A 57671-nucleotide genomic window follows, 5' to 3' on the forward strand; every position below is an offset into this window, starting at 1 on the left:
GATCTGTTTGGGCTTCATCACCAGCACCGAGCCCATCACCAGCCCGTCCCAGGTGACCGGCGCCGCGCACTCGTTCCACCCCGCCGCGCACTCCTCGTGGCCCAGGGCGTACCCCCGCGCCCTGATCCGGTCCAGCGAGGCCAGGAGCCGCGCGTCGTCCAGGTAGGCGCCGGGACCGGCCTCGGCGGGCGCCGGACGGTCCAGCACCTCCGACTGGATGGTCTGCGGCAGATACGCCAGGATGGTCCGCCCCGCGGCCCCCACCCGCAGCGAGTGCTCGACGGTCTGCACCGCACGCGGCGTCATCCCCAGCTCCGTCAGATCGGAGTCACCGACGGCCATGTCGGCGCACTGCCGGTGCGCGCCACCGAAGGGCGCCAGCAGATAGAGGAAGGCCAGCCCCCCGGTGGCCCGGCGCAGCGCCTCCAGAAGGGCGTGGGCGGCCTCCGGCGCGGGCGAGTAGGCCAGGGCCTTGAGACCGAGCTGCGGGGCCGCCGAGCCCAGCCGGTAAAGGCCCCGGCCCTCGCGGACGAAGATGCCCTGGTGCACCCCGGACTGGAGGATCCGGTAGACGGTCGAGTCGTCCAGGTCCGCCGCTCTGGCCAGCGCCCCGGGCCCATGGGCCCGTCCGCCGAGCTGGGTGAAGGCCCGCTGCACGCGGAACACCCTTTCGGCATGACCGCTTCCGCCCACGGCACCACTATTGGCCACCCCGTCAGCCCCCCGTGCAGATTCCCCCGTCGCTCTGCCCAACGTGCCACGGTTCCACGCCCATTCCCATCCGGGGTACATGGTCCGGTTGTGGACAACAAGGCCCCGCCGGGTTGCCCGGCGGGGCCTGATGGTTTATGGGAACGGCGTTCGCCGAGCGGCTACTTGCCGGTCTCCTTCTCGTACGCCTTGATGACCTCGTCGGTCGGGCCGTCCATCAGCAGCTCGCCCTTCTCCAGCCACAGCACCCGGTCGCAGGTGTCCCGGATGGACTTGTTGTTGTGGCTGACGAGGAAGACCGTGCCGGCCTCCTGGCGGAGCTCGCGGATCCGGGCCTCGGAGCGCTTCTGGAACTTCCTGTCACCGGTGGCCAGCGCCTCGTCGATCATCAGCACATCGTGGTCCTTGGCCGCGGCGATGGAGAACCGCAGCCGGGCCGCCATACCGGAGGAGTACGTGCGCATCGGCAGGGTGATGAAGTCACCCTTCTCGTTGATGCCCGAGAAGTCCACGATGCCCTGGTAGCGCTCCCGGACCTGCTCACGCGACATGCCCATGGCCAGACCGCCGAGGATCACGTTCCGCTCGCCGGTGAGGTCGTTCATCAGCGCCGCGTTCACACCCAGCAGCGACGGCTGACCGTTGGTGTAGACCTTGCCGCGCTCGGTGGGCAGCAGCCCCGCGACGGCCTTGAGCAGGGTCGACTTACCCGAGCCATTGGACCCGATCAGACCGATCGACTCGCCCTTGTACGCCACGAAGGTGACCCCGCGCACCGCGTGCACCTCACGCATGCCCGGGGCGCCCTTCCGGCCCAGCAAGCGGCTGAGGGCGGCGGTGGCGCTGCCCTTCCCCTTGGGGCCGCCGTTGACCCGGTAGACGATGTGGACGTCGTCGGCGATGACGGTGGGCACCCGCGACGGCACGGAAGCCGCCTGAGCGGCCTGGTCGGCCCGCTCCGCCTGGGCACCTTTGTCGAGGGTTTGCTCAGCCACGGCCGTACTGCTCCTCTGCCTTCCAGAAGTACACGAATCCCCCGGCGCCCACCAGCACCGCCCACCCCAGCGCCAGCGCCCAGACATGCGGCGGCAGACTCGACGAGGGGTAGTCGTTGATCAGGGCGTACCTCATCAGGTCCATGTAGACCGCCGCCGGGTTGGCCAGCAGAAGGTCGGAGACCCAGGAGTGCGCCCCAGCCTTCTGCAGCATGTGCTCCAGCGGGTACATCACACCGGAGGCGTACATCCACGTACGCAGGATGAACGGCAGCAGCTGGGCGAGGTCCGGGGTCTTTGCCCCCATCCGGGCCAGGACCAGGGCCAGACCGGTGTTGAAGACGAACTGCAGCGCCAGGGCCGGGATCACCAGGATCCACGCGAAGGCCGGGAAGTGCCCGAAGCCCAGCAACACGACGACCAGCACGATCATCGAGAAGAGCAGCTGCTGGAGCTGCTGGAGCGCGAACGAGATGGGGAGCGAGGCCCGCGGGAAGTGCAGGGCCCGCACCAGTCCCAGGTTCCCGGAGATGGCGCGCACCCCGGCCATCGCGGAGTTCTGCGAGAAGGTGAAGACGAACACACCCGTCACCAGGAACGGGATGTACATGTCGTTCTTCATTCCGCCCCTGCCGCCCAGCAGCAGGCCGAAGATGAAGAAGTACACCGCCGCGTTGAGCAGCGGGGTCACCACCTGCCACAGCTGACCCAGCTTGGCCTGGCTGTACTGAGCGGTGAGCTTGGCCGACGAGAAGGCCACGATGAAGTGACGCCGTCCCCACATCTGGCGGATGTAGTCGCCGAGGCTCACCCGGGCGCCGCTCACCGACAGCTCGTACTTCCGCGCCAGCTCGGCCGGGGACAGGCCGTCGTCGGCTGATGGCGGGCCACTCACGGCTACCGCACCGTCGTGCGTAGTCTCGCTCACAGTTGACACTTTCGTCTTCAGGGTGCGCTGAGCGGGGCCGCGCCCCGGGTCGCGCCCGATGCTCTTCGTTACGAGCTTGTCAGATGACAGGAGGTCGGCCCAGTCGGGTCAGGCGCCATACCGTACGCCACTTCATGGGCCGGCGTGGACCACACGGTGCCTTCCAGCCTTCCCGGAACCCTCCGAACCAGGCCCGAAGTGCGGTTTTCGAGGGGCGCCTGGCCAGTGTGAGCAGCAGCCAGACGCCCAGATAGACGGGGACGAGCAGCGCAGGAAGGTTACGCCGGGCCAGCCAGACCCGGTTGCGCGCCACCATGCGGTGGTAGACCGCGTGCCTGCTCGGGGCGGTGGTGGGATGGTGCAGCACCATGTCCGACCGGTAATCGATCATCCATCCGGCGTCCAGAGCCCGCCAGGCCAGATCGGTCTCCTCATGGGCGTAGAAGAAGTCGTCCGGCAACCCTCCGACCTGCTGGAACACCGTCGTACGGACCGCGTTGGCACCGCCCAGGAAGGTGGTCACCCGGGAGGACCGCAGGGGGTCGGAGGCACGCAGCCGGGGCACATGGCGACGCTGGGTGACACCGGTTTCGGGGTCGGCGATGCGGAACGAGATGATGCCCAGCTCCGGATCGGCGGCGAACGCCTGACGGCACAGCTCGGCGGTGTCGGTGCCCGGGAGCAGCCCGTCGTCGTCGAGGAACAGCAGCACATCGACGTCCGACCCGCCGGGTCCGAACGCCTCGATGCCCACGTTGCGGCCCGCCGGGATGCCCACGTTCTCCGGCAGCTCGATGGTCCGGACGCCCTCGGGGAGCGCGGGCAGCGGCGAGCCGTTGCCCACGACGACCACCTCGACCTGGTCGCCGTCCTGCTTGGCGACCGAGTCGAGGAGTGCGCGCAGCTCCTCGGGGCGATTGCCCATCGTCAGGACGACCGCTCCGAGCCTCATCGTGCCCATGCTCACTTGAGCCTGCTCGACGCGAGGATGGACACGAGGTGAAGCAGGGTTTGCAGCAGTGCGATACCGGCCAGTACGGCAACGCCCAGCCGGGTGAAGAACAGGTCGCCGCGCACCTGGTCCACGACCGCCACCACGAGGATCAGCAGCGACGCCTCGACCCCGAGGACCAGCCGGTGGAACTTCAGCGCCGCGGCCGCCCTGCGGGCCAGCGCCACACCGGACGAGCGCGGCTCGGCGGCCGCCTCCTTGACCGGCGGCAGACCGCCCTGGTGCCGGGCGACCCCGACGAGGTCGGTCTCGGCCTTGATCAGGATGGCGCCGAGCGCGGCGAGGGTGCCGAGGAACGCCCACAGCCAGTCGATCCGGCCGGAGCCCCACAGGTCGGCGGCGCGCAGACCGAAGCCGACGAGCACCGCGGCGTCGCACAGATACGCGCCGACCCGGTCCAGATACACACCACCCAGCGAGAACTGCTTCTTCCAGCGGGCTATCTCGCCGTCGACGCAGTCCAGCAGCAGGTAGAGCTGGACCATCAGCACCCCGAGCGCGGCGCCCGCGATCCCCGGCACCAGCAGGGCCGGGGCCGCGAGGGCGCCGAAGACGGTCATCAGATACGTCAGCTGGTTGGGCGTGACCCGCGTGTTCACCAGGTGCCGGTCGATGCGCAGCGAGATTTCCCGCATGTAGAGGCGCCCGGCCCAGTGCTCACCGCTCCGCCGGTCCTTCACCCCAGCGGGGTGGACGACCGGGCGGAGTTCAGCCACTGATGGCTTGACTGACTGCTTTGGCATAGTCGGCGTATGCGTCCCTGATCGCGTCGGATGAGAGGTCGAGGTGCTCGAGGATCGTGTAGCGGCCGGGGCGCGTCTTCGGAGCGAACTCCACGACCTGGACGAACTCGTCCACGGTGAAGCCGATCTCCTCGGGCAGCACGGGCAGCCCGTGCCGGTGCAGCACCTCGGCCATGTGCTCCGACTCCTCGTGCGCCCCGCGCAGACGCATCGCGAAGGCGGCGGCCAGGCCGCACTGCTCGCCGTGGCTGGCGGCGCGCTTGGGGAAGAGGAGGTCGAAGGCGTGGTTGATCTCGTGGCAGGCACCGGAGGCCGGGCGGGAGTCCCCCGCGACCGACATCGAGATGCCGGTGAGCACCAGTCCCTCGGCCAGCACCTGGAGGAAGCCGTCGTCGCCGACCCCGCCGGGGTGGCGCAGCACGGCCTCACCGGCCTGGCGCGCCATCGCGGCCGCGAGGCCGTCGATCTGCTCGCCGGTCTCCCGGTTGGACAGCTCCCAGTCGGCGACCGCGGAGATGTTGGACAGGGCGTCGCCGATACCGGAGCGGACGAAGCGGACCGGCGCCTCCCGGATCACATCGAGGTCGATGACCACGGCGATCGGGTTGGGCACCCCGTACGAGCCGCGGCCCGCGTCGTTGTCGAGGGTCGCGACCGGGGAGCACAGACCGTCGTGCGAGAGGTTGGTGGCGACGGCGACCAGCGGGAGGCCGATGCGCGCCGCGGCGAACTTCGCACAGTCGATGATCTTTCCGCCGCCCAGCCCCACGACCGCGTCGTAGTGGCCCGACTTCATGCGGTCGGCGAGCTTGATCGCGTCGTCCAGGGTGCCGCCGTCGACCTCGTACCAGCTCGCGCCCGGCAGCGCCGGCGCCAGCCGCTCGCGCAGCAGGGCGCCGGAGCCGCCGCTGATGGCGATGGCCAGCTTGCCGGAGGAGGAGATCCGCTGGTCGGCGAGGACCCCCGCGAGGTCGTCCAGGGCGCCCGCGCGGATGTCGACGACGAGCGGCGAGGGGATGAGCCTCGTCAGTACTGGCACGCGATCTCACGGCCCTTCGCCAGATCGTCGTGGTTGTCGATCTCGACCCACTTGATGTCGCCGATGGGGGCCACGTCGATCTTGAAGCCGCGGTTGACCAGCTCCTGGTAGCCGTCCTCGTAGTAGAGGTCGGGGTCGCGCTCGAAGGTGGTCTTCAGCGCGTCCGCGAGCTCCGCGGCGGCCTCGCCCTCGATCAGGGTGACGCCGATGTACTCACCGGTCGCCTCGGCCGGGTCCATCAGCTTGGTGATCTTCTGGACGCCCTTGTCGGGGTCGGCGACGACCTTCATCTCCTCGTCGGCGAGCTGCTTGACCGTGTCGAGGGCGAGGATGATCTTCTGTCCGTTGCCGCGCGCGGCCAGCAGGGTCTTCTCGACCGAGACCGGGTGCACGGTGTCGCCGTTGGCGAGGATCACGGTGTGCTGGATCGCGTCACGGGCGCACCACAGGGAGTAGGCGTTGTTCCACTCCTCGGCCTTGTCGTTGTCGATCAGCGTGAGCTTGACGCCGTAACGCTGCTCCAGGGCCTCCTTGCGCTCGTACACGGCCTCCTTGCGGTAGCCGACGACGATGGCGACCTCGGTCAGACCGACCTCCGCGAAGTTGCCGAGGGTCAGGTCGAGGACGGTGGTCTCACCGTCCACGGGCACCAGGGCCTTGGGAAGCGTGTCGGTGTAGGGGCGCAGACGCCGTCCGGCGCCGGCCGCGAGCACGAGGCCGATCATGCGGGTTCTCCTGATTCGTCGTGTACAGCAGGTGCTCCTGAGGACACCCAGAAGCGGATGCTCTCGATGAGCACCGCCAGCGCGAGGACCGCCGCCAAAGCGGTCAACGCGATGGTGAAACCTTGGTTCTGGTGCAGCAGGGCAGCGGCGGCCGTGACCACCACCGTCCGCCCCTCGTGCCCGCCGATCGCCCGCACCAGCCGGTGCGGGGGCGCTCCCGTGCCGCCACGGATGCGGTACACCGTGTCGTAGTGATGGTAGGCGACCGCCGCAACGAGCCCGAAAGCCGCCGGCAAGGCGCCGTTCACCTCCGAGCAAGCCGCCAGAATCAGGATGGTGCCGTATTCGGCCGCGCGGAAGAGCGGCGGCACCAGCCAGTCGAGGGGGCCCTGGAGGGGCGCGGTGACGGCGACGCCCGCGAGGACCGCGTAGAGCACGGCGCAGCCGACCGGCACCCAGGAGCCGAAACCGGCGAGCGCGGTGCCGGCCAGGACGGCCGCCGTGCCGACGGCGGCCGACAGCGGGGCGAGATACGAACTCATCCCGCGGGGCGCGGCCTTGGCGACCAGCTCGGCCAGCGGGCCGGAGTCGGCCAGCTCGGCGAGGGCACGGGCGGCCCGGTCCGTGCGCTCCGCCCGGCGGGTCAGCGAGCGCAGCACCCGGCCCGCGGTGGTGTAGCAGGCGGCCAGCGCGCAGCCGACGAGCAGTGCGTAGAAGGTGATACGGGGCGTGGTGAACGCCGTCAGCACGGCGATCATCGCCCAGCGCTCGCCGATCGGCAGCACGATCATGCGGCGCGTCCAGACCGTCCAGCCGACGCTGTCGAGGCGGCCGGAGAGGGCGGCGGTGGGGCTGGTGTTGCCGGTGGCGTCGTGGTTGGCCTCGTTGAAGGCGAAGTCCACGACATGGCGGCAGGTCTGCAGCACCATGGCGCCGAGCGCGAGCGCCCAGATGCCGTCGCCGTCGGCGCGGGCGGCGCCGAGCGCGAGGCCCGCGTAGTAGGCGTACTCCTTGGCCCGGTCGAACGTGGCGTCCAGCCAGGCGCCGAGCGTGGAGTACTGGAGCGAGTAGCGCGCCAACTGCCCGTCGGTGCAGTCGAGTACGAACGAGGCGATCAGCAGCACACCGGCCGAGACGAACCCGGGCCGGGTGCCGGTGGCGGCGCAGGCCGCCGCGATGAGGGCGGTGACGAGGGAGGCGGTGGTGACCTGATTGGGGGTCAGCCCGCGCCGGGCGCACCAGCGGGCGATGTAGCGGGAGTACGGGCTGACGCAGAAGGTCGTGAAGAAGCCGTCCCGCGACTTCACGGCCGACCGCAGCCGCACCCGCTCCTCGTCCACCGTGTCCACGGCGGCCCGCGCCGCGGCCCGCGCGGCGGTGTCCGCGGGCACGGCGGCCACGAGCACCCCGAGCTCGGGCCGGTGTACGGGGACGCCTTCGGCGTCGAGGGCGGCGGCGAGGTCGTCCACGCGGGAGTGGGCATCGGCTCCGCCGAGGGCGGCGGATGCGTCGGCGGCACCGAGGGCGAGGGCGGTCCCGGACGGCCGGGTTCGGCCCCCGCTTCCGGTGTCGCCCGACGCCTGCGTCGCGTCACCCGCCCGTACGGCGGCGCCGGCGGCGCGGTCCGGCGCGGCCGTCCCGACAGCACCGGCGGAGCCGAGGGCCTGAGCGGGGGCGGCGGTGGGCGCCCCACCTCCACTCCCAGAGGCCCGCGCCGTGGCGGCGGAAGCCGTCATCGCGCGGGCCAGGGCCGCTCGCGCTTCCGGCTGGGCCGTGAGCGCACCGCGCACCGTGGCGGCGGGGAAGCGGGGGTCGGTGAGGGCCAGCCGCAGGGCATGGACATGGCCGACAAAGCGGGGGTCCACGAGGGCCACCCGCTCATGCGCCGGGACGGCGGCGAGCTCCGCCATGGCCCCGGCGGCGTCGGTGGCCGTACGCACGGCGAAGCCCAGCGACCGCAGGTCGTCCTCGAGGGACGAGCCGGCGACCGGCGCACCGGTGAGAATCGCGGTCGACAGACGAACTCACTCCTTGGCAGCTGACATGGTGGCCGCGCCGCTGATGGCACTGGCCTGGGGCCCTCCGGGCCATGGGCATCGCACGTCCTGGCCCCGGGGGGCCGGCGGCACGTCCGGCAGAGGCTATCGGATCGATGGAAGCCGCCGTTCACCGCACATTCACCACACGATCGGGGGAACGACCGCTTCCGCGCCGCCGATCATCATGGTGGATGGCGGCTGTCCTCCACAAACGGCGACCGCCCCGCCATGGATAGGGTGCGGGGCATGACATGGCTGATCACAGGTGGTGCCGGATATATCGGGTCGCATGTCGTGCGGGCCATGGCCGAGGCGGGCGAGTCCGTGGCCGTGCTCGACGACCTGACCAGTGGCTTCCGTGCGCGGCTGCCCGAGAACGTGCCGCTGGTGTCCGGCTCCACCCTGGACCGTGAGCTGCTGGACCGCACGTTCGCCGGGCTGGGGGTCACCGGTGTGGTGCATCTCGCGGCGAAGAAGCAGGTCGGGGAGTCCGTGGAGCAGCCGCTCCGCTACTACCGCGAGAATGTGCACGGCCTCACGGTGCTGCTGGAGGCGGCGGTCGCGGCCGGGGTCGGCCGCTTCCTCTTCTCCTCCTCCGCCGCCGTCTACGGCATGCCCGATGTGGAACTCGTCACCGAGGACACCCCGTGCCTGCCGATCAATCCGTACGGAGAGACCAAGCTGGCCGGAGAATGGCTGGTCAGAGCGGCGGGCGCGGCCCACTCCCTCTCCACGGCCTGTCTGCGCTACTTCAATGTGGCAGGTGCCACGCACCCCGAGCTGTCCGACACCGGAGTCTTCAACATCATCCCGATGATGTTCGAGCGGATCACCGAGGGAGAGCCGCCGCGGATCTTCGGTGATGACTACGCCACCCCCGACGGCACCTGTGTCCGCGACTACATCCATGTCGAGGATCTGGCCTCCGCCCATCTGGCCGTGGCCCGTCGGCTGGCCGCGCGGCCGGAGCCGGGCGATCTCACGGTGAACATCGGCACCGGCCGGGGCGTCTCGGTGCGGGAGATGTCCGATCTGATCGGCGAGATCACCGGCCGCCGGGAGCTCACCCCCGTGGTGGGCCCGCGCCGGGCGGGCGATCCGGCCCGGGTCGTCGGATCCACCGAGCTGATCGCCAAGGAGCTGGGCTGGAGCGCCCGGCACGATGTGCGCGCGATGGTGGAGTCGGCCTGGGAGGGCTGGTGCCTGCACCACCCCGGGGCCCGGCGCGGCTGACCCGGCCCCGCTGACCGGGCGCGGGCGCCGCTCGCCGGGCTCCGGCGCGGCTGACCCGGCCCCGCCCCGGTGCCGTAGTTCACTGGTGAGCCAAGGGACCGCGGCGCCGGGAGGAGGCCCCTACGCACATGGGCGCAGGTCATGACCACGCCCGCGGCCGGCCCACCGCGGGCGCCGCCCACCGGTGGCGGCTGCGGATCGCCCTGGCCATCACCCTCACGGTGATGGCCGTGGAGATCATCGGCGGTCTGCTGGCCGGCTCCCTCGCCCTGCTCGCGGACGCCGGCCATATGGCGACGGACGCGCTCGGGCTCGCGATGGCGCTGCTGGCGATCCACTTCGCGGGCCGTCCCCCGAGCCCGCACCGCACCTACGGCTATGCCCGCGCCGAGATCCTGGCGGCCCTGGCCAACTGTCTGCTGCTGTTCGGCGTCGGCGGTTACATCCTCTGTGAGGCGGTGCTGCGGTTCCTCACCCCGGCCACCACCGAGGGCGGGCTGACCATCGTCTTCGGCGCCGTCGGCCTGGCCGCGAACCTGGTGTCGCTGGCCCTGCTCCGGGGCGGGCAGCGCACCAGCCTGAACGTCCGGGGCGCCTTCCTGGAGGTCGCGGCGGACGCGCTGGGCTCGGTCGCGGTGCTGGTGTCCGCCGGGATCATCCTCGCGACCGGCTGGCAGACGGCCGATCCCATCGCCTCCCTGGCGATCGGCCTCATGATCGTCCCGCGGACGTACAAGCTGCTGCGCGAGACGCTGAACGTGCTGCTGGAGGCGGCGCCGCGGAATGTCGACATGGCGGCCGTCCGCGCCCACATCCTCGGCCTGCCCGGCGTCGAGGGGCTGCACGACCTCCATGTCTGGACCATCACCTCGGGAATGCCGGTGCTCTCCGCGCATGTGGTGGTCGCTCCGGGGGCCCTGGACGCGATGGGTCACGAGCGGATGCTGCACGCCCTCCAGGGATGTCTGGGGGAGCACTTCGACGTCGGGCACTGCACGTTCCAGCTGGAACCGGGTGGGCATGCTGATCACGAAGCCAAGCTGTGCCACTGACACAGACGAGGGGCACATGTGCGGCAGACTTGGACGTTCACGAGTCGGAACTATGAGGATGGTCATGCCGATCACACCTGCCAACGGCGGCTCCGCCGAGACCGCCGAGACCGCCGTGCCGAGCGGTTCCGCAGAACGGATCATGCTCGAGCTGGTCGACGAGGACGGTACGACGATCGGCACCGCGGAGAAGCTCTCCGCCCATCTCGCGCCCGGGCAGCTGCACCGGGCGTTCTCCGTCTTCCTCTTCGACGACGAGGGGCGGCTGCTGCTCCAGCGCCGCGCGCCGGGCAAGTACCACTCCCCCGGGGTCTGGTCCAACACCTGCTGCGGCCACCCCTACCCCGGTGAGCCGCCGTTCGTGGCCGCCGCCCGGCGCACCGCCGAGGAGCTGGGCGTGGCGCCCGCGCTGCTGCGGGAGGCGGGCACGGTCCGCTACAACCATCCGGACCCGGCCTCGGGCCTGGTGGAGCAGGAGTACAACCACCTCTTCGCGGGGCTGGTGCGGGCAACCCCGCGCCCGGACCCCGAGGAGATCGGCGAGATCGCCTTCGTCACCCCCGACGAGCTGGAGAAGCTGCGTGACGAGGGGCCGTTCTCGGCGTGGTTCATGACCGTGCTGGACGCGGCCCGCCCGGCGGTCCGTGAGCTCACCGGGACGGCGGCCGGCTGGTAGCGGCGCCGGGCAGCGGAAGGGCGGCCCAGACCACCTTGCCGCCGCTCGCCGTGTGGTCCACGTCGTAGACCCCGCCCGCCTCCTCCGTGATCGCCGTCACCAGCAGCAGTCCCCGCCCACCGGTCCCGCCCTGGTCCGCCATCAGCGCGACGGGCCGGTAGGGATGGTTGTCCTCGACGGCGATCCGGACCCAGTCCCGGCTCAGGGAGACCTCGACGGCGAGCTCGGGGGAGAGCAGCGCGGCGTGCCGCACCGCGTTGGTGACCAGCTCGGAGACGATCAGGAGCAGGCCCTCCATCAGTTCGTCGTCCACCGGCACCCGCTGATGGGCCAGCAGCTCGCGCACCGCGTGCCGGGCCTGTGGCACGGAGGAGTCCAGGGCCGGTGCGGTGAACCGCCAGGTCCCCTCGTAGCCGACCGGGGGCGGCGGCGCGGGCGGGGCGTGTCCCGCTTCGGAGGGGACTCTCCCGACGATCTCCATGTGTGATACCCACCCCTCGCCGCGGCCCGACCACTCGTATCGAGTGTTGGGAAGCTCTGGTAGTGGCCGATGGACTACGCACAACTTGATGCTTATCGAGCGTTTTTGATCGTTGGCGTATGCCACGGTCACTCGCTCGACTGTTCCTGCTCGCGTGGATTCCGTGCATTGACTCTGTGGGTTCCGAGCCTTGCCTCAGCCGTGACCGGCTTGAACGGCCGGGCCCAGCGGATATCAGCGGCCCGGATACGATCCGCCACATGGAGCCCTCTCTGGAGCACGAGGTCGCGGACGGCATAGCGACCGTCGTCATCCGCCACCCCGCCAAGCGCAACGCGATGACCCCCGGGATGTGGCGGGCGCTGCCCCCGCTGCTGGCCCGGCTCGCCGCCGACCCGGCCGTACGGGCGCTGGTGCTCACCGGCGACGGCGACACCTTCTGCGCGGGCGCCGACATCGGCTCGCTGAGCGCCACGTACGAGGAGACCGCCGGGATCGCGCTGCCCGCCGAGGAGGCACTGGCCGCCTTCCCCAAGCCGACTCTGGCCGCGGTGCGCGGCTACTGCGTGGGCGGCGGCTGCCAGCTCGCGGCCGCCTGCGATCTGCGGTTCGCCGAGGAGGGCGCCCGGTTCGGGATCACCCCGGCCAAGCTGGGGATCGTCTACGCCCCCAGCTCGACCCGACGGCTGGTCGAACTGGTGGGACCGGCCACCGCCAAGTTCCTGCTGTTCTCGGGCGAGCTGATCGACACCGAGCGGGCGCTGCGCACCGGTCTGGTGGACGAGGTGCTGCCGGCGGGCGGGCTCGACAAGCGGGTGGCGGAGTTCACGCGGGTGCTGGTCTCCCGGTCGCAGCTGACCCAGGCCGCGGTCAAGGAGTTCGCGGCCGGGCCCGTCGAGCCGGACAGGGTGGCGTACTGGCAGGAGCAGGCGGGTGACAGCAAGGAGGCCGCCGAGGGCATCGCGGCCTTCTTCGAGCGCCGCCCGCCGCGGTTCCGCTGGACCCCGCCCGCCGACTGACCACGGCGGGACGCGGCCGGACCGGGCGGGGTCCATGCGATCCGTAAGGGCGTCACGGCGGCCGGGGCACGGCCGGACCGGCCGGGCCGATGGGATCCGTAAGGGCGTCACGGCGGTCGACGGGTGGCCGGATCCGGCGGGGCCGATGAGGACTGGTGAGACCCGGGCTACCGGGGGTGACTACCTGTCGGTAACGTGCGGCCCATGACCACACTTCCCGAGCTTGCCGCCCGTCGCTGTTACAGCGTCGTCAACCCCCTCCACTCCGCCATCTACTTCTCCCCCGACTTCGGCGAGGAACTCGCCGGGCTGGGGCTGAAGGACGGCGCGGCCGCGTACTTCGTCGGCCGCGCGGCGCCCCTGGGACGGGTGTGCGCGGGCACCGTCACCGCGACCTTCTTCAACTTCAGCCACGACCTGGTCGCCCGCCACATTCCGGCCGCGTGGGATGTGGTCTCCCCCGAGGTCGCCCTGGAGGCCCGGCTGCGGGCCGCCGACTCGGTGCTGCGGCGGGTGCTGGGCGAGGAGGTCATCGCCTCCAAGGAGCTGGCCGAGGCCGCGGAGCTGGCCCTGCGCGCCACGGAGGGCTGCTCGCGCCTGGCGCGCCCGCTGTACGCCGCCCACGCCGATCTGCCCGTCCCGGACGCCCCGCACCTGGCGCTGTGGCACGCCGCCACGCTGCTGCGCGAACACCGTGGCGACGCCCATCTGATGACCCTGGTCGGCGCCGGGCTGGACGCGGTCGAGGCGCTGGCCTCCCACACCGCGACCGGTCAGGGCATGTCCACCAAGTGGATCCTGCGCACGCGCGGCTACAGCGCCGAGGAGTGGGAGGCGGGCCGCCAGCGGCTGCGCGACCGCGGCCTGCTCACCGCCGACAACGAGCTGACGGAGGCCGGTGAGCGGCTGCGCCGGGACCTGGAGGCCGAGACCGACCGCCTGGACGCGGCGCCGTACGAGCACCTGGGCGCCGAGGGCGTGTCCCGGCTCACCGAGCTCGCCACCGCCCTCTCCACGACCGCCCGCGAAAACGGCGCCTTCCCGGCCGACCTCCGCGGCAAGGACTGACGGACGGCCCCTCGGGCCGCCCGTCCGGGGCCGGGCCTCCCGGCGAGGCACGGCCCCGGACACGTGCCCGACGAGGGCCCGGTCAGCGGCCCCGCCGTGGGCCGCGTTTGGCAGGGGCACATCGGGATACCCGCTTGTTGTGCGCGATCGGCCGTCTGACAACCGGGCGCCCACACCGCGCGCCGCGTACGCAGGCAACAGCCCGTGCGCCGCGTAGCGAACGGTGCCCGGCGGCCGCCGCCGAGCCGCCACCGACCGTCAGGAGGTATCCCGTGTTCCGTGCCATCGCCGACGTGCTCCGTGCCATCGGTGCCGCCATCGCGACCGTGGTGACCCTTCCCTTCCGCGCCGTGGCCCGCCTCTTCGGCGGAGTCTCCGACGCGGCGAGCGGACCGCGTCGCAGGCGGGTGTGATGACCGTTTCCGGCTGATACCGGTGTCCACCCGGCCCGTACCCGGGCCTCCCCGGCCCGCCGAAAGCGTCGGCCGCGACCGCTTCGTCAGTGCCACCTGCCACAATGCAGGAGCAGTGCATACCGAAAGCGGAGCGTGATCGTGACGACGTCCATCGAAGGCAGGATCGCCGAGGAACTCGGCGTACGGGAACGGCAGGTCAAAGCCGCCGTCGAGCTGCTCGACGGCGGCTCTACCGTGCCGTTCATCGCGCGCTACCGCAAGGAAGCGACGGAGATGCTCGACGACGCGCAGCTGCGCTCCCTGGAGGAGCGGCTGCGCTATTTGCGGGAGCTGGAGGAGCGGCGCACCGCGATCCTCGACTCGATCCGCTCCCAGGGCAAGCTGGACGAGGCCCTGGAGGCGCAGATCCTCGCGGCGGACTCCAAGGCCCGGCTGGAGGACATCTACCTCCCCTACAAGCCCAAGCGGCGCACGAAGGCGCAGATCGCCCGCGAGGCCGGGCTCGAGCCGCTCGCCGAAGGGCTGCTGGGCGACCCGACCGTGGAGCCCACGGCCGCCGCGGCGGCCTTCGTGGACGCCGAGAAGGGCGTCGCGGACACCGCCGCCGCGCTGGAGGGCGCGCGGGCCATCCTGACCGAGCGGTTCAGCGAGGACGCCGACCTCATCGGCGAGCTGCGTGAGCGCATGTGGGAGCGCGGCCGGGCGGCCACCAAGGTGCGCGAGGGCAAGGAGGAGGCGGGCGCCAAGTTCGCCGACTACTTCGACTTCGCCGAGCCGTTCACCGAGCTGCCCTCGCACCGGGTGCTGGCGATGTTCCGCGGTGAGAAGGAGGAGGTCCTCGACCTCACGCTGGAGCCGGAGCAGCCCTCCGAGGAGACCGGCCCCACCTCCTACGAGCGCTCCATCGCCCACCGCTTCGGCATCGCGGACCGCGGCCGCCCCGCCGACAAGTGGCTGGCCGACACGGTGCGCTGGGCCTGGCGCACCCGCGTCCTGGTCCACCTCGGCATCGATCTGCGGCTGCGGCTGCGGCAGGCCGCCGAGGACGAGGCCGTGCGTGTCTTCGCCGCCAACCTCCGCGATCTGCTGCTCGCCGCCCCGGCCGGGACGCGCGCCACGATGGGCCTCGACCCCGGCTTCCGTACGGGCGTGAAGGTGGCCGTGGTCGACGCGACCGGCAAGGTGGCGGCCACCGACACGATCTACCCGCACGTCCCCCGCAACCAGTGGGACGAGGCCCTGGACAAGCTGGCCCGGCTGGCGCGTGAGCACAAGGTGGAGCTCATCGCGATCGGCAACGGCACGGCGTCCCGCGAGACCGACAAGCTGGCGGGCGACCTGTGCGGCAAGCACCCCGAGCTGAAGCTCACCAAGGTGATGGTCTCGGAGGCCGGCGCCTCCGTGTACTCGGCCTCCGCCTTCGCCTCGCAGGAGCTGCCGGAGCTCGACGTCTCGCTGCGCGGCGCCGTCTCCATCGCGCGGCGGCTCCAGGATCCGCTGGCCGAGCTGGTCAAGATCGATCCGAAGTCGATCGGCGTCGGTCAGTACCAGCACGACCTGTCCGAGGTGAAGCTCTCCCGCTCGCTCGACGCGGTCGTCGAGGACTGTGTGAACGGTGTCGGGGTGGACGTCAACACGGCCTCCGCCCCGCTGCTCAGCCGGGTCTCCGGCATCGGCACCGGCCTCGCGGAGAACATCGTCTCCCACCGGGACACCAACGGCCCGTTCCGCAACCGTAAGGCGCTCAAGGACGTGGCCCGGCTCGGCCCCAAGGCCTATGAGCAGTGCGCGGGCTTCCTGCGCATCCGCGGCGGCGACGACCCGCTGGACGGGTCGAGCGTGCACCCCGAGGCGTATCCGGTGGTGCGGCGGATGGCCACCACGGCGGGCGGCGACGTGACCACCCTCATCGGCAACACCTCGGTGTTGCGCGGTCTGCGGCCGAACGAGTTCGTGGACGAGGCCTTCGGTCTGCCGACCGTCACCGACATCCTCAAGGAGCTGGAGAAGCCGGGCCGCGACCCGCGTCCCGCCTTCAAGACGGCGACCTTCAAGGAGGGCGTCGAGAAGATCGGCGACCTGTCGGCCGGGATGATCCTGGAGGGCGTCGTCACCAATGTCGCGGCGTTCGGCGCGTTCGTCGACGTCGGTGTGCACCAGGACGGTCTGGTGCATGTCTCCGCGATGTCCAAGACGTTCGTCAAGGATCCGCGGGACGTGGTCAAGCCCGGTGACATCGTGCGGGTGAAGGTCCTGGACGTCGACATCCCGCGCAAGCGGATCTCGCTGACGCTCCGGCTCGACGACGAGGCGGGTGCCCCGTCCGGCGGCGGCCGCGACCGCAACCGCTCCGACGACGGCCGCGGGCAGCGCGGCGGGGGCCGCCGCGGCGCGCCCCAGCAGCGCCAGGGCGGCAGCCGTGGCCAGCGCGGCGGCGGCCGCGACGCGGCCCCGGTGAACGGCGCGATGGCTGATGCCCTGCGGAGGGCGGGCCTGCTGGACCCGAAGAAGCGCTAGCCCTGTGAGAGCGGTCCGCCCCTGGTCGGCCTCGCCATGACGGCGAGGCCGCGCGGGGGCGGGCCGACGGCCGCCGTTACCGTTCCACGGGCGTGACCCGGACCGCTTCATTGGTGCGGGCCACCAGGTAGGAGCGGCCGCGGAGGGCGCGGGGGTCCAGGGGGACGTGGTGGGTGCCCGGGTCCAGGACGGCGTCGAAGAGTTCGCGCGTACGGGGCCGGGACAGCCGGTCCAGGCGATGGGCCACAAGCGCCACCCGGCAGGTGGACGCGACCTCGACCACCGCCTCGGCGACGCCCGCCACCGTCGTCAGGCCGAGGAGGCGGCGGCGGTCGTGAGGGGTGCGGTCCAGGGCCTGTTCGACCTGGGCGACGAGCAGGGGGACGATCGGGGCCAGCGCGGTGACGCACACCGCGTCGGAGCGCGCCGCCGCGAAGGCGTCCCGTACCGCGTCACGCTCGTCCTGACCCACCGTCCGGCCGAATACCACCGCACCGTATTTGCGCAGCTCATCCGCGTGGGCGCCCGCCGCGTCCAGGGTGATCTCGGCGCCGATGCCGATGCGCCGCAGCGCGGCGGCCAGTTTGGCGAGGACGGCCGCGCGCGGCCCGATCAGCAGCGCCCTCGGACCGTTCGGCAGCCCGGGCGCGAACGCGCCGTCGGCGGTCAGCAGCCCCCTCAGCGCGGTCCGGTACTGCTCGCCGTGGAAGCGGTAAGGGCCGAGGCCGTGGTAGCCGTCGCGCTCGACATCCGGGGTCTCGCCGGTCTGCCGGACGAAGTCACGCCAGACGACGTCGGGACCGTCCCGCTCGATGACGGCGGTGACGGCCCCGCATTCCAGCCCCTCGCACTCCGGACAGCCGTAGAGGACGAACCGGCTCCCCTCCAGCGGCGCCTCCGTCTCCAGCAGCAGCCTCCGCACCTGCTCGGCGAGGGCGGAGGGCCCGATGTCGGCGGCGAGCGGTGAGACCGCGTCGAGGTCGGCGAGGCGCCCCAGCAGGGGTCTGCCGTCCACCACGAAGTCCAGGAAGTCGCGGTGGGTTTGGTACGCGCCGTCGGCCAGCACACCGCCCGCGCGCATCGCCGGGGCCAGCCCGAAGGTCACGTACTCGGAGGTCATGCCCCAAGTATTCCCGGTTCGGGGCGGTATCAGGGGGTAACCGGCGGTGCGCCGCCCGGACCGGGGTCCGGGCGGCAGGACACGGCCGTGCCCGAAGGCGGCGGCCGGGGCCGCTAGCGGGTCTTGGCCGCGGTGGTGCGGCCGTCCGCCCCGGCCGCGTCGTCCTCGTTCCCGGACGGAGAATCGGCATCCGACGGGGCGTCGGTGTCGGACGGGGTCGCCGGGCCGATGCGGATCTCGAACTCGCCCGCGTACTTCTCATGACCGGCGATGACCGCCATCTCGACGGCCTCCTCGCCCTTCTCACCCCGGACGATCAGCGGATCGCGGCGCAGATCCTTCAGCAGGGCCCAGCACAGCCCCACCATCACCAGCGTGAAGGGGGCCGCCACCAGGATCGTCAGGTTCTGCAACCCGGTGAGGGCATCGCCCCCACCGCCGCCGATCAGCAGCATGACGGCCGCCACCGCTCCCGTGACCACGCCCCAGAAGATGACCACGAAGCGGGTCGGCTCGAAGGCGCCCTTCTGCGAGAGCGTGCCCATCACGATGGACGCGGCGTCGGCGCCGGAGACGAAGAAGATGCCGACGAGGACCATCACCAGGACGCTCATCACCCCGGCGACCGGGTACTGGTCCAGCACCCCGAACAGCTGTCCCTCCTGGGTGGATTCCTTCCCCAGCCGCCCCGCGGCCTGAAGCTTCATCGACGAACCGCCGAAGATGGCGAACCAGATCAGGCTGACGGTGCTCGGAACCAGGATCACACCGCCCACGAACTGCCGGATGGTGCGGCCGCGGCTGATCCGGGCGATGAACATGCCCACGAACGGCGTCCAGGAGATCCACCAGGCCCAGTAGAAGACCGTCCAGCTGCTCAGCCAGTCCGCGACCGACTTGCCGCCGGTGGCCTCGGTGCGGCCCACCAGCTGCGGCAGATCGCCGATGTAGGAGCCGATCGAGGTCGGCAGCAGATCGAGGATGATGATGGTCGGGCCCGCCACGAAGACGAAGACCGCGAGGAAGAGCGCCAGCACCATGTTGATGTTGGACAGCCACTGAATGCCCTTGGCGACACCCGAGACGGCGGACGCGATGAAGGCGACCGTCAGGATCGCGATGACGGCGACCAGCAGCCCGGTGCCCACGTCGCTCTTCCAGCCCAGCACCTCGATACCGCTGCCGATCTGCAGCGCGCCGAGGCCGAGCGAGGCGGCGGAGCCGAAGAGGGTGGCGAAGATGGCCAGGATGTCGATGACCCGGCCGCCCCATCCGTTGGCGTTCTTGGAGCCGATGAGGGGCGTGAAGACCGCGCTGATGGTCTGCCGGCGGCCGCGGCGGAAGGTGCTGTACGCGATGGCCAGGCCGACGACCGCGTAGATGGCCCAGGGGTGCAGCGTCCAGTGGAAGAGCGTGGTGGACATCGCGGTCTGCATCTTCTCGGCCGCGGTGCCGGGGTCGGTCCCGGGCGGCGGGGAAATGAAGTGCGACAACGGCTCGCTCACGCCGTAGAACATCAAACCGATGCCCATGCCCGCGCTGAACATCATCGCGACCCATGAGACGGTGCGGAACTCGGGTTCCTCGCCCTCCTTTCCGAGGGTGATCTTGCCGTAGCGGCTCATGGCCAGCCAGAGGGCGAAGATCACAAACCCCGACGCGGCCAGGACGAAGGCCCATCCGCCGTTGTGTATCAGCCCGGAGAGCATGCTGTCCGAGACGTTCTCCAGGGTGTCGCTGGCCACGGACCCCCAGATGACGAAGGCGACCGTCAGCGCGGCGGAGACGCCGAAGACCACACGGTCCGTCCCGGGGGTCCGATGGGGCCCGGCGGGGTCGGAGCCGGGAAGATCCACGACCGGGGGATCGCCGCTGACGTCCCCCGTACTTGTACCTGTCTGCGGCACGCAAAAGACCTTTCACTGGGGGGTTTATCTAACAGATTTCCGGCTACCCAGGACTCCAGGATGCATGCCACCGGCCGTGGGGCCGGTGTTTTCGTGCGCCGTCAGGGCGTCAGGCCAGCGCTGTCAGGGCGTCAGGCCAGCGCCGTCGGGGCGTCAGGTCAGCACGCGTCCACCGGCCGCCCCTCGGTGAGGTGGTATGCGGCGCGCCCGTCCAGCAGCAGCGGCACCAGCGCGCGGGCCGACTGGCGCAGCGGTACGAAGGCGCTTCCGTCTCGCTTGGCGGGCCGCGCCGTCACCCCGTGCAGGGCCAGTTCGTCCCGTACCTCGCCGTAACTCTCGGCGTCCAGCCGGTAGCCGCACGGCGGATCCTGGAGGACCGTGTCCTCCTCCGGCGGTTCGTTGTCGGCGCCGCCGAGGTAGACCGGGCCCCGGTCGGCGTATCCGGCCAGCCGCGCCGCCGTCGTGGCCGCCTCGATCCGGGCGCGCCGCTGGGTGATGAAGTCGAAGGTGCCGTTCAGGGCCGCCAGATGGGAGCCCACCCGGCGGCGGTTGTTGAGGGCGGGGTCGGCCTTCTCGGCGTCGGTGAGCGGGTCGACGCGGGTCTCGGCCAGCAGCCCGACGGCGTGCTTGACGCCCGCGGTGTTGCGCAGGATCCGCTCCTGGCCGTCGCCCGCCACCTGCTTGACCGGCTCACCGGTCTCGGGGTCGGTCCAGATGCCGTAGACGCCGGTGGTGTGGCCCGCGGCCTCGACGCTGGGGCGCACATAGGCGTCCGACAGGGTCCGCGCCTCGCGGTGCACCGGGTCCTGGGTGTTGAGGTTGCGCGGCCACAGCGCCAGCAGGTCCTTCACGTAGTACGGTTCGGTCGCCCCGTATTCGTGCAGGTCGTAGACGGTGTCCGGGCGCCAGTCGCGGATGACGCCCGCCATCGCGCGGGACTCTGCGGTGGAGAGCGCGATGTGGTCGCGGTTGATGTCCACGCCGTCGGAGTTGCCGCGGGTGTCGGCGGCGCGGCCGTCGGGGTTGGCGGTCGGGACGACGAGCACCTGGGTGCGCTCCAGGAAGCGCCGTGTCCGGCCGTCCTTGGCGTAGGCGAGGTCGCGGACGGTGGACAGACACGCCTCGCGGCCGGAGGGCTCGTCGCCGTGCTGGGAGCAGATCAGCAGCAGGACGTTGCCGCGCGCCGCCCGGGCCGGATCGGCGGACGCGGCCGGTGCGCCGATCCGGACCAGCCGCAGCGGCCGCCCCTGCGCGGTGGCACCGATCCGGTCGACGGCGACGCGCGGTGCGGCCTTGTCGACGGCCGCGAGGAAGTCCGCCTCCTCGGCCTGGGTGGTCCACCGTGCGCCATGGCTGGTCTCGAACCCCGTACGCGGCGGGCGCTGTTCGGCCCGCGCGGGCGCGCTGAGGAACGACCCGGTCAGCAGCGCACCGATCGCGCCGCAAGTGGCGCTGCGGATGAGGGGTGACCGCGAGAACACGAAGGACCTCCTGGGTTGAGGGGATGCGGGGGCGTTATCGGTGCCGGCGTCCTGCCGGGCCCGACGCCGGTGGGCCCCCGCGCGGCGGCGGGGGCCCACCGGCGCGGGTCAGTCGTGGCTGGACATGGACGGGAGCGGGGTCCGGTGGTGTGGGGCCCGTACGCCCTTCAGGGGCGGTGCGGCCGCCGTGCGCGAGGGGGCGGCCGCGGCCTTCGGGGCGCCGCCGACCAGCGGCAGACGGGCCGAGGTGCGGGGCAGGTCCAGGGTCAGCCGCGGGGTGGTGGACGGCGGTTCGATGAGGCCCGCGTCCGTGCCGGCGATGATCAGACCGAGGCGGTGGCCGGCCGGGACCACATGGTCGGTCGCCGCGAGGTCGAGGGTGATGGTGTACGCCTTGCCGGGGGTCAGCGGGCGGCCCTTGCCGTCGTCCGCGGAGTGACCGAGGTCGGCCCAGCCCCGGCTGAAGACCGTGTAGTCCACGTCCTCCTTGTCGGCGGCGGTCTCCTTGAAGCAGGCGCTGTCGCCCTCCGTGCCGCTGCCCCAGCAGGTGCGCCGGTCGAGGGTGGTGATCCCCTCGCCCGCCGCCGTGTAGTCGCGGATGGTGGCCGGGCCGAGGTCGACCAGGACCGCGGAGAGATGGGCGCTGGTGGTGGAGGGCGTGGCGGTGACGGTGACCGTGCCGGAGCCGGACAGCCGCAGGTCCTTCTCGAGCGGCCCGGTGGTGAAGCCCGCCTTGCCGGGCGTCGAGGTGTCGATCGCCGCGGACCAGTCGGCCTCGCTCAGCGCCGGGTCGTCGGTGAAGGTCTCGGTGGCGCCGGGCTCGGCCCGCTCGGTGCCGAGCACGCCCACTCCCGCCGTGGCGCCGCCGCGCGGGCGCAGGGTGGTCTGCCGGGTCCCGGAGGGGGGCCAGACGCGATCGGTGGACCACTGGTCGGGGGCGCGCTCGACATCGGCCATCGGCTCGCGCTCGATGCCGTTGTCGACACCGAGGAGGTAGTGGTCGAACCAGCGGTGCAGGGTGCGCACCCACTCCCCGCGCCGGTAGTCGAACGGGTCGACATGCCCGGTCTGCGAGAGCCAGATCTTGCGCTCGACGCCCGCGTCGGCGAGGGCGTTCCACCACTGTCCGAGGTGCTTGGTGCGGACGTTGAGGTCCTGCGCCCCGTGGACGGCGAAGACGCTGGCCCGCACCTTGTCCACGGCCGGTACGTAATCGCGGTCGGTCCACAGCCCGGTCCAGTCGCCGTTGCGCGGGGCGCCGTCGACGAGACGTTTCTGTACGGCGGCGCAGCGGGCGTGGGCGCCATCGCTCTCGACAGCGTCCGAGAGTCCGTCGGGGCCGGAGTCGAAGAGCGCGGCGCCCTTGGCGAAGTAGTAGTCGTACCAGGAGGAGATGGCGCCGATGGGCACGATGGTCTTGAGCCCCTTGACGCCGGTGGCGGCGACCCCGTTGGCGATGGTGCCGTCGTAGCTCTTGCCGATCATGCCGGTGGCGCCGTTGGACCAGCTCGCTTTGACCCGCTCCCCGCCGGTGCGGGCGCTGTACGCGGTGGCGCGGCCGTTCAGCCAGTCGACCACGGCCTTGGCGGAGAGGATGTCGGAGCGGCCGCCGACGTCCACACAGCCGTCGGAGCGGTTGGTTCCGGCGAGGTCGACCAGGACGGTGGCGTAGCCGCGCGGTACGAAGTAGTTGTCGTAGAAGAGCGGGAATTGGACCGGATTCCCGGCCGCGTCATAGGTCTTGGTCTGGCTCTCGTTGCCGCGCCCGCAGCAGGAGTAGTACGGGCTGGCGTCCATGATGACGGGGATGCGACGGCCCTGAGCGGCGGGTTCGCGCGGCCGCACGATGTCCACGGCGACCCGGTCGGTCCGTCCGTCCGCGTCGCCGTCGAGCGTGGTGTCCACCCATACGGATTCGCGGATGGCGTTCTCGTAGGAGTAGACCGGTCTGCTTTCTGATGGGCCGTCCGGTTCGCCGTCCGGTCTGCTCTGCGCGACGGAGGCGGCGGAGGCGGCGTGGGCGGCCGGGGCACCGAGCGGTGGCAGCAGCGATATGGCGGCGGCGACGAGCGCGGTGACCGCCGACAGCACGAGTGTGGTCCAGGGGATGCGGGATCTCCGCGTCTGTAGCAGCACGGGCGGACGGTAGCGCGAGTCAACTCCCGTACAGAAGAGGGCGATACGTGTCCTGGCGTGTCCGGGTCGATGCGCGTTGCGTCCGGATGTCGATTGGATGTCGGACGGCGTGATGGACGTGAGGTGCGTGTGAGGAGTACATAAGGTCACGAGTGATCGTTCTCCCCTACGAGTTGGAGGACTCGTGCGTCACCACAGACTCCTCGTCCCGGGCGCGGCCGCGGCCTGCCTGCTGCTGGCGATCCCGGCATCGGCGGCCGATGCCACGCCGGGCGCCCCCGGCATCGGGGACTCCTACTACCCCTCGTACGGCAACGGCGGGTACGACGTCTCCCATTACGACCTGCGGCTGAAGTACCAGCCGAAGACGGACCGGCTGGAGGGCACGGCGACGATCGTGGCCGACGCCCGGCAGGACCTGTCCCGGTTCAACCTGGACTTCGCGCTCGATGTGAGCGAGGTGCTGGTGGGCGGGAAGAAGGCCGCCTTCAAGGCCACCGGAGACCATGAGCTGGAGATCACCCCGGCCGCGCCGCTGACCTCCGGCCGCCCCTTCACCGTGGTCGTGCGCTACAGCGGTACGCCATCGAAGGTCGTGGCGAACGGTTTCACCTCCTGGCTGCGCACCCCGGACGGCGGGATCGCGGCCAATGAGCCGGAGTCGGCGTGGTGGTGGTTCCCGAGCAATGACCATCCGCTGGACAAGGCCACCTACGACGTATCGGTGGCGGTGCCGGACGGAACGCAGGCGATCAGCAACGGCACCCTGCAGTCGACCAGCTCCCAGCTGGGCTGGACCCGCTACAACTGGCGCTCCAGCAAGCCGCAGGCCACATATCTGGCCACGCTGGCGGTCGGCAAGTTCGACATCACGACGGACACCACCGCCAACGGGCTGCCGGTGATCAACGCCTACAGCAAGGACCTCGGGGACAACGCGGGGGCGGCGCGGGCCAGCGTGGAGCGGTCGGCGGAGATCGTGGACTGGGAGTCCACGGTCTTCGGCCCGTACCCCTTCGACGCGCTGGGCGGCTATGTGCCCAACGTGCCCACGGGCTACGCACTGGAGACCCAGACCCGGCCGTTCTACAGCCCGAAGGGGTTCGCCAAGGGCGCGAACCCCTCGCTGATCGTGCATGAGCTGGCCCATCAGTGGTTCGGCGACAGCGTCTCGCTGAAGGACTGGCGCGACATCTGGATCAACGAGGGCTTCGCCAGCTACGCACAGTGGCTGTGGTCGGAGAAGGAGGGCGAGGGCACCGCGCAGGAACTGGCGGACTACACCTACGCCTCCTACCCGGCCGACGACCCCTTCTGGAAGGTCGAGCCGGGCAACCCGGGGGCGGAGAACCAGTTCCATGACGCGGTGTACGACCGGGGCGCGCTGGCCCTCCAGGCGCTGCGGAACCACATCGGCGACAAGGACTTCTTCGCGATCCTGAAGGGCTGGACGGCGGAGCACCGGTACGGGAACGCCTCCGTCAAGGACTTCGTGGCCTATGCGGAGAAGGTGTCGGGCAAGCCGCTGGCCTCGCTCTTCGACACCTGGCTGTTCACCCCGTCGAAGCCGGCCGCCGCGCAGGCGCGGGCCGCGGAGGTGAGCCCGGCCAAGGCGCCGGTGCGGCCGAAGTCGTGGCAGCGGATCCAGGACACCCACAGCGCCCACGGACGCTGAGCCACCCGGGCCCCGGCCGGGTCCCCCACCCCGGCCGGGGCCCGGCGCCGCCGCGGCGCGGCGGCGCTGTCGCGTACGGCCTACCGCTTGGCGGAGCGCTGGTAGGCCGTACGCGCCCAGAGATAGCCGCCGGCTGTCAGGGTCGCGCACCAGGCGACGGAGATGAGGGCGCTGTTGCCGATCTCCGTGCCCATCAGCAGACCCCGCAGCGTCTCGATGACCGGGGTGAAGGGCTGGTAGTCGGCGAACCAGCGCAGCCCGTCGGGCATGGACTCCGTGGGAACGATGGCGCTGCCCATGAAGGGGAGGAACTGCAGGGGCAGGGGTATGTTGCTCGCGGACTCGGGGGTCTTGGCCATCAGGCCGATCGCCGCCGCGACCCAGGTGAGCGCCAGCGTGACCAGGGCGAGCAGACCGGCGACCGCGAGCCATTCGACGGGGGTGGCATCCGGCCGGAAGCCGATGAACAGCGCGATGACGATGACGAAGGCGATGCTGATCAGCGTCTGGATCGCACTGCCCACGACATGCCCGGTGAGGAAGGACGACCGGGAGATCGCCATGGTGCGGAAGCGGTTGACGATGCCCTCGGTCATATCGACGCAGATGCCCACCGCGGTGACAAGGGCCCCGGAGGTCGCGGCCATCAGGATGATGCCGGGCGCGACATAGTCGATATATCGATCGCTTCCCCCGCCACCGGTACCGCCGCCGGCCATCCCGCCGATTCCGGCGCCGAGGGCCCCGCCGAAGGCGTAGTTGAACAGCAGCAGCATCAGCACGGGCATCGCCACGACGGAGGCCGTCATGGAGGGATAGCGCTGTGCGTGCTTCAGATTGCGGCGCAGCATCGTCAGCGAGTCGCGGGCGGCATAGGACAGGGCGGTCATCGGATGCTCTCCTTCGCGGCACCGGCGGGCTCGCCGGAGCCGGAGTGGCCGGTGAGGGTGAGGAAGACGTCGTCGAGATCGGGGATGTGCACGGTCAGCCCCTCGGGCTCGAGCGACGCGTCGTCCAGGACGGCGAGGACGGCCCGCAGGGTGGGGATGCCGCCGTCGCTGGGGACCTGGAGGGTGAGCGCCTCGCGGTCGGGTGCGGCGACGCCGAAGAGGTCGGTGGCCACGTCGAGTCCGGCCGTATCGGCGAACCGGAGGCGGATATGGCCACCGGGGATCCGGCGCTTCAGCTCCTCCGCGGTGCCCTCGGCGACCAGCGCGCCATGGTCCAGGACGGCGATGCGGTCGGCGAGTTGGTCGGCCTCCTCCAGGTACTGCGTCGTCAGGAAGATGGTGACGCCCTCGTCCGCGACCAGACCGCGGATGATCTCCCACATGGTGCGGCGGCTGCGCGGATCGAGTCCGGTGGTCGGCTCGTCGAGGAAGATGATGCGCGGATCGCCGACCAGGGTCATCGCCAGGTCGAGCTTGCGGCGCATACCGCCCGAGAAGGTGACGACGGGCTTGCGGGCGACCTCGGCGAGATCGAAGCGGCGCAGCAGTTCGGCGGCGCGCCGCCGTCCCTCGCGGCGGTCCAGATGGTGCAGATCCGCCATGAGGAGCAGGTTCTCCTCGGCGGTCAGCAGATTGTCCACGGCCGAGAACTGCCCGGTGACGCCGATCGCGGCGCGTACGGCATCGGCGTCGCGGACCAGATCGTGGCCCGCGACCCGGGCCTGGCCGGAGTCGGCGGATATCAGCGTGGACAGGATCTGCACGGTGGTGGTCTTGCCCGCTCCGTTGGGTCCGAGCATGGCGAAGACCGTGCCCTCGGGGATGCTCAGGTCGATGCCCTTGAGCACCGCCTTGTCACCGTAGGACTTGGTCAGTCCGGTGGCCGTGATCGCCACCGGAAGGGTGGATGTGGAAGACGCGGTCATGGCGGTCCTGTCTCTTCCATGGGCTGTCATGGGCTGTCGTGGGCTGTCGTGGGCTGTGAGTCAATCGGGGTGCGGGAGGGTCGTCAGGCGCGGCGGATCACGATGTCGCCGAACGCGGTGCGGGCGCGGATCTCGACCGTCTCCTCGGAGGTCTCGGGGCCCTCGGCCGGTCCGAGGGAGGTGTGCACGGTGCCGAACCGGGTGTGGACGTCGAGCCAGGCGGCGGTGGACTCGCGGACGCCGACTTCGACATCGCCCGTGGCGGCCTGGAGCACGATCTGCCCGCGCACCGCCTCGTCGATCCGGATGCTGCCGTTGGCCGACTTGGCGTCCACTCCCGCATGGGCGACGCCGACGGAGATGAGCCCGTTGGAGGAGGTGGCCCGCAACTCGCCGGCGACCTCGCCGACGACGGTGTCCCCGTTGCCGTTCTTGACCGAGGCCGCGCCCGCGACCGTGCCTATCTCGACCCGGCCGGAGCCGACGACATCGGCCTCTCCCCTGGCGCGGGCCAGGCGGACATCGCCGTGCGAGCTCCTGAGATGGGCGGTCGCCGCCTCGTCGACCTGGATGTCGCCGACCGAGGTCTTGACCCGGCAGTCCCCGAGACGGCCCTCGCAGAGGAAGTCCGCCAGCGGGGAGGTGGCCTGGAGGTCCGAGCCCGCCGGGAGCTCGATGGTCACCTCGATCGAGCCGGGCTTGCCGAACAGGCCGCGCTTCTTGGGCCCCTTGACCATCAGGATGCCGCCCGAGCAGCTGACCTTGGTCTGCTCGGCGGCCCGGATGTCGGCCTCCTCGGCGGCGTCGTGCGGCCGGACCTCGACGACCGTGTCCAGGCGCTTTCCGGCGGCGATCCGGGCGGCGCCCATGTCGAATTCCAGGGTCACGGAGAGCGGTTCGGGTGTGTCGAAAGCAGGCATGGCTGTCCCGTCCTCATGGCGGTGGTACGCGTTCCCGCTGGTCGCGCGGGTGAGATGGAATGTGGTGCGCTACTGCTGCGGAGTCAGCGGACCCAGCCCTTGTAGCTCTGCCGGCCCTTGGGGCGGCCATGAGCGGCCGCGGCCGGGCGGGCCCGCTCGGCGGGCTCGAGCGCGCCTGCGACGGCACGGACCAGCCAGGCGTTGACCGAGAGCCCCTCGGCTCCGGCGGCCTCCTCGACCCGGGTCTTGAGATGGCTGGGGAGGCGGAGGTTGATGCGCGCCGTGCCGCCCTCGTCGGCTTCGGCGGCGACCGGCGGTATGGGTGCCTGGGCGGCACCACCCGGCAGCTCCTCCGGCTCCCCGGCCTCCTCGTACGCCACCGCGAGCGGCGGGGGTGTCACCACGAACTCGGGGTCGAGGCCGCGCAGCCGCACGTCGACCGAGCCCGGCGCGAGCTCACGGGTCACCTCGTCCATGGCGGCGGACAGGGCGTTGAGCAGGGTGAGCCGGACGGCCGACTCCAGAGGTGTGGCGAGCCGCTCGGCCAGGGCGCGGGCTTCGTCGCCGCCCGCGTCCGCGGCCACCGCGAGCTCATGGCGGAGATTGTCGACGTACCGGGTGAGGTCCATGGCGCCATCATGGCACACCTTTGGCACCACGTCGAGACTTCATGGCATCACACGCGCCATCGATGGCGCCATCATGGCCCCACGCTTGACATACTCCCTGGTCATAGCCTCATCACGTGGCGCCAAGCAAGGCGCCACACCATGCACCACGCCACGCACCACGCCATGCACCACGCCATGCGCCGCGCCGCGGAAGGCCGTTGGTCACGGCCGTCCGGCGCGGGCGCGGCGGCGGGCCTCGCGGGCGATGGGGAGATAGCGGAGCCGCTCGGGCAGCAGCGGGACCACCACCCGCGCGCCTCTCCCGAACCACCGCAGCCGCCGCTCCTGTCCCCGCGTCCACTCCAGCCCGATCGCCTCCCGCGCGTCCGGCGGCATCAGCCCGACGGTGAGGAACGCGCGGAAGCGGGTGAACAGCGGGCGCAGCAGCGGCCACGGCAGCCGGAGCGGCAGCGCGTCCGGCGCGGGCACGGCGGCGTCGGGCGCGGCCAGTTCACGGGCGACGACGGTGGGCTCCAGCCGTTCCCGCACCATCGCGCGGTAGTAGGGCCAGAACTCCTCGACGGATTCCGGCATCTCGCGCTCCTCGACGCCCAGCACCCGTCCGATCCGCAGCCATTCCCCGTACAGCTGTCGCTCCTCGGCCGCGGTGAAGGGGCGGGTGCCCAGATAGCGCTGGGCGCGCAGATAGACGGGATAGCCGGTGGCGTGCACCCACGCGTAGACGGGCGGGTCCAGCGCCCGGTAGAAGCGGCCGTGCGCGTCCACGCCCTGTATGGCCGCGTGGAGCCTGCGCAGCCGGTGGCCCTCCGCCTCGGCCTCGGCGCCGCCGTACACCCACAGCTGCACCGACCGCAGCGAGCGCTCCCCGCGTCCCCAGGGGTCGGTGCGGAAGACGGAGTGCTGGTCCACGCCCGCCCCGACGGCCGGATGCGCCACCTGCATGGTCATCGCGGCCGGCAGGGCGAGCACACTGCGCAGCTCCCCCGCCACGGCCCACAGGATGCCGCCCGCAGGGGGCGGATCGTGGCCTTCGGCGGTGTGGCGGGGGCTCTGCGTGCTCATGGGTCCATCGGTGGTGCGGTTACTTCCCTCCTGTTCCAGTGTGCGCGCTCGCGCCGCCGTCGAGCGGGCGCAGGGTGAGCGTGTAGTCGTACGCGCCGTCGGCCTTCACCCGGTACTGGTCGCGCACCGGGTTGGGGGTGTCGCCCGCGCCGGTGACCGCGTGGTCGGCGTGCAGGGTGTTCCAGCCGTCGTTGCGCTTCAGGAAGTGCGGATAGGCGGCGCGGTCGAGTTCGTCGTACGCGCTGGCGCCCGCTTCCAGGTCGCCGGAGACCAGCAGTCCGGCGCCGCCGCGGTCGGTGAGGGACGCCCAGCGCACATCGTCGTGGTTGCCGTGGTCCTGGGGCTTCAGATACTCCACGTACTGGTCCTCGACCGAGGAGGACCAGACGCCCATGGGGGTGCCGTCCTTACGGTCGTTGAAGTTCTCCACCGGTCCGCGCCCGTACCAGCGGAAGGTGCCGTACCGCTCGGGGACCTTCAGCTTGAGGCCGATCCTGGGCAGATAGGGCAGGGTGCGGAAGTCGCCGCGCGCCTCGACCTGGTGCCGGATCCGGACCTGGCCCGCGCCGTCGACCCGGTAGGCCACGGTCTGGCCGAAGGACGCGCCGGTCACATCGGGCGCGGCGGCCGTGGAGCGGACGGTGACGGTGACCGTGCCGTCGTCGCCGGGGGTCACCTCGACCCCGTCGACGGTGGTGCGCAGCCGGTCGAGCCCCAGGGAGCGCCAGCGCTTGCCCTCGGCGGTGCCCCAGTCGGAGCGCTCGTTGCTGATCGGGGCGCGCCAGGCGTCCAGTTCGGGGCCGGAGCGGAGCAGTTCGCGGCCCGCCACGCGCATCGAGGTGAGCGTGCCCTCCTTCTTGCCGAAGGTGTAGCGGAAGCCCTCGCCGCTGACCCGTACGGCCTCGCCGCTCTCGACGGCCTCGGCGGGGCCTTCGGCGGCCGGGGCGGGGGCCGGCCCGGGCACCTTGTCACCGCCGACCGCGAACTGGCCGAAGGAGACCACATGCCCGGCCTTGGCCCAGTCGGTGGAGTGCGCGGTGACGGCCCGTACGGTCAGATGGCGCTCATAGCCCCCGGGGTTGGCGGGCGGGGCCGGGAGCTGGACCGTGGCGCTCTCGCCGGGCCCGACATCCAGGGCACGGGTGCCGCTCGCGACGGTCCGCGCGCCCTCGGTCACCGTCCAGCGCAGCCGGAGGTCGTCGGTGCCGGTGAAGGCGCGCTCATTGGTGACCTTCACCTTGCCGGTGCGGGCGCCCTCGCCGCCCGGGTCGATGATGCGGATCGGCGCCTGCACCCAGGCCAGTTGGGCGGTCTCCGGCTCCGGGTCGCGGTCGGCGGTGACCAGCCCGTCCACACCGGATTCGTAGAGCCCGTAGGAGAGATAGCTGCCCTTACGGTTGAAGTCGTCGAAGTTCAGGGCGATCAGGGCGTCGCGCTCCGGGTCCTGGCCGGCGGCGAGCCGCTCCGCGCCGAGCGCCGTGTCATAGACCCGGACCTGGTCGATGGTGCCCTTGGCGGTCCGGCCGGTCCAGCCGTCCTCCATGGTGTCGTTGTTCCGGCCGACGCCGAGGTCGAAGCCGGTGTAGTCGATGTGCCCGCTCCACTCGGTCTTGGCGAGCTCCTTACCGTCGGCATAGAGGCGCAGCGCGCTGCCGTCGTAGGTGCCGGTGACCCGGTGCCAGGCGCCGGCCCAGCCGTCGGGCACGGGGGCGGTGACGGTGCGGGGCTTGCCGCCGCTGGTGATGGTGAATTCGAGGGTGTCCTCGTCCTTCATCCGCAGGACGTACTGGTCGCCCTTGCTGACGATGGTGAAGTCCCCGGTCCAGGGCTCGGCCGGTTTGACGCGGGCGTCGAGGGTGACGGCGGTGCCGGTGAGGTCGAGCCTCGGATCGCGGTAGGTCTCGACGAAGTCGTCAAGACCGGACAGATACAGCGCCTTGCCCTTCCCTCCGTAGCCGTCGACCACCTTGGGCTTGCCGGACAGGGAGGCGGCGATGTCATGGCCGGAGGAGTCGGGGGTGGTGATCAGCGGACGGCGGATGTTCTGCTCGGCCCAGTCCCAGATGAAGCCGCCCTGGGCGCTGGGGTAGGCGCGCATCACCTCCCAGAACTCGCGGAAGTTGCCCAGGCTGTTGCCCATGGCGTGGGCGTATTCGCCCATCACGATGGGCTTGGTGAAGGTCTTGGCCTTGGTTTCCAGGGAGGCCGGGGTGGGATAGCGGGGTCCGGCGATGTCCGCGTAGGGGGCGTCGCCGTCGGGGCTGTTGGACTGGTGGTAGAGCGGGCGGGTGGGCTCGTTCGCCCGGGTCCACTTCGCCATCGCGTAGTGCGCCTTGCCCAGCCCGGCCTCGTTCCCGGTGTCCCACATGATCACGCTGGGGTGGTTCTTGTCGCGCTCCACCATGCCCTGGTGGCGCTCGAGGAATGCCTTCTGCCATTCGGGGCGCTCGGCCAGGCAGTCGTCCGGGCAGTTCTCGTGGCTGTGGGTCTCGACCTCCATCTCGTCGTCGATCAGGATGCCCTCGCGGTCGGCGAGCTCATAGAGGTACGGGTCCGAGGGGTAGTGCGAGGTGCGGATCGCATTGACGTTCAGCCGCTTCATCAGCCGGATGTCCTGCTCCATCCGGGCGCGGGTGGCATGGCGTCCGGTGGCCGGGTCGGTCTCGGCACGGTTGACGCCGCGGATCAGGATGCGTTTGCCGTTGAGCGTGAGCTGCTTGTCCTTGACCTCGATCTCACGGAATCCGACGCTCTGGCGAACGGTCTGGATCGCCTTGCCCTCCGGATCGCGGAGGGTGAGCACCAGCGCATAGAGGTTCGGCGTCTCGTCGGACCACTTGGCGGGGTTGGCGATCTGCCCCGTCAGCTCCGCCTTCCCGGCCTTCTCCTCGGCCGTCAGCCGCCGTACCTCACGCCCCTTGGGGTCGTAGAGCACCCCGGTGACCTGATGCGGTCCGCTCTTGTCGCTTCCGGTATGTGCGATGTCCACTTCGGTACGCAGGGTGGCGTCCCGGTAGGAGGCGTCGAGATCGGTGGTGACGTACGCGTCCTCCATGCGGGTCGTCGGCGTGGAGTACAGCGATACGGAGCGGAAGATGCCCGCGTAGCGCCACTGGTCGTAGTCCTCCAGATACGATCCCGCGCTCCAGCGGTGCGCCTGGACGGCGATCCGGTTGGTGGCGCCGGGCCGCAGATAGTCGGTCACATCGAACTCGGCGGGCACGTAGCCGCCCTGGTCGTAGCCGACGTAGTGGCCGTTGATCCACAGGAACCAGCCGGAGGTGACCCCGTCGAAGCGGATCACCTGCCGCCGCCCGTCCCAGTTCCGGGGCACCGTGATGTCCCGGATGTACGCCCCGGTCGGGTTGGTGTCACGGGGCACCTTGGGCGGGTCGTCGGGCGACATCTCGCTCTGGACGTTGCGGAACACCGGATGGTCCAGGTCGTCGGTCTGCCAGGTGTGCGGGACCTGGACGCGCTGCCACGCCGACGCGTCGTAGCCGTCCTTCCAGAAGCCGCTCGGGGCGTCCTCCGGGCGGTCGGCCAGGGCGAACCGCCAGGATCCGTCCAGGCTGCGCTCCCACCGCGCGCGGTCGGGCCCGTCCGGCCGCAGCCGGGTGTGCGGGGGCTCCTGGCCCTCGCCGGTGCGCTCCGGATCCTCGAGGTAGGTGTGCACATCGGCGGGGAACTTGCCCGCGTCCGGCGACCTCCCCACGGCCGTGTCCGCGGCCGTGAGACCGAGGCCGACGGCGGTGGTCATGGCCAGTACCGCCCCGATCAATCGCCGTATTCGATACCTGCCGCGTTCCGAGCTCAATCCGACCCCACCTCACAGATTCGGAAGAAAACCAACACAGCTGAACGGCGTCGCACGCTATTCATCGGTAAAGAGAGCGTCAACAGGTCCTACCGATCCGGGTGTTCACCGGGTGGCGGTGGGAGGTTTCACAGCGATGATGCGACAGCAATACTGCTGAACCCGATCGGGCAGCAGCACAGCGGAGCAGGACGACGCGGAAGCGAGGCACGACCGATGACCACCCCCGGCACCGAGGAACCCACCCTCACCGTCGACGAGCTGGCGGCCCGCGCCGGGGTGACCGTGCGCACCGTGCGCTTCTACAGCACCCGCGGGCTGCTGCCGCCGCCCGCGATCGGCCCGCGCCGGGTCGGCCACTACGGCGCCGAGCACCTCTCCCGGCTCGCGCTGATCGAACAGTTGCAGCGCCACGGCATGACCCTGTCCGCCATCGAGCGCTATCTGAGCCAATTGCCACCGGATCTGAGCGAGAACGAGCTGGCGATCCACCGCGCCCTGGTCGCCTCCTGGGGCCCGGACGCCCCCGAGGAGGCGACCCGCGAGCAGTTGGACCGGCGGGCCGGGCGGGCGCTCACCGAGGAGGACGTCGACCGGCTGGCCGCACTGGACGCGCTGGAGCGCACCGATGACCCGGATCGGTTCCGGATCGACCCCAGGGCGCTCCATCTGGGGCTGCGGCTGCTGGAGGTGCCGATCGAGCTGGAGACGATACGCACCGCCCACGCGGTCGTCCTGGAACACACCCGCTCCGCCGCGCGCGAGCTCAGCCGGCTGTTCCGGGACGAGGTGTGGGGGCCCGAGCGCGATCACGAGTCCGGGAGCGGACCCGAGCGGATGCAGGCGAAGAAGTCACTGTCGGCCCATATGCAGCCGCTGGTGGTGGAGGCGCTGGTGATCGCGTTCCAGCGGTCGATGAAGCAGGAGCTGCGGGCCTGGTACGGGCAGGACGCGGACTGAGCGGGCCCGGGGCGGTGAGGCGGCCGCCCCGGGGAAACGGCTGGTCGGCGGAGGCCGGTGAACTGTGCGGCGGCCGCCGGTAAGTGGTTGCCGACCGCCGGTGAGCGGGTCAGCGGCCGCCGATGAATCGGTCAGCGGCCGCCGATGAGCGTGGCGGCGAGCTCCTCGGGGCGGGCGGCGAACGGCGAGTGGCTGCCCGGCAGCGGCCGCACGGTGAACGGCCGGTCCGGCATCGCCGCGTCGGCCTCCGCGATCATCAGATCCTGCATCGCGGGGGTGCACGCCCAGTCCTCGGCGCACCGGATGAACGTACGCGGTATCCGGCCCCACCGCTCCCGGGTCAGGGTGATCGGGGTGGTCGGCACCGCGAAGGGCAGATCCGGGCTCAGGGCCTGGTACCAGCGGGCGAAGGACCCGGCGGGAACGTCGTCGTAGAAGGCCAGCCGCAGCTCCTCCACATACGCCGGATCGGCGGAGCGCGGATTGATCCGGAACGCGCCGATGGCCTCCGGGTCGCCCAGCATCAGCCCCTGCCCCCGCGCGGTCGCGGTCTGCTCGGGGGACGTCAGATAGTCGGCGAAGCGCGGGCGCCCGGCGGGGACGAAGGACGACAGATGGATCAGCTCGTCGACGAGGTCGGGCGCCCGCTCCGCGGCCAGGGACGCGGGGGCGCCACCGGCACTGTGCGAGACCAGGGCGACCTTCGGATACCGGCGGACCGACCGCAGCGCGGCGACGACGGCCTCCGCGCACTCCTCCAGGGTCACCCCGGCCAGCGCCGACTTCTCGGTCGCCAGACCCGGCTGGCCGGGGAGGAGGAGGCCCGAGGGCAGCTGGGCCTCGAAGCCGTGCCCCGGCAGATCGACGGCGAGGCTCGCCGCGCCGAGCCGGGCCAGGGCGCGCTGGGTGGACGCCCACTGCCAGGAGGCGTGCCAGGCGCCGTGGACCAGCACGAACACGGTGCCGGACGGAACCGGGCCGGGGTCGGAATCGGTGAGAGGGGTTCTGGGGCTCGTGGCGCTCATGGGCACAGTCCACCGGCACGGCCAGGCGTTATCCACCCCCATATCTGACAACCCCGCCGCCGATATCTTCTGAATATCGACTCGACTATCCTCGGCCTGATGGAGTCACGTCATCTGCGCTACGCCCTGGCGCTGGCCGAGCACCAGCACTTCGGACGGGCCGCGGCCGCCCTCGGCATCGCCCAGCCCCCGCTGTCCCAGCAGATCGCCGCGCTGGAGCGGGAGCTGGGCGCGCGGCTCTTCGACCGTACGGCGCGCGGGGTGTTCCCGACCGCCGCCGGCGAGGCTTTCCTGGCCAGGGCGCGCCGGGTGCTGGCCGAGATGTCGGCCGCCGTGTCGGACGCGGGCCGGGCCGCCCGGGGCGAGACGGGGCGGCTGCGGCTCGGCTTCATCGGCTCGGCGCTGCTGGAGCTTCTGCCGTCCGTGCTGGGCACGTTCATCCGCGACCGCCCCGAGGTGCGGCTGGGGCTGCAGGAGATGTCCACGCGCCGGTCCACGGCGGCGCTGCTGGCGGGCGAGCTGGACCTCGCCATCGGGCGCGGTGCGCCCCGGGGCGCCGGTGCCGAGGATCTGGTGTCGGTCACGGTCGGCAGGGACCATCTGGTGGCGGTCGTCGGGGCCGCCCATCCCTTCGCCGGGCAGACCAAGCTGAGCCTCGAGCAGCTCAAGGGGCAGCACCTGATCGTCGCGCCCGCGGAGGAGGAGCCGGCGGTCGCCGCCTGGCTGGCCGGGCTGCTGGGCGAGGGCGCCGACGTGCCCGAGCGGGCCGGTGGGGTCACGGAGGCATGGGACGCGCACACCATCATCGGGCTGGCCTCGTGCGGGGTGGGGGTGGGGCTCGGCCCGGCGTGTCTGCGGGTGGCGGCGCGGCCGGGCGTCCGGGTGTGCGAGGTGAGTCCGCGGGTGGAACTGCCGGAGCTGGTGATGTCGTTCCGCGCCCAGGACCGCTCCCCCGTGCTGGCGGCCTTCCTGGACATCACCCGGGAGCGGTGCCCGGGGGTGGCGGACCGGCTGGAACGCCGCCTCGGCGCCCGCTGACGGGCCGGACCGACCCTGCCCGCCGACCCTGCCCGCTGACGGGCGGTCGGCCCGGCCCGTCAGCGGCAGGGAAAGCGGCCGGAGAGGCCATACGGGCGGCTGCGGGGTGTCCGGGGGATCGCGCCGCCTGCGGCGGGCTGCTCCCCTCCCCGCCCCTTCCCTCAACTGGGGCTCCGCCCCAGACCCCGCTCCTCAAGCGCCGGAGAGGCTGGAAGGTTGGGCTCCGCCCCGGGGCCCCCGGGGTCCAGCGCCGGAGGGGATGGAAGGTGAGGCTCCGCCCCAGACCCCGGGGTCTGGGGCGGAGCCCCTGCCGCGCGGCGGAGCCGCATATCGATGCCGCGGGGGGCGGGGAGGGGAACAGCCCGCCGCAGGCGCCAAAATCCGCCGGACGCCCCCTAGTCCGTGAAGCGCTCCCCGCGCTCCGCCTTCTCCACCAGCAGCGCGGGCGGGGCGAACCGCTCCCCGTACGCCGCCTCCAGCTGCCGGGCACGGGCCACGAAACCGGCCACGCCGCCCTCGTATCCGTTGATGTACTGCAGCACCCCGCCCGTCCAGCCGGGGAAGCCGATGCCCAGGATGGAGCCGATGTTGGCGTCGGCGACGGAGGTCAGCACGCCCTCCTCCAGCAGCCGCACCGTGTCGATGGACTCGCAGAAGAGCATCCGCTCCTTCATGTCCTCGAAGGGGATGCGGGTGCCCTCACGCACAGCGTCTCCGGACCCGCCCGGGGCGAAGTGCTCGCGCAGCCCCGGCCACAGCCCGGCGCGCTTGCCGGTCGTCGCGTCGTAGTCGTAGAAGCCCGCGCCACCGCTGCGGCCGGGGCGCCCGAACTCCTCCACCATGCGGTCGATGACCGCGTCGGCCGGATGCGGCCGCCACTCGCCGCCCGCCTCCTCGGTCGCCCGGCGCGTCTCCTCGCGGATCTTGCGCGGCAGGGTGAGGGTCAGCTCGTCCATCAGGGAGAGCACCTTGGCCGGGTATCCGGCCTGGGCGGCGGCCTGCTCCACGGAGGCCGGGTCGATGCCCTCCCCCACCATCGCCACGCCCTCGTTGAGGAAGTGGCCGATGACGCGGGAGGTGAAGAAGCCGCGGGAGTCATTGACCACGATGGGGGTCTTGCTGATCTGCCGCACCAGATCGAAGGCGCGGGCCAGCGCCTTGTCGCCGGTGCGCTCGCCCTTGATGATCTCGACCAGCGGCATCTTGTCGACGGGCGAGAAGAAGTGCAGCCCGATGAAGTCTTCGGCGCGCTGCACCCCCTCCGCGAGCAGGGTGATGGGGAGGGTGGAGGTGTTGGAACACAGGAGGGCGTCCGGGGCGATGACGCCCTCGATCTCCTGGAACACCTTGTGCTTGAGCGCCGGATCCTCGAAGACCGCCTCGATGACCGCGTCACAGCCTTCGAGGTCGCGCGGATCGGCGGTCGGGGTGATCCGGGCCAGCAGCTGGTCCCGCTTGGCCTCGGTGGTACGGCCCTTGGCGAGCGCCTTGGCCAGCAGCCCCTCGGAGTACGCCTTGCCCTTGGCGGCGGCCTCCACGGACACGTCCTTCAGGACGACCTCGATGCCCGCCTTGGCGCACGCGAACGCGATGCCCGCGCCCATCATCCCGGCGCCCAGCACCGCGACCTTGCGGACCTCGCCGGGCTCGATCCCCTGCGGCCGGTTGGCACCGGAGTTGACCGCCTGCAGTTCGAAGAAGAACGCCTGAATCATGTTCTTGGCGGTCTGGCCGACGACCAGCTCGGTGAAGTACCGGGCCTCGATGGTCTGCGCCGTCTCGAAGTCCACCTGGGCCCCCTCGACGGCGGCGGCCAGGATATTTCGCTGCGCGGGGTAGGGGGCGCCGTTCAGCTGCTTCCGCAGATTGGCGGGGAAGGCGGGCAGGTTGACGGCGAACTTCGGCTGCGCCGGGGTGCCGCCCGGAATCCGGTAGTCCTTGTCGTCCCAGGGCTGGGCCGACTCGGGGTGGGCGGCGATGAAGGCGCGCGCCCGGGTCAGCAGCTCCTCGCGGGAGGCCACGACGTCATGCACCAGCCCCGCCTCCTGGGCGCGCAGAGGGCTGTACCGCGTGCCCTGGAGCAGCCACTTGAGCAGCGCGTCGGTGACGCCGAGCAGCCGTACCGTACGGGCGACACCCCCGCTGCCGGGGAGCAGGCCCAGGGTGACCTCGGGGAAGCCGATGCGGGCCCCGGGAGCGTCGAGGGCGATGCGGTGGTGGCAGGCGAGTGCGATCTCCAGCCCGCCGCCGAGCGCCGCGCCGTTGATCGCGGCCACCACGGGCTTGCCGAGGGTCTCGATCCGGCGCAGCGCGCGCTTGATACGGAGGTTCTTCTCGTAGACCTCCTGGGCCTGGCCGGGCCCGACCTGGATGAGGTCGTTGAGGTCGCCACCGGCGAAGAAGGTCTTCTTGGCGGAGGTGACGATGATGCCGCGGATGGCGTCCCGCTCGGCCTCGGCGCGGTCGGCGATCGCGTCGAGGGAGTCGATGAACGCGGCGTTCATGGTGTTGGCGGACTGGCCGGGGTCGTCGAGCACCAGGGTGACGACGCCTTCGTCGTCCTGCTCCCAGCGGATGGTCGAGCCGGTGGTGGGGTGGGTCATCTCAGGTCTCCAGGGCGAAGGTGCGTGGGGCGGGAAGGAACGGGGAACGGCGGCCTCTTGAGAGGCACTCGGCTGCGAACCGCGCGGCTCCGGGGCCACTCGGCCGCGGAATCACGCGGCTCCGGGGCCACTCGGCCGCGGAACCGTGCGACTCCAGGCCGCGCGGCTCTGGAGCCGGTCCAGGACCGCTCTAGAGCCGCTCGACCACCGTCGCGATGCCCATCCCGCCTCCCACGCACAGCGTCACCAGCCCGAACCGCCCGCCCCGCCGCTCCAGCTCGTCGATCACCGTGCCGAGGATCATCGCGCCGGTGGCGCCCAGCGGATGGCCCATCGCGATCGCGCCGCCGTTGACGTTGACCTTGTCCAGGCTCAGCCCCATGTCCTCCACGAAGCGCAGCACGACCGCCGCGAACGCCTCGTTGATCTCGACCAGATCGATGTCGTCGATGGTCAGCCCGGCTTTGCCGAGCGCCTTACGGGTGGCGGGAGCCGGGCCGGTGAGCATGATGGTGGGGTCGGCGCCGGATACGGCGGCGGAGACGATCCGGGCGCGCGGCGTCAGCCCGAAGCGCTCACCGACCTCACGGCTGCCGATGGCGACCAGGGCGGCGCCGTCCACCATGCCCGAGGAGTTGCCCGCGTGGTGGACATGGTCGATCGCCTCGACCCAGTGGTACCTCTGCAGCGCCACCGCGTCGAAGCCGCCCGCCTCGCCGATGGCGGCGAACGACGGCTTCAGGCCCGCCAGGGTCTCGGGGGTGGTGCCGGGGCGGACGTGCTCGTCCCTGTCGAGGACGGTCAGCCCGCTGCGGTCACGGACCGGGACCACGGAGCGGTCGAAGTACCCCTCCTTCCAGGCGCGGGCGGCCCGCTCCTGGGAGAGCGCGGCGTAGCTGTCCACGTCATGGCGGCTGTAGCCGCCGATGGTGGCGATGAGGTCGGCCCCGATGCCCTGCGGTACGAAACCGGTCTCGTAGTTGGTCATCGGGTCCGCGAACCAGGCCCCGCCGTCGGAGCCCATCTTCACGCGGGACATCGACTCGACCCCGCCCGCGAGCACCAGGTCCTCCCAGCCGGAACGGACCTTGGCCGCCGCCAGGTTGACGGCCTCCAGGCCCGAGGCACAGAAGCGGTTCTCCTGGACGCCCGCGACCGTGTCCGGGAGCCCGGCCGCGATCGCCGCGATCTTGGCGATGTCGGAGCCCTGGTCGCCGAGGGGGCTGACGACACCGAGGACCACGTCGTCGATCGCCGCCGGATCGAGCTCGGGGAACCGCCGCCGCAGCTCATGGATGAGGCCCACCACCAGGTCTACGGGCTTGGTGCCGTGCAGGGCACCGTCGGCCTTCCCGCGCCCGCGCGGGGTGCGGATGGCGTCGTACACATACGCTTCGGTGCTCACGTCAGCGGCCTTTCAGAGGAGGGTTGGCGCGGGGACGGCTCGGTGGTCCGGCGGGAAGCGGAGACATGGGGCTCATGACGGGTTTCCCTCGATGAGCGAGGTGACTCCCCAGTCGCGGGCCACCTCGTCGGCGTCCGCCCCGGGCCGGGCGGGCGCGCGGCGCACCGCGCCCGGGGTGGCGGAGAAGCGCGGGGCGGGCGCGGGCTGGGTGATCCCGCCGTGGTCGAGGAAGGTGGAGCGGGCGGCGAGCTGCGGATGGGACGGGGCCTCCCGCAGCGACAGGACGGGTGCGACGCAGGCGTCCGAGGCGCCGAAGACGGCGGTCCACTCCTCGCGGGTGCGCTCCTTGAAGCGGTCGGCGATGGCGTCGCGCAGCGCGGTCCAGCTGTCGAAGTCATCGCGGGCCGGGGCCTTGTCGACGATCCCCAGCAGCTCGATGAACTCCGTGTAGAACTTGCGCTCCAGGGGTCCGACGGCCATATAGCCGCCGTCGGCGGTCTCATAGGTGCCGTAGAAGGGGCAGCCGCCGTCGAGGAGATTGGTGCCGCGCTGGTCCCGCCAGCCGCCGGCGGCCATCATGCCGTGGGTGACGGCGGTCAGATGGGCGGTGCCGTCGACGATCGCGGCGTCCACGACCTGGCCGGAGCCGCCCGCGCGGGCGTGGTGCAGGGCGGCGAGGAGGCCGATGACGAGGTAGAGCGAGCCTCCCGCGTAGTCCCCCAGGAGGTTGACGGGGGCGACGGGCGGGCCGTCGGCGGCGCCGATCATGCTGAGGGCGCCGGTGACGGCGATATAGCCGATGTCATGGCCGGCGGTCCGGGCGAGCGGGCCCTCCTGCCCCCAGCCGGTCATCCGGCCGTAGACCAGCTTGGGGTTACGGGCCAGGCAGTCGTCCGGGCCCAGGCCCAGCTTCTCGGCGACCCCCGGGCGGTAGCCCTCGATGAGGATGTCGGCGCGCTCGACGAGGTCGAGCACGACGGCCGTGCCCCCGTCGGCCTTGAGGTCGATCAGCACCGAGCGCTTGTTGCGGTTGGCGAGGTCGTAGTCCGGGTCGATCCGCAGGCCCCCGGCGCCGCCGGGACGGTCGACGCGCACGACATCGGCTCCCAGGTCGGCGAGGACCATGGCCGCGAACGGGCCCGGCCCGATCCCGGCCAGCTCCACCACTCGCACCCCGGCCAGCGGGCCGCTTGCCGCGCCTTCCTCCGCCACCGTCATTCCGTCCCCCAATCGTGTGACACCACCGCTGTAACACCGCCGATGCTAAGAACGCGTCCCGCATTCCACAAGCCCTCTCCTGGGTCTGTGGATAACCAAACCCCTTGACCGGCAAGGGGGTTCGGCCGTGCGGGCGCGCGGCGGGCCGGGTGTGGCGCCGACCGACCTCTCTGATCAGGTCTTCTTCAGGTCGGGCCCCGCGATCGACAGCGGCTGTCCGGGCACGAGATGGTCCTCGTCGCCCTCCGGATCGGTCAGCCGGCCCAGCCGGCGCGGCACATCGGCGCCGACCAGCACGATCACCACCAGCGTCAGCCCGAAGGTGAGCACCGCCAGCGCCCGGCCGAGGGACATGCCCTCGGCCAGATGGGCGCCGAGCACCGGCGCCACCGCGCCGCCGAGCGCCCCGGTGTTGTAGACGAATCCGAGCGAGGCCGCCCGGCTCCCGGTCGGGAAGTGGCCCGCGATGTACTTCGGCAGGATGCCGGAGATCCCCTGGCTCAGCGCGAGCAGGAAGAACAGCAGCACTCCCAGCCCGACCAGCGAGTCCTGCACCGCGAACACCGGGAAGACGAAGGCCAGCGAGGCGAGCAGGGTCACGGCGTAGGCGCGCCGGGTGCCGAGCCAGTCGCCCACGAAGCCCGCCAGCCAGCAGCCGGCCATGGTTCCGAACCCGGCGTAGAACATCACATCGGTGACCTCGGAGGGCGAGTACTCGAGCTGCTCCTTCAGATAGGTGGGCAGCAGCGCCTGGATCGGCCAGCTGTAGAGGAACGCGCAGAAGACCGTGCACATCAGGGAGACGTACAGCGGCCAGCGGCGCCGTCCGCCGAGTTGGGCCGCGAAGGCGAACAGGCACCCCGCCGCCAGGACCGACAGCGGCCAGCGCCAGCCCGCGCCCGCCGGGGTGAAGACCAGGAACAGCGCGACGCTCGCGGCCACGGCCAGCGCCGTGTTGACGCTCGCCCGGGTGCGTCCGGCGAACAGCGGCCGGAAGGGGTTCGGCCGCGCCCGCGCCGCCGCCACCTCCTCGTGCCAGTCCCCGGCCTCCGGGAGCGCGCGCCGCACCCACAGGGCGACCAGCACCGGCAGCACACCGATCCAGAACATCCAGCGCCAGCCCCAGTGGGGCACCACCCACTTGTAGAGCTCGGAGGCGATGATGGTGCCGCCCGAGTAGCCGGAGATGAGGAAGCCGGAGGCGCGGTTGCGCAGCCGCGCGGGCCAGCTCTCCAGGACGTAGGTGGCGCTTGCGCTGTACTCACCGGCCATGCCCATGCCAATCACCAGGCGAGCTGTGAACAGGCTGATGTAGTTCCAGGCGAACCCGCAGGCGAAGGTGCCGAGCGAGTAGAGCAGAATGCTGATGATCATGGCGGTCTTACGGCCGTAGCGGTCGCCCAGCGCGCCCAGCACCGCCCCGCCGAGCCAGCGGGTGATGAAGGCGCCCGAGACCAGGCTCGCCGCCGACGCCGTGCTCAGGTCGAACTCGTCGGCTATCTCGGTCAGGACGAGCGTGATCAGCACAAAGTCGAAACCGTCGAGCAGATAGCCGATCCAGGCGGCGAACAGGGACTTCCACTGACCGGGTGAGACCTCGCGGTACCAGGGCACCTTGGCGGCTTCGGTCACGACAACAGCCCTCCCTCCTCCAGGAGTTGACGTATGGTCTTGACGGCCGCCTCGCCCAGCGGCACCTGGGGCGCGGCCGTGTCCGCGCACTCGATCACGCCCAGCAGCCGCAGCGCGGCCTTGAAGCCGCCCAGGCCCGAGGAACTGCCGCCCATGAGGGTGGGATCCCCGGCGCCGGTGATGGCGAAGAGCGCGGCCAGCCGGTCCTGTTCGGCGGCCGCCTGCTGCCAGCGTCCCGCGCGCGCGTGCTCGTACAGCCGGACGAACCCGGCCGGATCGACGTTGGCCAGCCCCGGGACGACACCATGGGCGCCCGCCAGCAGGGCGCCGTCCACCGACAGTTCGGAGCCGGTGAGCACGGTGAAGGTGCCGGCGAGGCCGCGCCGGCGGACCTCGACCAGCAGCCGCCGCAGCGCCCCGTCGTCCCCGCTGCTGTCCTTGACCCCCGCCAGCGTGGCGTCGGCGGCCAGCGGCAGCAGGACCGAGGGCGTCAGCTTGGAGTGGACGGAGACCGGGATGTCATACGCGAACAGCGGCCTGTCCACACCGGCGCGCAGCCGCCGGAAGTGGTCGGCGATCTCCAGGGGGTGGGTGCGGGTGTAGAAGGGCGCGGTGGCCACGATGGCGTCCGCGCCGAGCTCCGCCGCCGTACGGGCGTGATCGAGCACCCGCGCGGTCGTCATGTCGATCGCGCCCGCGAGCACGGGAACCCGGCCGTCGGCGGCCTCGATGACCGCCGTAAGGGCCGTACGGCGGCTGCGGTCGCCCAGATAGGCGGCCTCTCCGCTGGAGCCGAGCGCGAACAGCGCGCTCACCCCCGCGTCGATCAGCCGCTCGGCGAGCGCGGCGAGGGAACGCGTGTCGACCTCGCCCGTGGGCGTGAGCGGAGTGCACAGGGGAGGAACGACACCGGTAAGGGGAGCCGGAAGACTCATCGACACCCAGCCTTCTGGATAGCAGGACAATATGGACGTGGGACGTCCTATGTTCGGAGCCCGAATCTGACGGAGCGCCATCGCCCTGTCAAGTACATTCCCGCCTCAGCGCCTCGTCCGAATCCCGCCAGCGCGCCGCGAGCCCACCGGCCAGGCTTGACCGCATGGACGGAAACCATGAAATGCGGGCCATCGCGCCCGAGGTGCTGAAGCAGCTGCGGATCACCGATGACGCGGGCAACCCCCCGCGCGTGGTGGTGGAGGACGAGGAGGGCGGCAACCCGATGCGCTGCTGCCTGGGCCGGAGCCGGCCGCACGAGACCATCGCGCTCGTCTCCTACGCCCCGCTGCGCCGCTGGGCGCGGGAGACGGGCGCCACGCCCGGCCCGTACAACGAGGTCGGCCCGGTCTTCATTCACCTCGAGGAGTGCGACGGCTGGACCGGCCCCGGCGTCGCGGACGGCATCCGGGGCCAACGGCGGGTGCTGCGCGCGTACACGGCCGAGGGCAACATCCTCGGTGGGCGGCTGCTGAACGACGGCGAGCCGACGATCGAGGAGGGGCTGGCCGAGCTGTACGGGGACCCGCGGGTGGCGGCGGTGCATGTGCGGGCCGTCGAGTTCGGCTGCTTCCTGGCCGAGACGCGGCGGGTCTGAGGCGTCCGGCACCCCGGGGGCGGGGCGGCGCCGGGGGGTACAGGGGTTCCCCCGGCACCGCGCCCGGAGTACCGCGTGCGCGGCCGCCACGTTCGGAGTGCCGGACTCACCACACCGCGTTCAGAGCGTGGCGGCTTTCAGGGCCCGGCGGCACAGCGCGTCCGCGCGCCGTGTCGTCTCGGGCTGCCGGAAGTCGCGGGCCAGGTGCAGGGTGTACGCGCAGGCGTCCGTGATGGTCACCCGATGGCCGACGGAGACGAAGAGCGGCTTCACCGCGTCGCGGGTGCGCAGCGCCCGGCCGACCTCCTCGTCCCCGTCGAGCAGGGACGACCAGTCGCCACGGCGCGGCCCCGGGTCGGCGTGGCGGAAGCCGAATGGGTTCTTGGCGACGCCGATGGTGGGCAGCCCGGTGAGCACCCCGAGATGGCTGGCCAGCCCGAACCGCCGGGGGTGGGCGAGGCCGTAGCCGTCGCACACCACCAGATCGGGGTGGCGGCCGAGCCGCCGGCCGAGGTCGCCGAGCGCGTCGAGGACGGCCGGGATCTCACGGAACGCCAGCAGCCCGGGGACGTACGGGAAGGTGACCCGGCCCACCGCGGTCGCCTCCGCGACGACATCGAGGCCACGGGCGTCCAGGGCGACGGCGGCGGCCGCGACCAGGTCGCGTTCGTCGTCGTACGCCACGTCCACCCCGACGACCACACCGGTGCCGGTGCCCGGCTCGGGCACCTCCCCGCCGACGACCACGGACGCCCGCGTCCGCTCCTGGACGGCGATGGCCTCGGCCTCGGTCGTGGGCCAGTCGCGGGGCAGCTCATATCGTGGATCGACGGCGCTGGTCATCGTGCCGTTCACGTTACTAGCCTGCCCGTCATGTTCGTACTGGAGATCACGTACACCGCCTCGGCGGACCGCGTCGAGGCCGCCCTCCCGGAGCACCTCGTATGGGTGGACGACCACTTCGCGAACGGCGTCTTCCTCGCCTCCGGACCCAAGAACCCGCGTGACGGCGGAGTCATCCTGGCGCTCGGCGACGACCGGGCGAGGATCGAGGAGATGCTGGCGAGCGACCCCTTCGTGGTCGCGGGCGTCGGCGACTACACCATCACCGAGTTCCTGGCCACGCGTACGGCTCCCGCGCTCGCCGATTACCGCCAGCAGCGACCGTAAGGAGCCCGTTTCGGCTCATGCCTTGAGGGAGGCTATGAACGCGGCCCACGATCCGGCGGGGAACAGGATCGCGGGGCCGTCGGGGTTCTTGGAGTCGCGGACGGGGACGAGGCCCGGGAGGTTGTCGGCGACCTCGACGCAGTCGCCGCCGTCGCCGTTGCTGTAGCTGCTCTTGCGCCAGACCGCCGCACTTACGTCCCTGGTCGTGGGCATGGGGTGTAATCCTCCATCGCGGTTTGGATCATTGCCTCGGATTCGCGAGGCGATAGGGCCATTGCCCTGAGCAGATCGTAGTTCTCCCGGCGCATGGCGACTCCCACTTGGTCCTCGGTGAGGACACCTGACCGACTGCCTTCTTCGTAGGCCACCTGGGGCTCGCCGGGCACGGTGTAGATCTTCAGCACACCACCCAGCATTTCCGGGTGCTCTCCTACCGCGAAGGGGAGCACCTGAATGGTCACGTGCGACTGTGTCCCCTGCTTGAGCAGGAAGGCCAACTGATCGCACGTGACGTCCGGTCCGCCCACGGGGCGGTGCAGCACGGCCTCGTCCAGAATGAACCAGCAGCGTGGCGGCTTGGGCTCGACCAGCCGCGCTTGCCGGTCGATGCGCGCCTTCACCATGGCCTCGATCTCCGCGTTCGGCGCGTGCGGATGGACACTGCGCATCAACGCCTCCGCGTAGCGCGGTGTCTGGAGCAGCCCGGGAGCGCCCACACTCACGTACTGCTCGATAACGGCGGCGCGCTTCTCGATCTCGATCATCCGCCGGTACTTCCCCGGAAACGGCTCATTCTTGGCCAACGCATAGATCCGTGCGAACATCCCATCCGTGCCGAAGCACGCGTCCAGCTTCGCCGGTAGGTCGTCGTACGGCAGCGACTCCGCCGCCTCGATCCGGGCGAGGTGGGACTTGCTGTAGTTCAGCACCTCGGACAGCCGCCGCAGCGACATGTCCGCCTTCTCGCGGTGGCGGCGGACCTCCGCGCCGAAAAGGTCGCGCGCGGAGCGGTCGGGGAAGAGTTCGCGTGGCTGGAACGTCATTGGTCCATCCCTCCTGGTCCCGCTGTCCGGCTAGGACCGCTGGCTTGTTTTGAGCTTACGCTCCGGAGGGCAACGCATTTGACACGTTCCGTAACTGAACCCCGGTGACACTGCCCCGGTGTGATCAGCACCGCCAGCGGGCGCCGACCGCCGTCGGGTTCGCCATGAGTTGTCGCTTTTCAATGTGTGCGCTCGGCAGGCGCTATCTGTTGCGGTGGCTGCCTTGCTCGGTGACCGGCAGGGTGACGGTGCCGCCACGGGCGAAGCGCGCCGCTCGCCGGAGGGCGGCGATGGTCGGACGCTCGTCGTCGGCTCGTGTGATGACGGCGATCTCCGGGGCCGCTCCCTCCAAGGGAACGAACCGCACATCGGGGCGCGGATAGAAGTCGCGTGCCACTTCCGCGTGCAGCGCGATGTATCCGCTGGTGGCGACGGCGGTCGGGATGGCGGCCGGCTGACGGACGACCGGTGCGTTCGGCCCCGGCTCGGCGGCGGGCCCGAGCCATTCGCGCAAGGCCGGGCTCAGGCGCGGCGTCGCCAGCCATGGCCCGTCGGCGACATCGTCCATACTCAGCGACGTGGCATCGGCAAGCTGCGACCGGGCGGGCACCACCGCGACACGGGGTGACGACAGGACGACGTCGGACCGCAACCCCTCCACCGGACCGGCGTGCCACATGATCCCCGCGTCCACGGTGTGGTCGAGCACGGCGCGGTATTGCGTGGACCAGTCCAGGTCGACGTACTCGACGCACAATCCGGGCACCTGAGCGCTCAGCGCCGCACGCAGGTCATCCCACCGCTGCCCCGCTCCGAATCCGAGCACCCCGAGGCGCAGCGTCCGCTCGTCCCGTCCCGCGCCCTCGGACCTGGCGCGCTCGGCGAGCTGGTCCACCACCTCGAGCAGCACCCGGGCCTCGGCCACGAGCCGCACACCCGCCGGGGTCGGGGTCACCCGCCGACTGGTCCGCTCGAACAGCGAAGCGCCTACCTCGTGCTCGAGACGCCGGATGTACTGCCCGAAGGGCTGCTGCGAGATGTGATGCCGTTCGGCCGCCCGCCCGAAATGCAGCTCCTCGGCCAAAGTCACCACGTAACGCAGAAGGCGGATCTCCATCGGGCCTCCCTCGGACCTCCGTTTAGTGCCACCTCCACTCGGCACCACGCTCGGATCTGCGCCACGAGGAAATGCCGGTTCAGAAGGCGTTCGTCTGATGGTCGCAGGCTCGTACCCGTGTCCGACCACCGTCTTGTCCCCACGCTGTAACAACGAGGCGGGTCAACTCCCGCGGGATCGGCATCCCGCTCGCGCCATGACTCCGGCTGCGCTGCCCCGTACCTTGTTGAACAAGCCAGGCATAGCCCGACACGCCCTCGATCCAGAACTATTTCAGCTGTAGATCACGACTGGCGTTCGTGATGTCCTGATGCGGTCGCCCACGGAGATGGCCACCATCCACCTCGCCAAGCCACCCCTGAGGGTCCTCGGGCCCGGCCGGGCATCCGGCCAAGTGTGGGCAGGGCAGGTGGTTTCGGTTACGACGCAACAATACCGAGGCGAATGCCCGCCGATGGGCTGCTCGAAGGACAACCGCAATCGGCAGACAACAATCGTCGCTGTCTGCTGCTGATTTCTGGAGGAAACATGCTGGTTCGCAAGGCTATCGTCACGCTCGGATGCGTGGCAGCGATCGGAATGGCGGGTGCGGGGGCGGCTTCGGCGAATGCCTCGCGGTATATCGCGTCGTATCCCACACATGACCAGTGCGAAAGGGCAGCGCATATGATCACCCCTGGCTACGGCGACAACTGGAGCTGCCGGTCAAACAACGGCGGTCCGTATAAGCTGTACGTTTGGTGACGTTTGCCGGCAGACCAGCGAGTGACCTGCAAATGCAGATGAACCAAGGCGCGTGAAGTGCCGTCGCCCGCTTTCAATGCGCCCGCCCGATAAGGCGGGTGCGCGGGGGCAGGGGGAGGTTCGCGCGGCGGGCGAAATCGGAGCAACCGACCCGGTTCTCGACGTGTTGCCCGCCATTTTCGAGTTCTAAGAGGCTGTCCTATGCCGGCCGCGATCCTTGGAATCGGTCTCGAACAAATAAGCGCCTTGATCCGGTGAGAGAGCCGATGCGCGGAATCGCCGTGGCATCGGCATGGGGTGTAACACGGATAAGGAGTACACATGAAGTTTCGTAAGCTCGCTGTGACGCTGACCGCCGGCGCCGCTTTCGCTATGGCCGGGGCAAGTGCCGCGCAGGCGACGCCCTGGCAGTTCGTCGGCTCGTTCCCGACCAAGGCCGCCTGTGAGAAGAAAGCCCAGAAGATGCACAAGGCGGGGAAGATCGACGACCACTACTGCTCCCCGAGCAGGAGGGGCTACGACCTGGGGGTCCACTTCCGCTGACGGGGCACGACCTTGGCGCTGCAGCGATATGGATGTTTCGTTGCAGCACGAGGTCAAGAAGATGTCGAGGCGCTCCACCGGGCGAAGCCGGTGGAGCGCACAGGGCGGTTGCAAGTCCCGCAGCGAGTCCCGCTCGATCAAAACCTGCGGGATCGCCGACGAGGCCTTAGCGGGAGACGCAGAGCCGGACCACCAGCGAGACGCAGCCCCGGGAGTCGCCGGAGTCGGAGCCGGAGTCGGTCGGCTTGGCCGTGGGCCGCTGCGTCGGCTCGTCCGTGGGCTGCCGCGTCGGCTGCCCGCTCGGGGTGCCCTCCGGATCCGACGTGGCGCCGTCCGTCGGCCTCTGGGTCGGTTCGTCCGTGGGCCGGTGCGACGGCCCATTCGACGCGGAGGACGACGAGGGCGAAGACGGCCGCGACGAGGGTGATTCGGAGGAACCGGACGTCGGCGCCTTGCGGGAGGGGGATACCGCGCTGGACGGCGCATCCGTCGGGGAGTGCCCGGTGGGCACGCTCGCGGTGGACGGCCGGTTCCGGGACGCCTCCCCCGGAACGCCCGCCCGCGAGCCCTCCGAGTGCCGCGAGGCGCCCGACGTGGCCGCAGAAGGGGAAGAAGAATCGGCGGAGTCGGATGTATCCGATATGGACGGCTTCGAGGCCGCCGCCGGCTGCTGTGCCGCCGCCGAACCGCCGTCCGTCAGCGCCAGCCCCGTCATGACCGCCGCCCCCGCGACCAGCAGCACGCCGCCCGCGGCCGCCGCTACCGCCACCGGCCCCGCCTGGCGCACCTGCCCGCGGACGAGGTGGTGCATGGAACGGCGGGAGGAGACCAGCGGCCCGTTCGAGGGCGCCGCGTGCGCACCGCCGCCCGTCGCCAGGGCACCCACTCCGGCGGCCCCCACGGCGCCCACCGCACCGGCGGCGGCCAGCGGCGCCAGGAAGCGCGCCATGTCCCGGTCGTACAGCGCGAGCAGCGCCGGGCCGGTCAGCGCGGGGAGCCGGTCGTCGGCCGCGACCAGCTGCTCCATCCGGCCCCGGCAGTCCCGGCAGCCGTCGATGTGGACGGCGATCTGCTCCGCCTGATGCGGGGAGTCCGCGCCCCGCACATGGCCGGGCAGCCCCTCCCAGTACCCACCGCACGCGGCGCTCGCCGGATAGCCGGGCTGCGCGCGCAGGAACTCCTGGCGCACGCTCTCCCGGACGCGCTCCACCAGGGCCGCCGCACCGTCCGGGCTCACCCCGGTCCGCCGCGCCACCTCCTCCGGAGGGAGCCCGTCCACCTCGGCGAGCCACAGCGCCTTGACCCAGCGCTGCGGCAGCTCGTCGAGGACCTGGACGAGCGGTTCGAGGTACGACGCCTGCTGCGACGGCCCCCCGTTCCCCACCCCGGCCGACAGCGCCCTTACGGCGCTCGTCAGCTCGGCCGGGACGGCGTCGGCACCGACGGGATGCCCGGCGCGGATCCGACGCCACACGCTGTAGTGCGCCTCGGCGACCAGGTCCCCCGCAACCCAGGGGTTGCCGGTGAGAGTTCGGGCATATCCGCACAGACGCGAATATTCGGCTTCGTAGATTCGACTGTAGGCGGCCGTGTCGAGCGCCGCGTGACCTTCGGTCATGGTGGAACAACCCCTGGGGTGGGTGCCTCGTCATTGCCGACGTTTCTGTAACAGCTCCGCACGGCGCCCGAGACCTTGCATGGATTGGCAAGCCTAAATGCCCTATGTCCCCTCGAAAAATCAGTCGTGACGCACGTCACGTCGAAAGTGGGTGCACTGGCCTGATCGCCCAAACGTCTTAACGGTCGTAAGGGCGACGTGCCCCGCACCAATCGCAAGGGAGCCGACGTGACCACCGACATCGACCAAGCCGTCCAGGCACAGCTCATCGCGTCGACGCCCGAGGCACGCGCGATTCCGGCGTGCTTGCGCTACGAGCGGGACGACCCATTCGCCGTCCGTGTCTCCTTCCCGCCCTCCGCGTCCCTCGACGGCTCCGCGGTGGAGTGGACGTTCGGGCGCGAGTTGCTCGCGGCCGGGCTGCGCGGCCCCGCGGGCAGCGGGGATGTGCAGATGTGGCCGAGCGGACCACAGTGGACGGTCCTGGAGTTCCATGCCCCCGAGGGCATGGCCATGGTCCAGTTCGACACCGCCGACCTCCGCAGATTCCTCGGCCGGTCGTACGCGGTCGTCCCCGAGGGCAGCGAGGCCGGGGAGCTCGACCTGGACGAGGGGCTGGCGTCGCTGCTGAGAGACGCCTGAAGTCCGTACGGAAGCCCGGGCCGGTACGTACGGAGGCTCGGGCCCCTACGGGCGCCTGGGTCCGGCCCGTACGGGCGCCTGGGTCCGGCCCCGGGCGCTTGAGCGCGTCCCTACCACCGGTGAGGGGTCAGGTGGCGGTCACGGCCGTGGTCGACGCCAGCATGGCCGTGACGACGGCGGCGGCGAGCGCCGTCCGCACCTGGGCGATCACCTTCTCCAGCACCGGGCCCATGCCCCCGCAGCGTTCCCCAAGCTCCAGGATCCGGCGCTTGCGGACCTTGGCGTCCGTGGCCGTCACCACGGACCGCAGCTCACCCGCCGCCGCCAGGGTGACCAACGCCGCGTCCCGTTCGGACACTTCGGCCGCCGGCTGCTCACCGTGCAGCACGCGCACCGCGTCATCCCGCATCCCGGCCACCTGATCGGGCCGTTCCAGCATGTACTCCTTGGCCGGGAACAGCCCCAGCATCCGTTTCCCCTTCGCCCGCACATATCCGGCCGCCACCATCTGGTCGCGGACCGCGTGCTCGGTCAGCCGCGGCTGATGCCCCACCCAGATCTGCCAGCTGCGCGGCCGGGATTCGCCGATCAGCTCCAGCAGCCCGTCGAGTGTTTGGTCACCGGTGGCGGCGTCGGCCACGGGGCAGGGGCTGCCGTCGGCGTCGGTGAGCATGCCGCGCTGAACGAGTTCGGTGAGGGCGGCTGCGCGGACGAGGAGGGCGGTGTGAGCACCGGCGGGGCGGCCGGTCTCGGGGTCGTAGGAGAGCAGGTAGAGCGAGGCGGCGAGGGAGAGCGATCCGTTCGGCACGGGAAACCTCCGACGGTCGGGCGTCCGGTGGGGCGGCGTGCTTCGACCATATCGGCCACGTGCCCTCATGATCGACCCTCCGCCACGGGGTCTCCGCGGCTCCTGGGAACACGTCACCTGGCTGAGGCCCGGTTGCCCGGAACGCGTCACCTCCCCGGGTCTTGGCCTCCCCCGAGGACATGGCCCCTCCCCGGACACGGTGGCCCCAGGACGGCGGGCCCGGGACACGCGGAGGTGGCGGCGACGCGTACCCCCGTGTGTACGCGTAGCCGCCACCGGTCCCCGCCCCCGTCGGCCTCCGTCGGCCCCCCTCGGCCCGCATCCCCGTCGGCCCCCTCGGCCCGCATCCCCCGTCGGCCCCCTCGGGCCGCGTCCCCCTCCGCCCCCTCGGGCCGGATCCCCCCTCCCCCTCGGCCCCGAGCGGTATCACCCCCGTTGACCCGCTCGGGCCCGCGTCCCCGTCAGGGCACGTCCCCCGTCCCCCGACAGGCCCCCTCTCGGGCCACGTCCCCCGTCAGCCCTCTCGGGCCGCGTCCCCCGTCAGCCCCTCGGCCGCCCCGTCGGCCCCGGGCCACGTCACCCCCGTCGGCACCGTTTGGGCCACGGCCCGGTCCTCGTCGGCCTCCTCAGGCCGTGCCGCCCCAGTCAGCCCCCGTCAGCCCCCCTCGGGCCGCCATCCCCCCGTCCCCCGTCAGGCCCCTGTCAGACCCCCGGCAGGCCCCGCTCACGGGTGGTACAGCTTGACCACGGCGGTCGTGGCGGTGCGCTTGAAGTCGGCCAGCGGTGCCAGGTCGTAGTCGCCCATCTCGCCCCACGTCACGACGGTGACGGTCCGGCCGTCGCGGCCCACGCCGAAGAGGTGGATACCGGGCTCCGAGTCCGGGTACGAGGTGTGGACGCCGTAGACATGGGCGCCGTCCTCGGCCGTCAGGGCGCCGTAGTCCCGCCATGAGGCGGTGCCCTCCGGGAACCGGGCCTCCCAGTCGGCGGCGCAGTTCCGGATCTTCTTCTCGGCCGCGGCGGCGAGCTTGCGGGCCGCCTCCACCGTGCCGGTCCTGACCACGATCTGGGTGGCGCCGGTGTCGTACTCGGTCCAGAAGGTGCGGTGGGTCGCCCCGGCCGACGGGAAGGTCTTCTCCACGCAGAACGGAGGCGTCTCGGGCAGGCCCTTGGTGACGTCACTCGCGTACCAGTCGGAGCTCGGATGCGGCGGGAGCTCCCTCGGCACGAGGTGGGCGGGGGTGCGTTGGGGCACGACCGCCCGCGCCTCCGCCCGAGTCTGGGTCTGGGTTTGGGCCTGGGCCTGGGCCGACGGTGCATGGGCCTGGGCCGGCCCGGTCCCGGCCACGACCCCGACGGCCGCTGCCACGACGCCGAGCGCGGCGCCGCGGAATGAGTGCGTGGGCTTGCGCATGAGGTGTTTCCCCGTCTCTTCCCGATCTCAGGGTTCAGCATGTCGCCGCCGCACCGGCAGGTCGCGGCGGCAGGACAAGCGTGTGCGCCACCTGGCCGTGGCGGCTACGACCGGCGGGGCATTCGGGACGCTGGAACGCCTGCACGTACGCTGACTTGGGGGTATGACAACACCCTGGAACGCGCTCGTGGGACGCCCACGGGACGACGCGCGGCGCCGGGGACGATATTGGGGGGTGGTGGGCGTGGGGAACGCCAAAGAGGTCGAGGACTTCGCCGAGAGACTGCGAGCGCTGAAGGAGCGCTCGGGCCGCAGTTACGGCTCGCTGGCCACACGACTGCACGTCAGCACGTCCACGCTGCACCGCTACTGCAACGGCGACGCGGTCCCGACGGACTACGCCCCCGTCGAGCGCTTCGCCCGGCTGTGCGGCGCCACCCCCGAGGAACTGGTCGCGCTCCACCGCCGCTGGATCCTCGCGGACGCCGCGAAGCGCCGCGCGCGAGAGAGTGCGATGTCGGCTCCGCGCGGGGGCGAGGACGCGGCCGACGGCCCGGCCACGGATGGCACCGCGCGGCGGATGGACGCCCGGTCCGGTGGCGGTGAGCCTCGGCAGTCGGCCGACGTACGAGGCGCCGACGCCGCCTCGAACGCGTCCGGGACCACCGCGGCGCCCGCCGCGCCTCCGGCCGCCGATCGTCGTCAGGGGCGCGTCACGACGCCTGGCCCGGGCCCGGTGACCGACCCTCAGCGGGATGCGGCCACGTCCACCAGGCCGGAGGCCGGTGCGGGCTCGCGCGACGCTCAGCCGGGCGCCGCAGCCGATGAGCGACACGACACCGCCGCCCCGGCCGACGCGTCGAGGGCCGCTCCGATGCCCGACGCCCACCCGGCCGCGCGCCGCGCATCCGCCGCGGCCGACCCCGCGTCGGGCCGCCCCGGAGACGACGACGGCCCGGACCGGTCGGCACAGACCCATCGCACCGCGCACCGCGGCGCGGCCGCACACCCGGACGGCGACCCACACCAGCGCGCCGACGCCAACGACCGGGCGGACCGCACCTTGGCCGACGGCACCCACACCCAACTGTCCGGCGCGGCCACGGCCGAGGCCGAACCCCCGGCCCCCGGGCAGGCCCAACCACCCCGCCCTTGGTCCCCGGCCACCGGGCGGGCCGACGCCACCGACCGGGCCGACCGCAGCCGACCCCAAGCACCCGCCGCACCCACGGCCACCGGCAAGGCCCAGGCCGAACGCACGGCCACCGGCAAGACCGGACCCGCCGCCACCGGCAAGGCCCAGCCCCCGCCCGCCAAGCGAGCCCGTTTGCGGGCCGTGGCGGCGAACGCGACGGACACCGCCACCGCCTTACGCGCACGGCGGCCATGGGCGCTGCTCGCCGGGGCCGCCGCAGTGGTCGTGCTCGCCGTCACCGCGGTCGAGGTGCGGCCGCCCGGGGATGACGGCCGTAAGGACACCGCGGCCGTGCCTCCCTCCGCCGCGCCCACCTCCACGCCGCCCGCCGGGTCGACCGCCCGGGGCCATCTGGATCGTCAGAAGACGGACGGCGACGAGGAGTCCGGCGCCCCGGGCGGTGACGACAACAAGGGCGAACGCGGCAAGGAGCGGGGGGCCAAGGGGGACGCCTCCGGCTCGCCGACGCCCGGCGCGACCAAGGGGACGGACCACGGCGGGTCCACCCAGGTCCCGCTCACCCTCTCCACCCGTTCCCACGTCTGGGAGAACGGCTGCGGCCACCGCTATCTCATCGACCGGCCCCCGACCCGGGTCGCCCCGCCGCCCACCGAGCAGGACGCCCCGACATGGGCCGCCGCCCATGACGCGGTGCACGGCGGGACCACCAATGTGGAGGTCACGGTGCAGGGCCGGGCCTCGTCGGCCGTCGTCCTCCAGGCCCTGCACGTACGGGTCGTGGGCCGCCGCACCCCGCTCGCGTGGTCGTCGTTCGCCATGGACAACGGCTGCGGGGGCTCCCTCACCCCGCGCGCCTTCTCGGTGAATCTGGACGCCGCCCGTCCGCTGGCCCGTCCCACGGACGGCAATGACGCGGGCGAGCCGATCCCCGCCGTCCACTTCCCCTACCGCGTCTCGGCCTCGGATCCGGAGGTGCTGCTGGTCAACGCCCGGACGGCGGGCTGCGACTGCAGCTGGTACCTGGAGTTGGACTGGTCGAGCGGCGGCCGCTCGGGGACGGTGCGGATCGACGACCGCGGCTCGCCGTTCCGCACCAGCAGTGTCAAGGGGCGCCCCGCCTATGCCTACGACTACGCGGACGGCACCTGGCACAAGAGCGACTGACCCCCGGGGCCTCAGGGCCCCCAGGAGCCCCGGGAGCCCGGGCCCCCAGGTCCCGGTCCCCGGACCCCGGGACCCAGGTCCAGGGACCCCGGGCCCTGCCCCCGGACACACCGCCGCCTTCCTCACTCCACCGTCGTCGTCAGCCGCAGCGCCGCGTCCCGCACATCCGCGTGCGGATGGCCGCGCAGCGTGCGCAGCCGCTCCCGCCAGGGCTCCGCCCATTCCGTACGGGCCCCGGACACCTCCGTAAGGGTCGCGGCGAAGAGTCCGGAGGCGTGCCCGCCGTCCTCGTCGAGGTCCCGCGCGGCGCGCAGGAGGGCCGCGTCGGAGCCCGGCCGCGTGGCCGTGTTCAGCCGTCGGCGCAGGGTGTCGGCGGTACGGGCGGCGAGCGCGGGGCGGGTGGTGTGCAGCCGGGCGAGGCGGGCGAGGGCGGCGGCCAGCGGGCCGGGGCGGGCGTCCAGGTCGAGGGCGTTCACCAGCACATGGGCGGCCTCCTGGACGAACGTCTCGTATCCGGCGAGGAGTTCACCGGCGGCCCGCGCGGTGCGCCGGGTCACCCGGGGCCGCATCCGGGCCCGGGTGGCGAGCCGGTCGGCGAGGTGCCGGATGCGGCGGTGGGCGGGGCGGTCCCGGTCCGGTTCGGCGTCGGGGCCGCCGGGCCGGGCGTCGGCGGTGGCGAGCGCGGCGAGCGCCCAGGCCAGCGGGTTGTCACCGGGCGACCCGTCGGGCGCCGCGGCCATCAGCTCCAGCAGGGCGTCGGCGGCGGGGCGCCAGCTCGCCCGGTTGCCCAGGTCGGTGACGGCGGCCACCAGGACGGCCGCCGCGTCCGGCGCCCACGGCGACCAGCGGGCCAGCGCCCCGTACCCGGCCGCCGCCACCTCGGGGTCGTCGGTGTCGCAGACGGCGCGTATGAGCTGGGCGTAGTGGCCGCGGTGGGCCTCGGGGAGGTCCAGCGGGCGGGTGCGCAGCACGGCGTGGCGCAGCTCGCGCCGTCCGCTCGCGGCGGCGGTCAGCAGTTCCCAGGCGCGTTTGGTGTCGAGCAGCCCGGTGGCGAAGGCGACACAGGCGGCCTGCACATCGGGGTGCTGGCCGGGCAGTTCGAAGGCGTCGGCGAGCAGCGCGGCGGCGTCGGCCACCGGGAGCAGGGTGGCGGCGAGCCGGACGGCCTCCTTACGGCTGGTGACCTTCGCGGGGACGGGCGGTACGGCGGTGGCGACCCCGTCCGGGGCGACCACCCCGCGCACCAGCCGCCCCAGCCGTGGCGGCTCGACGTACCGGGACGCCCGGGTGGCCGCGTACATCGCCACCCGGGCCCGGTCGTCGCCCGCGTGGGCGAACAGGGCGGGCAGGGCGTCGCCGGGGCGGTCGGTGCGGACGAGGGCGGCGAGCGCGGCCTCGGCCACGACCACATCGTCGGTGTCCGTCCAGGTCCGGACGGTGGCCGCGCCGTGGCCCGGGATCGGCGCGGCGTCGGCGACGGCGGTCGCCCGCTGCCCCGGT

48 protein-coding genes (2 of these 48 running past the window's edge) are annotated in these 57671 nt (G+C 71.9%); 15 read left to right on the top strand and 33 right to left on the bottom strand.

Annotated features, from left to right (window positions below; all coding sequences use genetic code 11):
• The 8 genes from LIV37_RS11350 to LIV37_RS11385 all read right to left on the bottom strand — a co-directional run.
• Positions 1-657, bottom strand: the 5' portion of a protein-coding gene (locus LIV37_RS11350) for an IclR family transcriptional regulator (RefSeq protein WP_243146362.1). The gene continues 117 nt to the left of window position 1, outside the view; only the first 657 of its 774 coding nucleotides appear in the window; it begins with the start codon at positions 655-657; its stop codon lies off the left edge, out of view.
• Positions 658-872: 215 nt separating this feature from the next.
• Positions 873-1706: an ABC transporter ATP-binding protein gene (locus LIV37_RS11355; RefSeq protein ID WP_020867252.1), complete on the bottom strand. Its 834-nt coding sequence runs from the start codon at positions 1704-1706 to the stop codon at positions 873-875.
• Positions 1699-2634, bottom strand: coding sequence for an ABC transporter permease (locus tag LIV37_RS11360; protein ID WP_121825594.1), 936 nt, complete (start codon positions 2632-2634; stop codon positions 1699-1701). The genes LIV37_RS11355 and LIV37_RS11360 overlap by 8 nt, the downstream gene beginning before the upstream one ends.
• A gap of 79 nt (positions 2635-2713) precedes the next feature.
• Positions 2714-3586 carry a glycosyltransferase family 2 protein gene (locus LIV37_RS11365; RefSeq protein WP_121826103.1) on the bottom strand — a complete coding sequence of 291 codons (873 nt, stop codon included), beginning with the start codon at positions 3584-3586 and terminating at the stop codon, positions 2714-2716.
• 11 nt (positions 3587-3597) lie between these two features.
• Positions 3598-4389 (bottom strand): CDP-alcohol phosphatidyltransferase family protein, encoded by a 792-nt coding sequence (locus LIV37_RS11370; protein WP_121825593.1) that lies wholly within the window; start codon positions 4387-4389, stop codon positions 3598-3600.
• Positions 4355-5428, bottom strand: coding sequence for an iron-containing alcohol dehydrogenase family protein (locus LIV37_RS11375; RefSeq protein ID WP_020867256.1), 1074 nt, complete (start codon positions 5426-5428; stop codon positions 4355-4357). The genes LIV37_RS11370 and LIV37_RS11375 overlap by 35 nt, the downstream gene beginning before the upstream one ends.
• Positions 5416-6153 carry a phosphocholine cytidylyltransferase family protein gene (locus tag LIV37_RS11380; protein WP_020867257.1) on the bottom strand — a complete coding sequence of 246 codons (738 nt, stop codon included), beginning with the start codon at positions 6151-6153 and terminating at the stop codon, positions 5416-5418. The genes LIV37_RS11375 and LIV37_RS11380 overlap by 13 nt, the downstream gene beginning before the upstream one ends.
• Positions 6150-8063 (bottom strand): DUF5941 domain-containing protein, encoded by a 1914-nt coding sequence (locus tag LIV37_RS11385; protein WP_121826102.1) that lies wholly within the window; start codon positions 8061-8063, stop codon positions 6150-6152. The genes LIV37_RS11380 and LIV37_RS11385 overlap by 4 nt, the downstream gene beginning before the upstream one ends.
• 375 nt (positions 8064-8438) lie before the next feature.
• Here LIV37_RS11385 and galE point away from each other — a divergent pair, with 375 nt between their 5' ends.
• The 3 genes from galE (at position 8439) to idi (ending at position 11153) form a co-directional block, all read left to right on the top strand.
• The gene (galE, locus tag LIV37_RS11390) at positions 8439-9425 is read left to right on the top strand and encodes a UDP-glucose 4-epimerase GalE (protein WP_020867259.1); all 987 of its coding nucleotides are present in this window, start codon (positions 8439-8441) and stop codon (positions 9423-9425) included.
• A gap of 128 nt (positions 9426-9553) precedes the next feature.
• Positions 9554-10477: a cation diffusion facilitator family transporter gene (locus LIV37_RS11395; protein ID WP_020867260.1), complete on the top strand. Its 924-nt coding sequence runs from the start codon at positions 9554-9556 to the stop codon at positions 10475-10477.
• 64 nt (positions 10478-10541) lie between these two features.
• Positions 10542-11153, top strand: coding sequence for an isopentenyl-diphosphate Delta-isomerase (idi, locus tag LIV37_RS11400; RefSeq protein WP_020867261.1), 612 nt, complete (start codon positions 10542-10544; stop codon positions 11151-11153).
• Here idi and LIV37_RS11405 read toward each other — a convergent pair.
• On the bottom strand, positions 11128-11634 hold the full coding sequence (locus LIV37_RS11405) for an ATP-binding protein (protein WP_020867262.1): 507 nt from the start codon (positions 11632-11634) through the stop codon (positions 11128-11130). The two genes, idi and LIV37_RS11405, sit on opposite strands and share 26 nt — an antisense overlap.
• Before the next feature lie 260 nt (positions 11635-11894).
• On the opposite strand from LIV37_RS11405, the gene LIV37_RS11410 reads away from it, so the two are divergent.
• The 4 genes from LIV37_RS11410 to LIV37_RS11425 all read left to right on the top strand — a co-directional run bounded on the left by LIV37_RS11410 (position 11895) and on the right by LIV37_RS11425 (position 16654).
• On the top strand, positions 11895-12653 hold the full coding sequence (locus LIV37_RS11410; RefSeq protein WP_020867263.1) for an enoyl-CoA hydratase/isomerase family protein: 759 nt from the start codon (positions 11895-11897) through the stop codon (positions 12651-12653).
• A gap of 204 nt (positions 12654-12857) precedes the next feature.
• Positions 12858-13721, top strand: a complete 864-nt coding sequence (locus tag LIV37_RS11415; RefSeq protein ID WP_020867264.1) for an SCO6745 family protein — start codon at positions 12858-12860, stop codon at positions 13719-13721.
• 272 nt (positions 13722-13993) lie between these two features.
• Positions 13994-14134, top strand: a complete 141-nt coding sequence (locus LIV37_RS11420) for an LPFR motif small protein (RefSeq protein ID WP_020867265.1) — start codon at positions 13994-13996, stop codon at positions 14132-14134.
• Between the two features lie 141 nt (positions 14135-14275).
• Positions 14276-16654 (top strand): Tex family protein, encoded by a 2379-nt coding sequence (locus LIV37_RS11425; protein WP_121826101.1) that lies wholly within the window; start codon positions 14276-14278, stop codon positions 16652-16654.
• A 76-nt stretch (positions 16655-16730) separates the two neighbouring features.
• Here LIV37_RS11425 and LIV37_RS11430 read toward each other — a convergent pair whose 3' ends face one another.
• The 4 genes from LIV37_RS11430 to LIV37_RS11445 all read right to left on the bottom strand — a co-directional run bounded on the left by LIV37_RS11430 (position 16731) and on the right by LIV37_RS11445 (position 23253).
• Complete coding sequence (locus LIV37_RS11430) at positions 16731-17774, bottom strand: hypothetical protein (protein ID WP_020867267.1); 1044 nt, start codon at positions 17772-17774, stop codon at positions 16731-16733.
• Between the two features lie 113 nt (positions 17775-17887).
• Positions 17888-19681: a BCCT family transporter gene (locus tag LIV37_RS11435; protein ID WP_121825592.1), complete on the bottom strand. Its 1794-nt coding sequence runs from the start codon at positions 19679-19681 to the stop codon at positions 17888-17890.
• Positions 19682-19839: 158 nt separating this feature from the next.
• Positions 19840-21162, bottom strand: a complete 1323-nt coding sequence (locus LIV37_RS11440; protein WP_020867269.1) for a M14 family metallopeptidase — start codon at positions 21160-21162, stop codon at positions 19840-19842.
• Between the two features lie 108 nt (positions 21163-21270).
• On the bottom strand, positions 21271-23253 hold the full coding sequence (locus LIV37_RS11445; protein ID WP_121825591.1) for a Xaa-Pro dipeptidyl-peptidase: 1983 nt from the start codon (positions 23251-23253) through the stop codon (positions 21271-21273).
• A 229-nt stretch (positions 23254-23482) separates the two neighbouring features.
• Here LIV37_RS11445 and LIV37_RS11450 point away from each other — a divergent pair, with 229 nt between their 5' ends.
• Positions 23483-24973: a M1 family metallopeptidase gene (locus LIV37_RS11450; protein ID WP_020867271.1), complete on the top strand. Its 1491-nt coding sequence runs from the start codon at positions 23483-23485 to the stop codon at positions 24971-24973.
• 80 nt (positions 24974-25053) lie between these two features.
• Here LIV37_RS11450 and LIV37_RS11455 read toward each other — a convergent pair whose 3' ends face one another.
• From LIV37_RS11455 to LIV37_RS11480, 6 genes are all read right to left on the bottom strand, one after another.
• Entirely contained in the window at positions 25054-25863 is an 810-nt protein-coding gene (locus tag LIV37_RS11455) for an ABC transporter permease (protein WP_020867272.1), read from the bottom strand.
• Positions 25860-26849, bottom strand: coding sequence for an ATP-binding cassette domain-containing protein (locus tag LIV37_RS11460; protein WP_020867273.1), 990 nt, complete (start codon positions 26847-26849; stop codon positions 25860-25862). Before LIV37_RS11460 ends, LIV37_RS11455 begins: the two co-directional genes overlap by 4 nt.
• Positions 26850-26932: 83 nt before the next feature.
• Positions 26933-27769 (bottom strand): DUF4097 family beta strand repeat-containing protein, encoded by an 837-nt coding sequence (locus LIV37_RS11465; RefSeq protein WP_020867274.1) that lies wholly within the window; start codon positions 27767-27769, stop codon positions 26933-26935.
• Positions 27770-27852: 83 nt separating this feature from the next.
• Positions 27853-28398, bottom strand: coding sequence for a hypothetical protein (locus LIV37_RS11470; protein WP_020867275.1), 546 nt, complete (start codon positions 28396-28398; stop codon positions 27853-27855).
• A 204-nt stretch (positions 28399-28602) separates the two neighbouring features.
• Entirely contained in the window at positions 28603-29463 is an 861-nt protein-coding gene (locus LIV37_RS11475; protein ID WP_020867276.1) for an oxygenase MpaB family protein, read from the bottom strand.
• A gap of 19 nt (positions 29464-29482) precedes the next feature.
• Positions 29483-33223 carry a glycoside hydrolase family 2 TIM barrel-domain containing protein gene (locus LIV37_RS11480; protein WP_121826100.1) on the bottom strand — a complete coding sequence of 1247 codons (3741 nt, stop codon included), beginning with the start codon at positions 33221-33223 and terminating at the stop codon, positions 29483-29485.
• A gap of 273 nt (positions 33224-33496) precedes the next feature.
• Here LIV37_RS11480 and LIV37_RS11485 point away from each other — a divergent pair, with 273 nt between their 5' ends.
• The gene (locus tag LIV37_RS11485) at positions 33497-34240 is read left to right on the top strand and encodes a MerR family transcriptional regulator (protein ID WP_020867278.1); all 744 of its coding nucleotides are present in this window, start codon (positions 33497-33499) and stop codon (positions 34238-34240) included.
• A gap of 131 nt (positions 34241-34371) precedes the next feature.
• Here the strand turns inward: LIV37_RS11485 and LIV37_RS11490 are convergent, their stop codons facing one another.
• A complete protein-coding gene (locus tag LIV37_RS11490; protein ID WP_020867279.1) occupies positions 34372-35265 on the bottom strand; it encodes an alpha/beta hydrolase in 894 nt (297 codons plus the stop codon).
• A 99-nt stretch (positions 35266-35364) separates the two neighbouring features.
• Here LIV37_RS11490 and LIV37_RS11495 point away from each other — a divergent pair, with 99 nt between their 5' ends.
• Positions 35365-36303, top strand: a complete 939-nt coding sequence (locus LIV37_RS11495; RefSeq protein ID WP_020867280.1) for a LysR family transcriptional regulator — start codon at positions 35365-35367, stop codon at positions 36301-36303.
• 395 nt (positions 36304-36698) lie between these two features.
• Here the strand turns inward: LIV37_RS11495 and LIV37_RS11500 are convergent, their stop codons facing one another.
• From LIV37_RS11500 to LIV37_RS11520, 5 genes are all read right to left on the bottom strand, one after another.
• A complete protein-coding gene (locus tag LIV37_RS11500; RefSeq protein WP_020867281.1) occupies positions 36699-38906 on the bottom strand; it encodes a 3-hydroxyacyl-CoA dehydrogenase NAD-binding domain-containing protein in 2208 nt (735 codons plus the stop codon).
• Between the two features lie 190 nt (positions 38907-39096).
• On the bottom strand, positions 39097-40311 hold the full coding sequence (locus tag LIV37_RS11505) for an acetyl-CoA C-acetyltransferase (RefSeq protein WP_020867282.1): 1215 nt from the start codon (positions 40309-40311) through the stop codon (positions 39097-39099).
• A gap of 72 nt (positions 40312-40383) precedes the next feature.
• Positions 40384-41529: a CaiB/BaiF CoA transferase family protein gene (locus LIV37_RS11510; protein WP_020867283.1), complete on the bottom strand. Its 1146-nt coding sequence runs from the start codon at positions 41527-41529 to the stop codon at positions 40384-40386.
• A 174-nt stretch (positions 41530-41703) separates the two neighbouring features.
• Positions 41704-43161 (bottom strand): sialate:H+ symport family MFS transporter, encoded by a 1458-nt coding sequence (locus tag LIV37_RS11515; RefSeq protein ID WP_020867284.1) that lies wholly within the window; start codon positions 43159-43161, stop codon positions 41704-41706.
• Positions 43158-44096, bottom strand: coding sequence for a dihydrodipicolinate synthase family protein (locus LIV37_RS11520; RefSeq protein ID WP_020867285.1), 939 nt, complete (start codon positions 44094-44096; stop codon positions 43158-43160). The genes LIV37_RS11515 and LIV37_RS11520 overlap by 4 nt, the downstream gene beginning before the upstream one ends.
• A gap of 164 nt (positions 44097-44260) precedes the next feature.
• On the opposite strand from LIV37_RS11520, the gene LIV37_RS11525 reads away from it, so the two are divergent.
• Complete coding sequence (locus LIV37_RS11525) at positions 44261-44752, top strand: DUF1203 domain-containing protein (protein WP_121825589.1); 492 nt, start codon at positions 44261-44263, stop codon at positions 44750-44752.
• A gap of 120 nt (positions 44753-44872) precedes the next feature.
• On the opposite strand, the gene LIV37_RS11530 is transcribed toward LIV37_RS11525, so the two are convergent.
• Positions 44873-45595: an endonuclease V gene (locus LIV37_RS11530; protein ID WP_020867287.1), complete on the bottom strand. Its 723-nt coding sequence runs from the start codon at positions 45593-45595 to the stop codon at positions 44873-44875.
• A gap of 30 nt (positions 45596-45625) precedes the next feature.
• Between LIV37_RS11530 and LIV37_RS11535 the strand changes: the two genes are divergently transcribed.
• A complete protein-coding gene (locus LIV37_RS11535; protein ID WP_020867288.1) occupies positions 45626-45922 on the top strand; it encodes a YciI family protein in 297 nt (98 codons plus the stop codon).
• Positions 45923-45937: 15 nt separating this feature from the next.
• On the opposite strand, the gene LIV37_RS11540 is transcribed toward LIV37_RS11535, so the two are convergent.
• From LIV37_RS11540 to LIV37_RS11550, 3 genes are all read right to left on the bottom strand, one after another.
• Complete coding sequence (locus LIV37_RS11540) at positions 45938-46135, bottom strand: DUF397 domain-containing protein (protein ID WP_020867289.1); 198 nt, start codon at positions 46133-46135, stop codon at positions 45938-45940.
• Positions 46114-46965, bottom strand: coding sequence for a helix-turn-helix domain-containing protein (locus LIV37_RS11545; protein ID WP_020867290.1), 852 nt, complete (start codon positions 46963-46965; stop codon positions 46114-46116). Before LIV37_RS11545 ends, LIV37_RS11540 begins: the two co-directional genes overlap by 22 nt.
• Positions 46966-47167: 202 nt before the next feature.
• Positions 47168-48082 (bottom strand): LysR family transcriptional regulator, encoded by a 915-nt coding sequence (locus LIV37_RS11550; protein WP_020867291.1) that lies wholly within the window; start codon positions 48080-48082, stop codon positions 47168-47170.
• A gap of 1065 nt (positions 48083-49147) precedes the next feature.
• On the opposite strand from LIV37_RS11550, the gene LIV37_RS11555 reads away from it, so the two are divergent.
• A complete protein-coding gene (locus tag LIV37_RS11555; protein ID WP_020867293.1) occupies positions 49148-49369 on the top strand; it encodes a hypothetical protein in 222 nt (73 codons plus the stop codon).
• A 166-nt stretch (positions 49370-49535) separates the two neighbouring features.
• Here the strand turns inward: LIV37_RS11555 and LIV37_RS11560 are convergent, their stop codons facing one another.
• Positions 49536-50987 carry a hypothetical protein gene (locus LIV37_RS11560; RefSeq protein ID WP_020867294.1) on the bottom strand — a complete coding sequence of 484 codons (1452 nt, stop codon included), beginning with the start codon at positions 50985-50987 and terminating at the stop codon, positions 49536-49538.
• Between the two features lie 228 nt (positions 50988-51215).
• Here LIV37_RS11560 and ssgD point away from each other — a divergent pair, with 228 nt between their 5' ends.
• Complete coding sequence (ssgD, locus tag LIV37_RS11565) at positions 51216-51629, top strand: spore wall synthesis regulator SsgD (protein WP_020867295.1); 414 nt, start codon at positions 51216-51218, stop codon at positions 51627-51629.
• Positions 51630-51756: 127 nt separating this feature from the next.
• Here the strand turns inward: ssgD and LIV37_RS11570 are convergent, their stop codons facing one another.
• A complete protein-coding gene (locus tag LIV37_RS11570) occupies positions 51757-52437 on the bottom strand; it encodes a GOLPH3/VPS74 family protein (protein ID WP_020867296.1) in 681 nt (226 codons plus the stop codon).
• Positions 52438-53161: 724 nt separating this feature from the next.
• Positions 53162-53851 carry a hypothetical protein gene (locus LIV37_RS11575; RefSeq protein ID WP_020867298.1) on the bottom strand — a complete coding sequence of 230 codons (690 nt, stop codon included), beginning with the start codon at positions 53849-53851 and terminating at the stop codon, positions 53162-53164.
• Between the two features lie 244 nt (positions 53852-54095).
• On the opposite strand from LIV37_RS11575, the gene LIV37_RS11580 reads away from it, so the two are divergent.
• A complete protein-coding gene (locus LIV37_RS11580) occupies positions 54096-56171 on the top strand; it encodes a helix-turn-helix domain-containing protein (protein ID WP_243146360.1) in 2076 nt (691 codons plus the stop codon).
• A gap of 122 nt (positions 56172-56293) precedes the next feature.
• Here LIV37_RS11580 and LIV37_RS11585 read toward each other — a convergent pair whose 3' ends face one another.
• Positions 56294-57671, bottom strand: partial view of a hypothetical protein gene (locus LIV37_RS11585; RefSeq protein WP_243146359.1) — the final stretch only. It continues 2441 nt past the right edge of the window; 1378 of the gene's 3819 nt are visible here — the last part of the coding sequence; its start codon lies beyond the right edge, outside the window; its stop codon occupies positions 56294-56296.

This window comes from Streptomyces rapamycinicus NRRL 5491 (genome assembly GCF_024298965.1).
In the GTDB taxonomy this organism is placed as follows: Bacteria; Actinomycetota; Actinomycetes; order Streptomycetales; family Streptomycetaceae; genus Streptomyces; species Streptomyces rapamycinicus.

Excerpts from the sequence above, each read along its gene's own strand:
- LIV37_RS11460 (WP_020867273.1), bottom strand. The coding sequence starts at position 26,849 with ATGACCGCGTCTTCCACATCCACCCTTCCGGTGGCGATCACGGCCACC.
- idi (WP_020867261.1), top strand. The coding sequence starts at position 10,542 with ATGCCGATCACACCTGCCAACGGCGGCTCCGCCGAGACCGCCGAGACC.
- LIV37_RS11410 (WP_020867263.1), top strand. The coding sequence starts at position 11,895 with ATGGAGCCCTCTCTGGAGCACGAGGTCGCGGACGGCATAGCGACCGTC.
- LIV37_RS11550 (WP_020867291.1), bottom strand. The coding sequence starts at position 48,082 with ATGGAGATCCGCCTTCTGCGTTACGTGGTGACTTTGGCCGAGGAGCTG.
- LIV37_RS11520 (WP_020867285.1), bottom strand. The coding sequence starts at position 44,096 with ATGAGTCTTCCGGCTCCCCTTACCGGTGTCGTTCCTCCCCTGTGCACT.
- LIV37_RS11555 (WP_020867293.1), top strand. The coding sequence starts at position 49,148 with ATGAAGTTTCGTAAGCTCGCTGTGACGCTGACCGCCGGCGCCGCTTTC.
- LIV37_RS11365 (WP_121826103.1), bottom strand. The coding sequence starts at position 3,586 with ATGAGGCTCGGAGCGGTCGTCCTGACGATGGGCAATCGCCCCGAGGAG.
- LIV37_RS11510 (WP_020867283.1), bottom strand. The coding sequence starts at position 41,529 with ATGACGGTGGCGGAGGAAGGCGCGGCAAGCGGCCCGCTGGCCGGGGTG.
- LIV37_RS11530 (WP_020867287.1), bottom strand. The coding sequence starts at position 45,595 with ATGACCAGCGCCGTCGATCCACGATATGAGCTGCCCCGCGACTGGCCC.
- LIV37_RS11500 (WP_020867281.1), bottom strand. The coding sequence starts at position 38,906 with ATGACCCACCCCACCACCGGCTCGACCATCCGCTGGGAGCAGGACGAC.
- LIV37_RS11535 (WP_020867288.1), top strand. The coding sequence starts at position 45,626 with ATGTTCGTACTGGAGATCACGTACACCGCCTCGGCGGACCGCGTCGAG.
- LIV37_RS11475 (WP_020867276.1), bottom strand. The coding sequence starts at position 29,463 with ATGAGCACGCAGAGCCCCCGCCACACCGCCGAAGGCCACGATCCGCCC.
- LIV37_RS11395 (WP_020867260.1), top strand. The coding sequence starts at position 9,554 with ATGGGCGCAGGTCATGACCACGCCCGCGGCCGGCCCACCGCGGGCGCC.
- LIV37_RS11525 (WP_121825589.1), top strand. The coding sequence starts at position 44,261 with ATGGACGGAAACCATGAAATGCGGGCCATCGCGCCCGAGGTGCTGAAG.
- LIV37_RS11405 (WP_020867262.1), bottom strand. The coding sequence starts at position 11,634 with ATGGAGATCGTCGGGAGAGTCCCCTCCGAAGCGGGACACGCCCCGCCC.
- LIV37_RS11430 (WP_020867267.1), bottom strand. The coding sequence starts at position 17,774 with ATGACCTCCGAGTACGTGACCTTCGGGCTGGCCCCGGCGATGCGCGCG.
- LIV37_RS11545 (WP_020867290.1), bottom strand. The coding sequence starts at position 46,965 with ATGACGTTCCAGCCACGCGAACTCTTCCCCGACCGCTCCGCGCGCGAC.
- LIV37_RS11575 (WP_020867298.1), bottom strand. The coding sequence starts at position 53,851 with ATGCGCAAGCCCACGCACTCATTCCGCGGCGCCGCGCTCGGCGTCGTG.
- LIV37_RS11540 (WP_020867289.1), bottom strand. The coding sequence starts at position 46,135 with ATGCCCACGACCAGGGACGTAAGTGCGGCGGTCTGGCGCAAGAGCAGC.
- LIV37_RS11465 (WP_020867274.1), bottom strand. The coding sequence starts at position 27,769 with ATGCCTGCTTTCGACACACCCGAACCGCTCTCCGTGACCCTGGAATTC.
- LIV37_RS11560 (WP_020867294.1), bottom strand. The coding sequence starts at position 50,987 with ATGACCGAAGGTCACGCGGCGCTCGACACGGCCGCCTACAGTCGAATC.
- LIV37_RS11490 (WP_020867279.1), bottom strand. The coding sequence starts at position 35,265 with ATGAGCGCCACGAGCCCCAGAACCCCTCTCACCGATTCCGACCCCGGC.
- LIV37_RS11495 (WP_020867280.1), top strand. The coding sequence starts at position 35,365 with ATGGAGTCACGTCATCTGCGCTACGCCCTGGCGCTGGCCGAGCACCAG.
- LIV37_RS11480 (WP_121826100.1), bottom strand. The coding sequence starts at position 33,223 with ATGACCACCGCCGTCGGCCTCGGTCTCACGGCCGCGGACACGGCCGTG.
- LIV37_RS11415 (WP_020867264.1), top strand. The coding sequence starts at position 12,858 with ATGACCACACTTCCCGAGCTTGCCGCCCGTCGCTGTTACAGCGTCGTC.
- galE (WP_020867259.1), top strand. The coding sequence starts at position 8,439 with ATGACATGGCTGATCACAGGTGGTGCCGGATATATCGGGTCGCATGTC.
- LIV37_RS11370 (WP_121825593.1), bottom strand. The coding sequence starts at position 4,389 with ATGCCAAAGCAGTCAGTCAAGCCATCAGTGGCTGAACTCCGCCCGGTC.
- LIV37_RS11380 (WP_020867257.1), bottom strand. The coding sequence starts at position 6,153 with ATGATCGGCCTCGTGCTCGCGGCCGGCGCCGGACGGCGTCTGCGCCCC.
- LIV37_RS11385 (WP_121826102.1), bottom strand. The coding sequence starts at position 8,063 with ATGGCGGAGCTCGCCGCCGTCCCGGCGCATGAGCGGGTGGCCCTCGTG.
- LIV37_RS11485 (WP_020867278.1), top strand. The coding sequence starts at position 33,497 with ATGACCACCCCCGGCACCGAGGAACCCACCCTCACCGTCGACGAGCTG.
- LIV37_RS11470 (WP_020867275.1), bottom strand. The coding sequence starts at position 28,398 with ATGGACCTCACCCGGTACGTCGACAATCTCCGCCATGAGCTCGCGGTG.
- LIV37_RS11455 (WP_020867272.1), bottom strand. The coding sequence starts at position 25,863 with ATGACCGCCCTGTCCTATGCCGCCCGCGACTCGCTGACGATGCTGCGC.